This is a genomic window from Methylobacterium sp. Leaf456 (assembly GCF_001425465.1).
Taxonomy (GTDB): Bacteria; Pseudomonadota; Alphaproteobacteria; order Rhizobiales; family Beijerinckiaceae; genus Methylobacterium.
Genome location: NZ_LMQV01000034.1, coordinates 281,316 through 326,120 on the forward strand (window position 1 = coordinate 281,316; position 44,805 = coordinate 326,120).

A 44,805-nucleotide genomic window follows, 5' to 3' on the forward strand; every position below is an offset into this window, starting at 1 on the left:
TGGCGCTGGACGATCGAGAGCAACTTCGAGCAGGCCAAGGGCGAGGTCGGGCTCGACCAGTACGAGGTGCGCTCGTATCCCGGCTGGCACCGGCACGTCACCTTGGCGATGCTCGCCCACGCCTACCTCGCCGCCCTGCGCCGGGCGGCTATCGGGGGGCGTGGTCACGACAAACCTCGCCGCGGATCTGCTGCCCCTGACCGTGCCCGAGATCCGACGCCTGCTGGCCGCTCTCGTCGGCCTGCCTCCGCCCGACACCGCCGCGATCCTGCGCTGGTCCGTCTGGCGACGACGCCATCAGCAGCGGGCAAGACGCGCCCATTGGCGACGGCGGACCCGAATGGCCAAACGACCAATCAAAAAGCGTGAGCCGCGCAAAACCCGGCTGTAGTACTAGAGCGTTTTCGGTTTAATCTGGTTCGTATCCTGCTGCGGCGAAGAAGTTGGCACACTCGTCTGGCGTGATGAGGTCGACGAGGCGGCCGATGGCCGACCACAGTCCCTCGACGGTGCGTTCGGCCGCCTTGCGCAAGAGGGCCTTCAGTTTGGAGAAGGCCATCTCGATCGGGTTGAAGTCGGGGCTGTAGGGCGGAAGGAACAGCAGGCGCGCGCCTGCCGCTTCGATCGCCGCCCGCACGCCCGGTCCCTTGTGGCTGCCGAGGTTGTCCATGATGACGACGTCGCCGGGGATGAGTTCGGGCACCAAGACGCGGTCGACGTAAGCCTGGAAGGCGTTCCGGTTGATCGGCCCGTCGAGCACGAACGGCGCGGCGATTCCCGACAGGCGCAGGCCCGCCACCAGCGTCGTGGTCTTCCAGTGGCCATGCGGCACGGGCGAGCGTAGCCGCTCGCCGCGGCGAGAGCGTCCGCGTAGGCGGGCCATGTTGGTCGAGGTCCAAGTCTCGTCGAGGAACACGAGGCGGGCCGGATCGAGGTCGATCTGGCCCTCGAACCAAGCCTCGCGGGCGGCCTTCACGTCCGGCCGCTCCTGCTCGGCGGCGTGGGCTGTCTTTTTTTGTAGGTGAGGTCGCGTGCGTCGAGGAAACTCCACAGGGTCCCGAGCCCGACCGCGAGATCGTGCTCATCACGAAGCCGGACGCGCATCTCCTCCAGGGTGATGTCGGCCTGCTCGTCGATCAGACCGCGCAGGAAGGCCTCGTGCGGATCGAGCTTCGAGCGGCGCGCCCGTCCCTGCAGACGGGGAGCGACCGTCCCGGTCGTCGTAAGCGCGGCCATCCAGCGGATCGAGGTCGCGACGCCCACCCCATAACGCGCCGCCGCCTGTCGGCGCGAGGACGTTGCGGCAGCTTCCACCACCCGTTCCCGCAGGTCCAGGCTGTAGGGTCGTCCCATCCGTCGCTCCTCCCCTCAGAGCGATCAGTGAATCAGTCCATCGCCTGTCCGTGAACCCCAGCCACCCGAATCAGTCCAAACCGAAAACGCTCTAACCGTGGCGCAGTCAGCCGAAGCCAGGCTCGATGACGAGGCCGGGGATGAAATCCGTCCGCTCCTCGACATGCCCCCTGGCATTGCAGACGACGCGGGTACGACCGATCTGGTAGTCGACGTGCTGGTGTACGTGGCCATGAACCCACAGGTCCGGGCCGCCCGCCTCGATCAGCGCCGTCAGGTCGGAGGCGTCGCACCAGGCGAGGTGAGCGTGCCGGTCCGCCAGGCTGCCCGGGTGCGGGGCGTGGTGGGTTACCACCGGGGTCCGGCCATCGTGCGGGCGGGCGAACTCGGCGTCCAGGAAGGCACGGGTCGCGCGGTGCATGCCAAGGACCTCCTCAGGCTCGATCCGGTCGCGTGAGCGCGGCCCGGTGCGGATGCGGCGGTAGTCCACCATGCCGTCACGGCCCTGGGCGGTGCGGAAGGCGTGCGTCTGCGAAAAGGAGCCCATCTGGAAGTCGGTCCAGAGGGTGCCACCCAGGAAGCGAACGCCGTAGATCAGGACGGCGTCGTCAAGCAGCAGGTGGATGCCGAGCGCGGCGGCACGGTTTCGTCCCCGGGCGAGCTGGTCGTGTATGGTGTAGCGCTCCTCGCCGCGGTCCCACCAAAAGTCATGGTTGCCCGGAACCTAGACGACCGGCACGCCGGGTAAGCGTTCGCCGAGCCAGTCCAGGGCGCGCATCAGCGGCATGTGCACGTCGCCGGCGACCACCGCCACGTCGAAGCCACCCGGCGGCGCGTGGGCGGCCAGATCCCAGGCGTTATCCGGCCAGTCCTGGTGTAGGTCGCTGAAGACCCAGAGTCGGGACGCGGTCATGACACGCTTCCCTCGGCCTGGGCGTTCTCTGCGAGGCGGACGCGGATCTCGTCGATGGTGACGGGCCGGAAGCCGAAGCAATCGACGCCGACATCCGTGCTGGCGGCGGTGCCCGGCAGCGTGCCGTGCGAGTGCCCGAAGAAGTGCAGGTCGCCGCGGTGCATGCGCGGCCAAACGCGGTGGGCGTAGTGGCTCAGCCATACGCCCTGGGGGACCCCGTCAGCTCCCGGGACGACGGCCCGGGCGACATCGAAGGCGCCGTCCCAGGGCAGTCGCGCGCCGATCCGATCATGGTTGCCGCGAACCAGGAAGCGACACTTGCCACGAAGGCGACCGAAGACGGAGCGAGCGTAGTCCTCGCCGCAGCGGTAGCAGAAATCGCCCAGGTGCCAGACCGTGTCATCCGGCCGGACGACGGCGTTCCAGTTCGCGATCAACGTCTCGTCGTGCTCTTCGATGGAGGCGAACGGACGGGGGGCCTGCATCCCGGGCGACAGGATCGCGCGGTGACCGAAATGGGTGTCGGAAACAAAGACCTGTCGTGACATGCGAGCCTCGCGGGTTGCGGAGGCTCGGCACGCGGCGGCACTCCGGGGATCAGGCGGACGGGGGCTCGGCGGCGGGTATCATGGCGTTGGCTCCGTGGGGGGGGGGGACGACCGTGTCCTGGCCGGGGCGGTCGGGCAAGTGCGGCGGACAGGGATCCACAACGACCGGAACGTCGAGGTCGGCCCTTCGGCTAGGCCGCCAGCACCACGGGCACCTCGTCGACCCTGGTGGTGTAGCGGGGCGAGCGCATCTCGAACTTCGTCGACCACGCGCGCTTGGGAGCAAAACCGGCTGTCCCCGGGACGACGGCGCCACGCCCAAAACGACGGTTGCAGGCGTCCAGCGCCTGCATCAGCGCGGCGCCGTGCTCGCGGTCGAGTTGCCCCAGTCCCGGGAAGGCCCGCTGCGAGTTCGCCAGCGGCACCAAGTCGGTCGTGACGAGGCCGGCCTTGGAGTAGCGGTATCCGTCCCGCCAGACCTTCCGCACGCCGAAAGTCGCCGCCCTCACCAGCACCAGGGTGTCGTTCGACGCCTCCGGCAGGGTCACCACCGTCGAGACTGACCGCTGCGGCCGGCCGCGGTCATGCTCCGATGTGTGGAAGAAGATCGTGACATGGTCGGTCCCGAGCCCGCCGGCGCGCAGCTTCTCGCCCAGCCTGGCGGCATGGGTGGCGACAGCCTGCTCCATCGTCGCGAGATCCTCGACGCGGTCGGAGAAGCTCCGGGTGACGGCGCAGCCCTTTCTGGTCAAGGCGACCTCCTCCAGGTCGAGGCATGCCACCCCACGAAGTTCCTGAACCAGCCGCTCCCCGACCACCGTCATGGCCTTGCGCGCCGCCCGGGTGTCGAGGTCGCGCACGTCGGCGACGCTCTCGCAGCCCAGCGCCTCCAGCTTCCGCGCGTTCGCCGGCCCGACCCCCCAGATGTCGCCGGGCGGGATGCGGACCATCCAGTGGTCGTATTGGACCGGGTCGGTCAGGTCGCAGACCCCGCCGAGCTCGGGCACCTTCTTGGCGACGTGGTTGGCCAGCTTGGCGAGCGTCTTGGTGGCCCCGATTCCGACGCATGTCGGGATGCCCGTCCAGGCGCGCACGGTCTCGCGCATGTCCCGGGCGAGCGCCACCCTCTCCCGTTCCCTCACGTCGGAGAGGTCCAGGAAGCTCTCGTCGATGGAGTAGACCTCGATGCGCGGCGAGAAGCGCCGGTAGACCTCGTTCACGCGGGCGCTCATGTCCCCGTAGAGGGCGTAGTTCGAGGAGTAGACCCGCACGCCCCGGACCCGGCACATGTCACGGATCTTGAAGAAGGGCTCGCCCATGCGGATGCCGAGCGCCTTGGCCTCAATCGTGCGGGCGATGGCGCATCCGTCGTTGTTGCTGAGCACGATGACCGGCAGCCGGGCCAGGCGCGCGTCGAAGACCCGCTCGCAGGAGCAGTAGAACGAGTTGCCGTCCGACAGCGCGTAGGCCCGGCCACCGGTCATTCCGCGCGGCGCCTCGGGTTGATCGAGCCGGAGACGACGCCCCAGACCTCGACTACGGCGTCCGGGGCGAGGCGGTATTCCGGGAAGCGGGGGTTGGCGAAGGAGAGGATCACCCTCGGCCCGCGCCGGGACCAGACCTTGAAGCTGCGCTCGCCGTCCACGTCGACCACCACCACGTCGCCGTTGCGCGGGGTCAGGGACCGGTCCACCACCGCGAGGTCGCCGTCGAACAGTCGGGCAAGCAGCATGCTGTCGCCCGATACCCGTACCAGGAAGGTCGCCGGCCGATTGGTGATCAGCAGCCGCTGGAGGTCGATCTCCTCCTCGACGAAGTCGTCGGCCGGGCTCGGGAAGCCGGCTCGAACGGCCTTGGCGAGCATCGGGATGGGTGTGGGCAACCCGACTACGATGCCGCTGACCTGCATGGTGGACCTCCGAATCCGCTTTAGAACAAAATAGGAACACGAAGGTTCAACCTGCCGCAAGCGGCCGAGCTTGCGACGACACGCCTTTGTGGATTGCCGTGGATAAGGCGTCGCAAGCCTTGCAAACGTTCCTTGGCGCAGGCGGCGTGCGGGACCGGAACACGGGGTGCGACATGCGTTGGATCGGACTTGCCGCCGTGGCGCTCGGCGCCGGCCATGCCTGGGCGGCCGGGGACTTCCCGCTTGCGTCCTGCAAGGGGTGGAACGGCACGGTGGTCGAGCGCGACGGCATCGAAACGGCGCGGGCCACCGTCCAGGGCATCGTCACGAAGGCCGACCTTCAGGAATACTGCGAGCGCGACCCGGGTGGCGAAACCAAGCAGTACGGCGGCAAGCTCACGACGGCCCAGTGTGTCGCGAAGTACCTGCGCAGCGAAGGCCGGGCCACGATGACCGCCGAGGCGAACTGCCGGTCCGGGACGGTGAGCTATCGTTACGGCGACCGCCAGGGCGGCAAGGCCCGCTTTCCGCTCGGGCCCGATGCCGACACATCATGCGCCTCGGGCATGCCGCCCTTGGTGGAACAGTTCAAGCTCCTGTGCCCGGCGGCCGCCAAGCGCCTTAAGGTCGAGTAGCCGCCCATATGGACGGATCACAGGCATGGGCCCGAGGCGGCGAGTTCGCTCTGGGAAGGGCGGCCCGGTGAATTGACAGCCCATACCCAACCCGAATAGCCGAGCCGCGACGGTTCCCTTCGGGGATCAAAAGGGAACGCGGTGAGGGGTTCGCTCCGATGCCGCGGCTGCCCCCGCAACTGTAAGCGGCGAGCTCTCCACCACCACGTCACTGGGTCATCCACCCGGGAAGACGGTGAGAGGGCGGTGACCCGCGAGCCAGGAGACCTGCCGTCAGCCGTGGTCACACGCGAAACACGCTGGGCGGGGTGCCTCGGCGGGTGTTGAAGCGCCACCCCCGGGGGTGATCGCCCAGGCCTCGTTCGCGGTGACGTGCCACTGCCGTCGCCCGAGGTCAGCTTCCTGTGTCCCGCCCGAAATCGCTGCTCCGGCTCTGCCTATCCGCCACCTCCGTCGCACTCGCCATTGCCAGCGGCGGCCCGGTCTGGGCCCAGGGCGCGCGGAGGGAATCTGTCGAAACGTCCGTCGTACTCGATCAGATCTCCGTCGAGGGCACCTTCACCGCCACGCCGACCTATCGGGTGGAGGAACTCTATAGCGGCACAAAGACCGTGACGCTTCGGCGCGACGTGCCGCAGCAGGTCGACGTCGTGCCCCGGGAGGTCCTGCGCGACACTGCCGCCACCCGCGTGGAGCGCGCCCTCGACTACGTGCCCGCGGTCGGCAAGCAGAACGACTTCGGCGCCCAGAACCTCGCCCTGTACTCCGTGCGCGGCTTCGCCACCCAGGACATCTTTTTCAACGGCTTCAACATCGCCCGCGGCTACAACGGCGCGCCCGACACGCAGAACGTCCAGTCCATCGAGGTGCTCAAAGGCCCGGCCGGCGCACTCTACGGCCGCAGCGACCCGGGGGGCACCGTCAATATCCTCACCAAGCAGCCCGTCGCATTGCCCTTCGTCGAGATGGGCACCCTGTTCGGCAGCTTCGGCACGGCGCGTACCACGGTCGATGCCGGCGGTCCCCTGAGCGAGGACGGCACGATCCTCTACCGCTTCAACGGCGCGCTCGCCCGACAGGACAGCTTTCGCGATTACGTCGACGGCGACCGCGTCCTGGCGGCTCCGGTCGTGAGCTGGCAGATCAGCCCGGACACGAAGCTGACCGTCGAGACGCAGTACCTGCGCAACCGCCAGACCTTCGACCGCGGGACGGTCGCGGTGAACAACCGCCTCGGCCTCGTCCCGCGCTCGCGCTTCTTCGGCGAGCCGGGCGACAACTCCGTGTCGGAGAGCGGGATCATGCAGGTGCGCCTGGAGCACGCCTTCACTCCAGACTGGCAGCTTCGGGTCGCCGGGCATTTCAACACCGGCAGCCTGACCGGCCTGCAGACCGGCGCGACCGGCCTGCTCGACGACGGGCGGACCCTTCTGCGCGAGTTCCGCCGCCACGACTTCACATGGGGCGTGGCCATCGGCCAGGCCGAGCTCGTCGGGCGCTTCGACACCGGGCCGTTCGCCCACACCCTGCTGCTAGGCCTGGAGCACGAGCGCTACAACAGCACCGAGAACCTGCTTCGCTCGACCCCGCGCCTCGACCCGTTCGCGCTCGACCTGTTCAGCCCGGTCTACGGCCAACCCAAGCCGCCCTTCACGCGCCGCTACAGTGCCAGCGAGAACGTCGGCAACACGGCGGTCTACCTGCAGGACCAGATCGCCCTCAGCCCCGAATGGAAGCTGCTCCTCGGCAACCGGACCGACTTCTACAACCAGACCTTCCGGGACAAGGTCGGAGGCGAGCGCACGGAGCAGGACCGCACCGGCTTCTCGCCTCGTGCCGGTCTCGTCTACCAGCCGCTTTCCTTCCTCTCGCTCTACGGCAACGTCGCCGCCTCCTTCCGTCCGAACACCGGCTTCGACAGCGCGACGCGGCCCTTCGCCCCGGAGACGGGCTTCGCCTACGAGGTGGGGGCCAAGCTCGACCTCTTCACGGGCCTCAGCGTCACCGGTGCGGCCTTCCACATCGAGAAGGAGAACGTGCTGACCACCGACCCGCGGGACTTCTTCTTCCAGATCGCGGCCGGCGCCGTGCGCAGCCAGGGGTTCGACCTGAGCGTCGTCGGTCAGGTGACGCCCGAGTTTCGCATCATAGGCGGCTACGCCTTCATCGATGCCCAGGTCACACGCGACGAGGTCCTGCGGGTCGGCTCGCCGCTCCTCAACATCCCACGCCATTCGGGCAGCCTGCTCGGCGTCCACGAGGTCCATGCGGGCGACTGGAAGGGCTTCGGGTTCGGCGGCGGGTTTCGGACCGTCGGCTCGCGCCTCGGCGACAGCGGCAACGAGCGCTTCCGTCTGCCTGGCTACGTCCTGACGGACGCGCTGGCCTACTACCGCTACGAGAACCTGCGCTTCGGGATCAACGTCGACAACATTTTCGACGAGACCTACTACGAGCGCTCCTACAACAGCTTCTGGGTCGGCGTCGGCGAGCCGCGTCGGGTCACCGTCAGCATGACGGCGCGCTTCTGATGGGCGTGCACCCGCGAACGCTTGAGGCGTCGACAGAGGCATCGGCCGCGACCGGACGCATCGCCTCCATCGACGCCCTGCGCGGGCTGGTGATGGTGCTGATGCTCCTCGACCACCTGCGCGAGACCTGGTTCCTGCACGTGCCGGTCGCCGATCCGGTCGACGCCTGGACCGCCCTGCCGGCCTTGTTTCTGGCCCGCCTCGCGGTCAGCCTGTGCGCGCCGGTCTTCGTCGTGCTGACGGGCGTAGCCGCGTACCTGTTCGGCACCCGGCACACCCTGGCGGAGACGCGCGCCTATCTGGTGAAACGCGGCCTCGTGCTGATGGCCTTCGAGGTGTTCTACCTCTCCGAACTGTACTGGGGCGTGGCAAGCCCGACGCTCTGGCTCCAGGTGATCTGGTGCATCGGCGTGTGCATGATCGTCCTGGCGGCGCTGATCGGCCTGCCGCGCCGGGTTCTCGTCGCGGTCGGGCTCGTGATCGTGTGCGGGCACAACCTCTTCGACCCGATCCGGCTCCTACCGGACCAGCCGCTGTTTCCCGTCTGGGCCCTGCTGCACCAGCGCGACGTCATCGCGCTTCCCCTCGGGCTGGTCGCCAAGACGACCTATCCAATGCTGCCGTGGATCGGCGTCATCGTGCTCGGCTACGCGGTCGGCCCGTGGTTCCTGCCCGGCGTCGCCACGCCCACGCGGGAGCGCCGTCTCGCGGTGCTCGGCTGCGCGATGCTGGTCGCCTTCGCGATGCTGCGCCTGGCGAACGGCTACGGCGACAAGCCTTGGTTCGTCGTGGACGGCAGCGACCTGCGGACCGCCATGAGCTTTTTTGCGCTGACGAAATACCCGCCCTCGCTCCTATTCCTGCTGCTGACGCTTGGGACCGGGGCGCTGCTGCTCGTGGCCTTGGAGCGGATCGGCGACCGGCCGCTCGTCGCGGCGCTGGCGGTGTTCGGCGGCGCGCCGATGTTCTTCTACCTGCTCCACCTCACGGTTCTGAGGCTGCTGTACCATGGCGCGTTCGCGACCTGGGGCGCGACCCAGGGCACCGTGTTCGGCGTCGCCGATTACGGGTGGGTTCTCGTTTGGTACGTCGGGCTGATCGTGCCCCTCTACCTGCCGACTGCCTGGTTCTCGCGCTTCAAGGCGTCGAGGCGCGACATCGTCTGGCTCAAGTACCTGTAGGGCAAACTCCATCAGCTTAACCGTACTGAGGACAATCTGTGCCCCTATCTAGGACGCTCGATCTGCATACACTTAAGCCGTGCTGTTGACCCTTTGCAGACCTAGCGGCTTGCCGGACGAGGCGTCTGCTCCGAGCGGAGAAGCGGACCTTCTCAGGGCGGTCACGACATCAGCATGTCATGGCTCATTATCATGCCGCGTTCGGTCACGCTCGCGAACGCCCACCCGATGGTGTTGCCCTAAGCTCGGTGGCGCGCCGCTTCAGCGTCGTGCTTACCTCCTTCAAAGCCTTCTCGCTGTCGCCACCACAGGCATCAAGAATGTCGTTCCAGACGTTGTCGATGAGCCTGGGCGCCTTGACCGCTCCCTTGGGTTCCGCTGTCACACGGCGGAGGACCTCCAACGGGTCCTCTGGGTCCGCAAGGTTCAGGTCGTCGCGGCTCGGATTGGCCAATTCCGTCAGGATGCGTCTTGCGAGAGGCCGGAAGGCGTCGAAGTTGAGGTCCGCCACCAGGGTGGTGACGCCCCGGTCATTTACGTTCCAGATGCGAATGCCTGAAAACCGCCCGTCTTCGTTGAGCGGCAGCACGTTGAAGTGGGCGATGCCGTTGCGAAGGAGGCGGGGCAGATCCGCGATGGAGCTCGGATCGACGCGTTCGGAGTCCCCGTCTGCCCCCGTGAGTTCAATATGCCCGCCCTTACGGATGCTCTCCGGATATCGAATGGTGAGAACGTGGCCAAGCTGTGCATGCTCGGCCAGCAGCGTTCCGAGAGCCTCCGACGACCGCTCATGCGGGAACACGATGACCCCCAGGAGGGAGATCAGGAGCTGTGTGTCAGCATAGGGTGGGCCATCCGACGATGCGTCCAGTGATGAGGCATGCCGCTCGACATGGTCGAGGTTGCTCAGGATGCGCAGGGCGAGCGCTTTAAGGAGTGGCCCTCGCGGGTAACCCATTACCGAAATCCTCGCAGATTAAGTCACGACCAGACCAAGGCATTCTGGCCGGGCCTTGTCGTGACTTGCCCGTTGGCTGTCTTCAGGCAGCCGACCGAAGGCTCACGATCCCGCGCACCTTGTCACGTAACAGGTTGCTACGCCGGAGCACCTCGGCACCTCCGGGCACTTCCTGCACGGCAGCGCCCGTCGTGATCCCTAACTGCACCTTGTACCGATTCCATTGCCGCCCGCTCGGGTGGAGCACCCCTCCAAGGAGGCGGTCGCCGTCAACAAGGCCACGCGCGGCGAGGTCTTCTAAGACCAGCAGGGCGTTGACGCCGAAGGGCACGATCCAGGCATTCGGGAGCCGGGCAAGCTCCGGGACAAGGTTTTCCTCGACCATGCGCCTCATCAGCGGCCGCGCCATGATGCGCTCGTCACCAGAGAAGTTCACGCCGTTATCGAGGATGGGGTAGCGCAGCACCGAAGTCGAGTGCACACGCCCGGCGGCACAGCCGAAGAGATCCGCTGTGGTGCGAAGGCCGAACACCTGATGGAGGTCGAGATGATCCATCAGGCGAGCACCCAAGTCCCGCATGCCGGCGAAGGACGCGGTGGACTTTGCAACTGCGGCGGCCTCCTCGACCGACGCTCCCCTCATCGCGGTCGAGCGCAGCGCCAGAAGTGCGTCCTTCGCCTGTCGCTTCCCCGGCGTGGCACCGACGATCACGACGTCAGCGTCTTCGTTGATCCAGTCGAACGGAGCGTAGAAGGCGCTGAAGCGGCCTTCCCGACCAAGGGCGAGGACCTCGTCCCGGAGGGGCGAATGCCCGGGCGCGTCGATGCCGCGCGCGATCTCGTCCGCTGACCGGGACATCAGGATGGGCATAATGCGCTCAATGTAAGCGCGGGCGGTAACGTCGAGGCTCATGGGATGCTCCTTGCTGGGTATGCCTTGGTCGCGTGGGTGGCTAGGTCCGGGCGGCGGCCTCGTCGGCCATCTCGCCAGCCATTTTGTCGAGGGCGGCGCGGGTCATCCGCTCCCAGCGGACCCCCCGTGCCTGGGTGCGCAGCCCGCGTGGCGTCGGACGCCGCCACACCGGGTCCGGCGACCGCTGCAGGGTCGACAAGGCTTCCTCGAAGTTCGGCCAGGTGGTCTCGCGCCCTACGGGGCCGATGGTGAACCCGTCCTCGCGACCTACGCCAGGGTGGAAGGTCGAGCCGTCAGCGGCGACCGGCACGAACAGCATCTCCTCGACGGTCTCGTTCCGGTCGACGCTGGCAAGATCCTCGAACGTGTTCTGGTCACGCCAGGTCGATTGCCGGAACTGCTTGCGCTGCTTCAGCCAATCCAAGGCTTGGGACGAGGGGACCGCCCCGTCCTTGGGATCGAAGACCCGCTCGGAGCCAGCCATCAAGTTGCGAATACGCCGCTCGCTCACTCCACCGAACTCAGCGAGCGCCCAGGGTTCGACTAGGCCGCCGGTGTCCAGGGCGAACCGTCCGCGAGCCATACGTAGGGTGCGGCCCGCGTCGGCCGGATCTATCCCCCAAGCTTCGAACGGCACCTTCGCCATGAACGCATCGGCGAGTTCAATTTCGTTGCCGAGGTAGGCCTCACGCTCGTCCGCGCCGGACGCACCCGTCAAAGCGATGCCGTAGTAAGCGTAGGCATTCAGGTTGTGAAAGGTGCTCCCGACCTTCCAGCAGTAGGCATCACCGAAGGCGTCGTCGCGTAAAACCTCGGCCCAGTCCTCCGGTGCGTCGACGGCGTACCCAAGGTCTCGGACGAGCGCCGCCATGCCGATGTCCGCATGCTCGGAGCCGACCATTTCGGCCAGCAGGCGTCCAGCGCCTATCACGACGTCGATGAGGGTCGCCCCTTCGAAGTCGTTCCCGCAGCCGTACTGACTGTGAAACTGCTCGCGAAGCAGTTCGGCATCGCTTGGTGAAGCAGAAGAAATCATCTCGCTCTCTGTGATGGCGGTATCTCTCTTCATCACGGATATCTCATAAGCCCATCATCGATACAACCGCATATTCGTGATGACGGGTTATCACGAGATACCGTAGCGATCTCTTAGGTACGATGCCTCTCGTGCAGCCTGAGACTCGGTATTGACGACAGCTAATCGCCTGATAAGCTAACTGCCGTAGTTTGAGGATTCTCTATGCCTGTAGACCGCTGCAGTGAAACCGGGGTGCATCGCTTCCTTCGCCGCCATTTGGCCGAGCCGGGCCGCTTGGCAGATGCACTCGTCACCGAACTGAGCCTGACCCAGTGCCGCGAGGACGACGTTCTGTGCGGCGCCGGTGACGATGCCGATTGCGTCTGGATCGTAGAGTCTGGGGAGTTCTGCATCCGTTCGACGCACAAGATCGCCAGCCGCGGGCCAGGCGACATTATCGGTGAGGCAGCATTCTTCAGGCCCCGCCTTGACGGTGGCGCCGCCCGCCGAGGCGCGGATGTGATTGCTTCGAGACGAGCTTCGGCGTGGCGGATCGACCGTGCGGTCCTGGACGCCCTGGACCCCGAGTGCAGGGCGTCGTGGATGGAAGCCGTAAGTGGAGCGCTCGTCGTCAAGCTCGACGAGGCCGTTGCGCATCGCGCGGCCCTTACCGGTGAGGTCGGCGACATCGAGGGGATGGTCGCCCGCTTCGTCTGCGCCGACGGGGTCGAGGCAGCGCTCGGGGCCCTCCGAGCGGGTGCCCCCAAAATCAAGCCGGTCCAGAAACGAGTGCTTGTCTGGTTCAGCGATATCGCTGGGTTCTCAACCTTTTCGGAGGGGTTGAAGCCCGGCGTCGTGGCGGACGCGCTCGAAGCGCTGGTCGAGCCTCAGGTCAGGGCGATCCAAGAAGCCGGCGGTCAGGTCGACAAGTTCCTCGGCGACGGCCTGATGGCCTTCTGGCCCTGCCAGGACGATGCTCGCATGCGGCGAGGGGTCAACGGTGCGGTTCGGGCGGCCCTCACATCCTCGGAAGAGGTTCGTCGGATCGCGGCGGAGAGGGCCTTTCCCATGGGCCTGCGGATCGGACTGCACCTCGGTGAGGCGGTGATCGGTGACTTCGGCGCCGCGGGGCGCAGCGCCTACACCATCATCGGGGAGACCGTGAACAGCGCGAGCCGCTTCGAGCAGTACAAGCCCAAGGAGGGCCAGCCGGATGGCGCCGTGCGCATCAGCGACAGGGTCTTCCTCCACCTGGAGCCCGAGGGTCGCTCCCGGTTCCGGGCGGAACCATTCGCGATGCCGGCCAAGCACGGTCGCACGTACCCCGCCCACCTTTCCATCGATTAAGGGAGCCACCGAGCATGGCCTGGGACATCACGCGCAGCCGCGCCCGCATCACCGCCCTCATGGGCACGGTCCCGAAGGCGGCGGTGACCGTCGAGACCTTCGACCAGGGATACCTCGACCGTCGCCGTCTGGACCTGCAACTCCGTGGCCGACGTCTGGGGCAGGACGAAGCCCCAATCTTCAGCGTGCCAGACCGGCGTGCCGTCCTCGTCGATGGCGTGCATATCTACGTGACCCTCGTCGACTATCACGACGCGATGCTGGAGCAGGGGCGCGAGACAGAGGCAGGGCATCGACGGCTGATGCAGTTCCTGCACCTGCATTACTCTGCGGCTGACAGGATCGTCGCCGATTACGAGGCACAGCGCGTGGATTTCCATGGACCCCGGCTGCACGCGGTCGTTGTTACGCCACCCGGTGGCGGCAACGAGCGTGAACGCGTCCTGCGTGCCATTGCCATGGCGAACGCGCTGAAGGAAACCATCGAGACAGCGGGCCCCAGACTCGGCAAAGCCGGGCTTAGCACGAAGGTGCGCATCGGCATCGATACGGGGAAAGCTGTCGCCATCAGCAGCGGCAGGAAGCACGAGCCCGAGCCGCTGTTCCTGGGACGGCCTGCCAACTACGCTGCGAAGCTGGCGGCCGGAACCATGCCTGGCATCTTCCTCAGCGACAATGCGCGAGCCGTCGTGGGCAAGCCGCGCACCGGCTCACTCCACTACGAACGTGCCATCGCGTTGTCCGACGTAGAACGGCTCAGGTTCCTCAACGAGAGCCTCGGCCGGCCCCTCTGGACGCAGGACACCCAGCCCCTCAGCAATCGGGTCGACGCCGCTATCCGGTCGCTGCAGGCAGACAGCGTATTGATGGAGAGCCTCGCCTCGGAAGCAGTCTTCCACTTCCATCATCACGAACCTCCACTGCGGACAATCGATTTCGGCGAGCTCAAGCCGAGCAAGTCGGTCCGCATGGCGATGATGTCCGTCTTTGCAGACCTGGATGGTTTCACCGCCTATGTCGACCGGTGCATCGCGACCGGCCAAATCGCGGCGATGGTGGCTAACCTGCACGTTATCCGAGGTGAGCTGGCCGCCGTGGTGAAGCAGGACTTCAACGGCCGGAAGGTGAGGTTCATCGGCGATTGCGTGCATGGCATCGTCGCCGAAGGCTCTCGCTACGACACGGACAAGCCGGCTTCCGTCGAGACCGCGGTCAGGATGGCAGGCGGCATCCGCAGCTCGTTCAACCTGTGCCGAGCAATGCTGCATGACATCGGCGACCTTGGCATCGCTATCGGCCTGGAGCTCGGTGCGACGCCGGTCACGCGTCTCGGCCTCCGCGGGGAGCGGAGTGTGCGCTGCGCTTCCAGCAAGGCGGTGTCCGCCTCAGAGGCGCTCCAGCAGGAGTGCTCGGGAACCGAGACCAGCCTAGGGGCGACGGCCGCTGAAGCCGCGCATTCTCGTGTGCGGCAGATCTTCCGCACCGGAAAGGTCAGCAATCTCGACTTCGACGCCGTGGAAGCGTTCCTTGGTAGGCCTGCCTCGTCGGCAGTGGCGAAGCCGATGGCGGCTCCGCTTGCAAGGCGACCGGAACCGGTGTTGCGCGCCCATGGGAATGGCTAGCGCCTCGTTCGCCCTCGCCCTCGCCCTCGCTGGAGCGCCTGCCTGGTTCCAATTGAACCTCAGGTCCAGCAATCACGTGGCAGGCGTCGCGACGATACCCATCAACGCCGTCGAGGCGACATTCGTTGTTGAATTGGAGGTTAAGCTCCTCGGTAGGAATGTCCGCGCGCGCGAGCGAATTCCCGGGACGATGTTCCCGAAGCGATGCTTCGAGAGGCACATCGAGGCGGACGGCTGGTTTTGCCTCGGTCTCGCTGACCGTATCCGGATCACGGATGCGCAATCGGCGTCGGCGTGGTGGGAACTGTTGGAAGCCTACCTCCGGATGCAGCGCACAGCCACCCAGACGGGAATGTGGCCGGAACATCATGCGCTGTCACATGGCGAGGCGGGGCTGCATCACCAGAACGCCCTTGAGCATGCCGAAAAAGCAGGGCTTGCGGACGAGTATGAAGCCTTCATGCAGGGTGATCCATCGTTCCTCATCTCGCTCGACGAGCTGCTGCGTCGAGATGGGGACCGCCTCAGGAACGGACGCTGTCCGTGTCCCTGCGGTCGCAAGCGCAGCGACGGGCGTACACTCTTAAGGCGGGACTGTCCGCAACGTGCCGACGTGGTCTCCCTGCTGCGGGAAGAGAGGCTGCGCAAGGACAAGTTGGCTCACTTCGTCGACACCTTGAAGGGCTCAGGCATGACATGTTGTGGCACGATGCGGGTTTGTCCGTTCCGGTGAGTGTGAGAACGCCTTTACGGAGGCGTTTCGGCCGGGACGCCAATGCCGCGGCGATGCTTTGCACGTTTTGAACTACGGGCGCCTTCACCAAAGCGTTCGGGGTGACTACCCGGCCGAATCAATCGATGGTACGCTGATCCGCGAATTCGCTTAGCTTGGAGGAGTGGTCATGACCTCGACGTTCGGCTCCTACATCGTGGCCCGCAGGAAGGAACTGGGCATCAGCCAGAAGGACCTCGCCGGGAGAGTCCTGAAGGAAGAAGACAATAAGCCGATCACGCCTCAGTATCTCAACGATATCGAGAGGGACAGAAGGCAGCCGACATCCGACCATATTATACGGCAGCTTGCGAAGGCACTTGAAGTAGAGGCAGACTACCTGTTCTACCTATCGGGCACCCTCCCGGCCGACGTAAGGGAAGCTAACATTCCGCGAGAGGATGTCGTGCAGATGTTCAGCGCGTTCCGACGCACGGCGCGATAGGTTTGGCCACATGGTTTCCTGGATACCTGACAAGACCGGTCGGTTTGGAAAGCGTCCCTTCTACAAGGAGATGGAGCTTGACCGAGAGTGCGAGGTCATCGTTCGCCGGTTCCTTGAGCATAAGTCTGGTCGGGTACGCTTTCCTTTGACCACTGATGATCTGTTTGTCCTCGTGGAGCAGAACGTCTCCGACTTGGATGTCTATTCCGATCTTTCCGCGGATGGGTTCGACGTGGAGGGCGTGACCAACTTCGCCGTTCGGAAGCGACCGGCGATCAAGGTTTCCGAGACGCTGTCGACAAACGACGGGCGTGAGAACCGATATCGCACAACCTTGGCACACGAGCTTGGTCACGCTGTCTTCCATGATGAAGCGTTCCAGGCACGCTTCGCGGCAGGCGACCTCTTCAACGACCGCGGGGAGGCGCGCGTCGTCTGTAAGCGTGAAACGATGTTGGATGCCCCGCAGGTCGACTGGATGGAGTGGCAGGCATCCTACGCCAGCGGCGCCTTCCTTATGCCTCGGGAAGCGTTGGCCGACCTGCTCCGTCCCATTGTTACAGCGAGCGGGAAGCTAGCTCCCTTCCGCACCGGTTCGGAAATCTCGAACGAAATGATCTCCACCGTCACAGATGCCTTTGGGGTGTCGAGGGACGCCGCCAGGGTGCGCCTTATCAAATTGGGTTACCTCTCCGACAAGCCACTTATGGCAACGCTCTTCGATTGAGGGGGCCGTGAGAGGCTCTCCGAAGGAGTGCCCGCCTCGGCTCTTTGGGATAGTGAGCCTTCTCCGGCACTCGGCGCTGCTCACAGCGATGGGCGCGATGACCTAGAAGAAGAATAAGACCGGCGAGCCTCAGCTAGCCGGTCATCTACGAGCGGCTAGGCGGGCAGATCCAGGCGGGGGAACGAGGGGCTGCCCGGCGTCCAGAACTCCACGCTGTCCGAGTGTAACTCGAAGAACTCCGGGTCAACGGTCACGCGGATCGGGTGCTGCATTTCGCCGTCGACGTAGCGGTAGTCACTCCCGTCCAACGGTTTGGCATCAGCGCCGGACGGCAGAAGCTCTGGCCTGTCGAGGATCTTGCGGAGGTCGGCGAGCGTGAGGGCTGGTTCCGGGCGCGGCGGCAGGTCGAGGTCGTCGTCGGCGAACGCATCGAGGTCAACGGCCGTCGATTGCGCCTCCGAGATCGAGAGTTCGACACTCCTGACGGCTTCCTCGCGCGCGGCTGGCCCTGCCAGGACGGTCGCCTCGATGACCTTGGGCAACCGTGCCAGGATGGGTTGCAGTCCGCCCACGACGCTCGTGAACAAGCTGATCCTGTCCCGTAGGGCAGCGTAGACGTCGGCCTCCACGGTGTCGCTGTAGTGGAGGTTCACAATTCTTATGTCCGCGAACCGCTGGCCTAGACGGTCAATTCGCCCAATCCGCTGTTCGACCCGCATCGGATTCCACTCTAGCGGAACCCGGGGCATCGCCGGCCCCGACCCCGGCCACGCGGGCAGCCCGAGAATGGGCAAGGCGACGTGCCCGGTGAGCCGCGTGGCGTTGGAGCCCCGGCGGCGCGTGCTGGGGCTTCATGGCCCCGGCGTGCGAACCGGGCGGCTTGACCTCCGGTGCGATCCCGGAAGCTGGCAGCGCGGATCTGCGAGGTCCGGCAGCCCCTTCGTTAGGAACAGGGGGCCCCGCTACTGTGATGCGCCTCGCTGACGCCCGAGCTCGAAAGCACCAGCACCCTTACGAAGTCGCCCCCGATGGACTGTACGCCAGCATTCTGCGCGATGGGAATCGCGTTCTTGATAGCGTCCGTCGCGTAAGCGACGGCGGCCGCCTCTGGCATGCCGGCCGCGTACCCGGCCTTCACGCCGGCGATGTGCGCCTGCAGGCTGTCGGTGTCGCCGATGAACTCGATGTAATGACTCTGACCGGCCGGGGACTCCGGTACGGGCTGGTCGAACTCCCGGTCGTCGTTGCGGCGGGCTATGCGGTCGATGGAGAGGTCGCCCGAGGCCGGGTCGACGGTTGCCGCGAGGAAAGTGTTGCCACCTCTGCACGCCCCGATTTCGTTGCGGGCCGGAAGGCCGACCAAACTGTCCAGCGAGGTTCTGAGCGCACCGATCAACGCGCCCGAACTTGCCGGCGTCCCGTCAGCGCCCACGGGGGGAGCGAACTCCTCGAAGACGGCCTGCCATTTCCTGAGCTTCCGACCAGCCCAACCACAGCCGGCCGCGACGCCCCGGTCCGACAGCTTGTGAACCTTGATGGTCTCGCAGTTCTCGACCCGGCCGTTGACGCTCGTCAGGCTGTCGGCGGCGAACACCACGCATCCCTGGGCTCTCAGGCAAACGATCAGCGTCACTGGCATCCCCTGGCGAATTCGCGCCGCACCGCACGGGTCGCGGGCAGCCTCCGATAGACCCGCGCGGGCACAAGGCCCAGCGGGTCGTCCGGAGCGACGGTTGATCGCAGACGGCGGGGCGCGAGCCAAGCGCCGTCGCCACGTTGACCCCGGAAGCCACCGGAACGAGGCAGTGTATGCGGCCACCGATGACGGCAGGGCGGCCGCTTAATGGGCCCCGTTGCGAGGACTTACTGGTCGCCCGTACAGCGTCTGCGACGGACCCGACAAGGACCCGCGAAAGGCTATGAGGCCGTCGTTGGCGCCGAGCACCGCCGCCCGCAGCCAGCCGATGCGGTCGATCAGGTGGTCTTCGCTGTGGGTCGGGCGCATCGGCATCAGGGTTTCTCGATGGACGCGGTGGGGGCGTGGCNCTGTCCTGGTTCGATGGCGGGACGGCCGGGGCTATGAGGCCGTCGTTGGCGCCGAGCACCGCCGCCCGCAGCCAGCCGATGCGGTCGATCAGGTGGTCTTCGCTGTGGGTCGGGCGCATCGGCATCAGGGTTTCTCGATGGACGCGGTGGGGGCGTGGCGGTCCCGCCCACGGGCTTCGTCGGTGACGGACCCATGACAGGTGATGGCCGTCAACATGCCGGGTGTCACCCCTTTCCGGGGTGATCGGGCGCTCCGGTCAGCAGCAGCAATCGGACCCCGACCCGCTTTTCACAAAGTCCCCGTCGGGTAGCACCGGCCGACCGCTCCTATTGCCCTCAAGCTCGCGTTCGGCCTGGAGCCAGAATTCGACCTCGTAGCCATGCGGGCGGCCGCGCAGGTTCCAGAGCTCGAAGGCTCGGAGACGGATGTCGCCTTCGGTCCGCGTCGTCTCGGTGGGCATGCTCTGNGACCTCGTAGCCATGCGGGCGGCCGCGCAGGTTCCAGAGCTCGAAGGCTCGGAGACGGATGTCGCCTTCGGTCCGCGTCGTCTCGGTGGGCATGCTCTGGTCCTCGCGATGGTCGGGATCGAAGGTCATGGGCGCAGCCACGCCTATGCGGGAGGCGTCGCCGGCGAGGTACTGTGCGAGGCGGCACGACGCTTACCCATCGCTTCCTGGATCAGGGTGGCGATGGCGTAGCCCATGGCGCCGACGGCCAGGGCGGTTGCCAAGGGCGATGTCGCGCCGCGCGCGCCCCGTCCCGGACGTCCCCCGGCACGGCTCGACCGTTCGGCCCTGCGGATGCCCGCCCGCCCGCGGTCGAGGGTATCCTGTGCCAGATGGGTCGCCCGTCCGGCGACGTCGCTGACCGCGTCCCTTGTCCGCGATAAGATCTCGTCGGCCGCACCCTCGATGCGGCGACCGTCCTCGGTCCCGGGATCCTCGCCGTCCGTGGACTGGCCGTGCTCGTGGTGGGGCTTGGTCATGGTCGCTATCCCTCCGTTGATCCGGGTGTCCCTGCCGGGCATGCGGCGTCCGGCAGGGAAGGCGTTTCGCTCAGGCGACGCTGATCTCGTTCACGACGGCCGTGGTGCCCGGGGAGGCCCACGCCGCTCCCATGGCCTCGTGGCGCTCCTGCATGGTGCGGACGGTCCCTCCGAGGTAGACCGTCCCTTCCTTCGCCGAGACCGTGACGTTCGAGGAATCAAACAGCCACGACCGGTCGAGCGCGGCGTTGATCTTGTCGCTCACGTCCGAGACGTCGACCTGGGGCAGGACCCCGACGAGGTTGTCCACCGCCACGACGCCGGAGATCCGGCGAAGCTCGCGCTCGGCGGCCTCCGACTAGAAGTGGTGGTCGACCTCGCCCGTGAGGGTGATGATGCCCTTCGAGACCTGGATCGAGATGCTGTCCGGCGGCACCGCCACGTTCCAGGCGAGGCGGGACACCGCGGTGGCCGCGATGTCCTCGTCGGGCCGCTTCAGCGCGTTCGGCACGTTGACCTCGATCTCCTCGACGATGGCCTTGACGCCGCGGACGCGACGGGCGGCGGCCTCGGCGGCCAGCTTCTCGTCGTAGTTTCCGACCTGGCCGGTGAGCGCGACCACGCCGTCCTTGGCCGTGACACCGATCTCCGACGAGGTCACCGCCGGGTCCCAGATGAGTTCTGCCGTGACGCGATGCTGCAAGCTGGTGTCGTGGGACATGATGGTCTCCTGGGGCGTGCCGGCTTCGAAGTTGCCGGGGATGGCTTGGGGGGCCCACCCGGTGAAAGGCTGTCCGGCGTCCACGGCGAAGCGTGTCCCGGTATCCGGCGAACTTAAGGGGCGGGGTCGGGGCGGTCCTTGATCCAGCGCAAAGGATCACACGCACTGAATCCGAGGGGATCGGAAGGTCGACCCGCACGGCAGGCTCGCCTTCTCCCTCGCCCCCCTTGATCTCGATCAAGGACGGCTTCCGGCGGTGAGGACATCCTTCGGCCTGGGATCCATCGGACCAGTTCGCGACCGGATATCGAGGGACTTCCAGGTCATAAACATGCACGTCGCATCGTGGACCAATGCCGCCGACGACCGAGCCAGGCCGATCCCGACACCGCTCGACCCTTGGCCGAGAGCTTCCGGATGCTGGGGCTCGCCGTCATCGGTTCGGCGACCGTCCTTTGCCTGATGTGGCTGGTCTCCCGAGAGGCGTCGTCGGTCCGGCGGGAGCCTTGGTGGCACCGACGGCCTTCGTCGGACCCCACGCCCCACTTAATCCGGAGCCTCCACTTGTACATACGTCTCGCCTTATCGATGCTTCTCCTCACTCTCATGGGGTCCGTGGCGACCGCCACCGACGTCCAGATCCGGCGTGCCAGACCTTCGTCGGGGCGAACAGCGCCACTTGCCATGCCGTCGGAAGGATCGGTGCGAGCCCGCTCGCCGTCGCGCCCGCATTCCGGGACCTCCATACGAAGTATCCGGTCGAGGACCTCGGCGAGCCCCTGGCGGAGGGCATCACCACGGGGCATCCGACCATGCCGGAGTCCAGCTCGAACCCGACCAGATCACGGATGTGTTGGCCTACCTGAAGTCCCTAGAGCGCTGATCGCATCGGGAGGTCGAAACCTTCCTGTCGAGAGCCGGAGGCGGGACTTCAATGTCGAACGCCCAGGCCGTTAGAGGTCCCGACTCCTGCCTCGAAATCCCCATGGAAAGGCATCGTCGACGCCGGTCGCGGCGGCTGCGCAAATTCGGATAGCCAGTCCGCGAAATCACTCCGGCCGACGAGGGGGCCTGCGGGGAGGGTCTCGGCAGGCGGCCCCTACATCCCCGTTACGACGGCATCACGCCAACGGACGGAGACGAGACATGAGACTTACCCCGATCACGGCCGCTTTCCTGGCCTGCACGATGCTGGCCGCCACGCCGGCCCTCGCGATCACGGTGACCAACCAGGACAAGGGCGAGCACACCCTCACGGTGGACAAGGGTGAGGCCCAGGCCAACCAGAAGCTTGCCGCGGGGGCCTCGGCCGAGGTCGAGTGCAAGGAGGGCTGCGAGCTTCGCGTCGCGGGTTCCGGATACGGCCGCTCGGTGAACGAGGGCGACAGGCTCGTCATCACTGACGGAATGATCCGCTTCGCCGACGAGGACATCGTCACCGGGTCGACCAAATCCACGAAGTGACGAGACCGGGCATCAGCCTATCCTTTGCGGGTCGAGGCAACACCGCCTCGACCATTTGGCGATACCGGAGCCCCCACACCATGCCGAGCCATGCCTGCATCGACCCGCAGGACCAGTACGCACAGGCCGAGGTCCTGGTCACGTTCGAGACGATGGCCGACGGGGTCCGACTGGTCTCGGCGCACGACGCCTTTGACAACGACATCCTCCCCGAACTTGAGCATTTCCAGCGTCGAGCACTCGAAAGCGAGATCATCGACGATTACCGGCATCCTCGCGGGTCCGGGCCGACGACGGGCTCGTGACGCCGGATCCCAGTGGTGGACTGCGTAAGGACGCGAGTCGTCAGTCCGGGACGGGCTTCGACGGGGCGATGCCGACCGCCACGGCGATGGTCTCGATCCGCGTCGATTGCGCGGCCAGAACGCCTTCTAGACGCTCCATCCGGATTCGGTCGAGCTTGTCGTGCAGGGCCATGATCTCGACTTCCGCCTTCAGATTGATCTCGTAGTCGAGGCCGGCGGCCACCCGGTCCCGTGCCGCCTGGCGGTTCTGGGACATGAGGATCACCGGAGCCTGGAGGGCGGCGACCATCGACAGGATCAGGTTCAGGAAGATGTACGGGTAGGGGTCGAAGGCGCCGGCGCGGGACAGGACGACGGTGTTTAGCAAGACCCATGCGACGAGCATGCCCGTGAACACCAGGATGAAGCCCCAAGAGCCGCCCATCTGCGCCACGCGATCCGCGAGGCGCTCGCCGAACGTCTGGCGCTCGATGAGGACGCTGTTTACGTCCCGCGCCACATGCCGCCGCTTCGCGATGAGGAGGATGACCCGCCGCTCGCGTTCGGACAGCCCGTCCAGTCCCGCCTCCATCAATTGGCGGGCAAGCTGGATGACCGCGGCGTCGGCGGGCGGCCTTCCGGCATCGTCCACCTCGACGCGGTTGACGATGGAGGTATCGCGGCCCGGCAGGACGTGATCGCCCATCAGTGGCTCAGGAGGCTGGAGATCGGGGCGTACCCCAGGACGTCCCGGGTGACGCCGCCGAGGACCGTATCGCGCACGTGGCCATGGCCGTAGGCACCCATGACGATCAGGTCCGTCGCGCCCTCGGACGCCCAGTCGAGCAGGGCTTCCCCGTCGCTTTCTCCGTCCGACCGAATTTCGGCGGACGTCGCGTCGATCCCATGCGTGGCGAGGTAGGCGGCCACATCCGCCGCGCCGGAAGTCCCGTCCGGGACCGCGACGACGTCGACGTGGCTCGCCAATCGCAGGATCAGCAAGGCGTCAAAGATCTCGCGACGCGCTTCCCGCGTGTCCTTCCACGCCACCATCACGTGTCGGGCTTCGAAATGATCGATGCCGGGCGGCACCACCAGCACCGGACGTCCCGCCGCGAGGACGACGGAGGCGGGATCGAGCGGGCGGATGCATGCGGTCCCCTCGTTCCCGTTTCCTTGACCGACCACGATCAGGTCGGCCGCGCGCGGATGGCCCGTCAGGTAAGCGAGCCCAGGCTCCGGGGCGGAGCGCCACAAGACCCGGCTGCGGCTGCCGACGGCCTCGCGGAACAGGTCGTGCGCTCGGGCAAGCCCGTCGCGGACGGACTGCCGAGAGAGGCCCGGAAGCAGGGCGGAGGCGCCCATCGGGCCGACCTGCGCGGCGCCATGATCGGGCGATTGAGCGGCAACGCCTATCGTCCGGCTTTCGAAGGCGTCCGCGAGGCGGGCGGCGATCCCGATGCGCCCGCTTGCATCGCTGCCGAGATCGACGGACACCATGATGCTGGCATAGGTCATGGAGGGCAGGTCCCGATTGGCTTCCGACAAGCGGAGAGTGCCATCCATCGACGATGACGGCTTTGACCCAGCGCAAGTCGGTCGTCCGGGTTGGAGCCGAAGCCGCGCGCACCCGATCTCCCCAGGCACGACATGCCGGTTTCCCCCGGTGGCGGCCAGAACTACCTCGGCGCGATTGATCCATCGCAAGGACGAGGGCGCTCCACGCCATCTACGCTGACCTCCACGCCTGCACGGTCGACGCTCCGCGTCCGGCCATGACGGAAGGGAATTCGTGATGACCTGTCCCCGCGCGGTCGAGACTCTGACCAAGCAGCGTGACCGTCTCGTCGAGGTGCTCCGCCTGATCGACGACGGACGCTGGTGGACAGGGGACGACGCCTGCCTGATCGACGAGGACGAGGTCTGCCGGCAGGCCGACAGGATCAAGGCCGCCCTGGACGTGGTCGAGCGTCTCGCCAACGAGATGGCCGCCGAGGACGGCACAGGCGCCGGGTCGCAACTTGCCCCGAAGGCCAGGCATGGCGTTCCGGTTCTTCGTGCCTCCGAAGACCTCGTGATCCCGGACGACCTCGGCCCGTTCTCTCCCGGCCCGGTCGACCCCCATCCGAACGAGATACACGAATGCGGGGGATACGAGCGGCGGGCCAAGGGGCTCGCCGGCGGTGTCCCGAAGCTGGCCTGACGGACCTGAGCGCCCCCTCCCGGAAGGGGGCCGCTCGACCTCGTCGTGGTCACACGTCCTGCAGGTCGTGCAGGGCCCGGTACGCCTTGAACAGCACGCGGGGATCGAACTTGCCCTGGTAGACGGCGGGCGGCTCGCGACCGAGCCCGAGCAGGCCGTAGATCGCGGCCTGCGCCGAGCGGATCGAGTATTCGACCGTGAACACCACGTCGTCGGGCAGCTCGCAGAACTGGCCCATGAGCCCGAGGTTCGTCGTGCCCTTCGGGATCACCTGCGGCCGGTCGCCAGGCTCGCGTGGCAGGAATTGGCTTGTGATGAAGGGCATCATGCACGGGATGCAGATAGCCTTGTCCAGGATGCCGGTTGCCTGCGCCTCGATCCGCAGGTGGCCGAGGATCTCGGTCATGATCTCGCGGCCGGTGCAGGCCGACATCGGCTTCCTGACGAAGTTGCCCGGCTCGTCGACCGCTAGCCCGTAGCCCCAGAACACGCCGACATCGTCGGGCTGGCCGATGAAGTGCGGCTGGAACGGGATGACGATGGAGGCGAGCCAGTTTGAGCGCGGGAAGGTGACGAGGCCGCCCTCGCCGGGCACGTTGCCGGTGAAGTCACGGACCAGCCGCAGGAATGTCGGGTTGTGCAGGGTGGTAGTGAAGGACAGCCACTTGGAGCGGTCGATGTGGTCGGCGAAGACCTCGGGGTGGCCGAACTCGGGGCGGCCTGTTGCGATGCGTTCCCAGAGCGTCCAGGCGCCGCCGTCCGTCTTGCCCTTGAGGACGGGGGCGCTGTCCATACCGCCGAGGGACGACCCTTCGGTCATCGAGCCCAACGTGACGAGGACGATATCCTCGGCACGCACACGGATCTCGCCGGCCACGTCCATTCGCTCGGTTAGGATGCGGGAGGCGCTCCAGGCTCCCTCCTGTCCGACGAGCCCCAGGTCGGTCACCCGCGTGTCGAGGGCGAAGACGACGCCGCGCTCGTCCAGCCACTTGCGCAGCGGCAAGATCATCGAATCGTACTGGTTGTAAACGGTGCGCATGATGCCGTGCAGGCGGTTGAAGCCCGAGACCATGTGGGCGAACCGAACGAGGTAGCGCTTGAACTCGACCGCGCCGTGCCAGGGCTGGAAGGCGAAGGTGGTGCACCACATGAACCAGAAGTTCGTCTCGAAGAACGACGGGTCGAACTGGTCTGCGATGGTGGTCTTGCCGAGCATCGATTCAGGCAGGAGGGCGAGCCGCTCTATGGTCAGGATGTGACCTTCGTCGAGACCGAATTGCGGCGCCGTCAGACGCTGGCCGTCGCTGACGAGGCGCGCCTTCGACGAGGTCCTCATGGTCTCGTTCCAGGCGAAGGTCTCCTCGGTCACCGTCCGGGTGCCGTCGAGCGTCGGAATCGAGGCGAACAGGTCGAAGGTGCAGAGGTACTTGCTCTCCAGCATGCGGCCGCCGCGTAGGACGTAGCCGTCCGTCGGATTTCCCGATCCGTCGAGGCTGCCGCCGAGGACGCCGGTCTCCTCGATCACGGTGATGTCGCATCCCGGCATGTCTCCGTCCCGAATGAGGAAGGCCGCCGCGGCCAGGGAAGCGATGCCGCCCCCGACGAGGTAGGCCTTCCGGCTGGGGCGGGCGATGGGATCGGCTTGGGCCATGCGGGGTCTCGCCTGTGGTCGTGACTTCGAAGCGCAGGCCGAGACTATTCGAAGGTCCCTGTGCGTCTTTGATCCAAGACAAAGCTGCACCTCGGTATGGGGCGCATAGACGTCCGGCGATGGATCGGAGCCGGGTGCTCTACATCGGACGAAGGTGATCCCCGATGCGTCTTCCCGTCCTGCTCATGTCCGCCGTGTTCGCACTGGCGATGACCGACGTCGGGTTCGCCCAGGCCACGCTCCCGAACGACGACGTGAACATCGCGAACAATCCCGGCACCTGGAAGGTCGCCCCGCCGGACCGGGTCGAGGCCCTGGACTGCACCTGCCGCACTACACCGGCCGATGCGACCGCGGCGACCAAGCCGGAAGCGGATGCCGCGCCGGGCGACCGGATCATCGACTGCAGTTGCCACAAGACTTCTCCGGACACGACCGGAGCCCTGGCCGGCCCTGACGTCGCGGCCCCTTCTCGGTGATCCGCATCGCGGCGACCGTCCGCCGCCTGGCACCATCCAGGGAAGGCCCGACATGAATCCCGAACCCGTGCAAACGACGTCCACCGAGGAATTTCAACGCGAGACCTGGGACGACGATGGCGGGGCGACCCCGGAGGGATCTCGCTCGACGAGCCGTGTTCCGCCCGGGTCTCCGGCCTCCGCGAGCGCCGGACGCGTCCCACGGGATCGGACGTCCCGAAAGGCCGGCCCAGGCATTCCGCGGACCATGCCTCGAACCTGACCGTCCCCGAACCTTAGCGTCGGCGGCGAAGCATGCCGCCGAGCGCATCCCCCAGGAGAGCCATACAGGAGACCATCATGTCCAACGCCATCGGCATCGACCTCGGCACCACCAATTCCTGCGTCGCCGTCCTCGACGGCGCCAAGGCGCAGGTGATCGAGAACGCGGAAGGCGGCCGCACCACGCCGTCCATCGTCGCCTTCACGGAAAGCGGCGAGGTACTCGTCGGTCAGCCGGCCAAGCGCCAGGGCATCACCAACCCCGAGAACACCATCTCGGCGATCAAGCGCCTGATCGGACGGCGTTACGACGACCCGCTGACCGAGAAGGACAAGGCCATGGTCGGCTACAAGATCGTGGCCGGCCCCAACGGCGACGCCTGGGTCGAGGTCCGGGGCAAGACCTACAGCCCGAGCCAGATCAGCGCCTACATCCTGACGAAGATGAAGGAGACGGCCGAGGCCTTCCTCGGCGAGAAGGTGACCATGGCGGTCATCACCGTGCCGGCCTACTTCAACGACGCGCAGCGCCAGGCCACCAAGGACGCCGGCCGCATTGCCGGGCTGGAGGTGCTCCGCATGATCAACGAGCCCACAGCCGCGGCCTTGGCCTACGGGCTCGACAAGAAGGGCAGCGGAAAGGTTGGCGTCTACGACCTCGGGGGCGGTACCTTCGACGTCTCGTTCCTTGAGATCGGCGACGGCGTGTTCGAGGTGAAGTCCACCAACGGCGACACCTTCCTCGGTGGCGAGGACTTCGACAACCGCATCGTCGACTACCTCGTCGACGAGTTCCGCAAGGAAAGCGGCATCGACCTGCGCAAGGACCGGCTCGCTCTGCAGCGCCTCAAGGACGCCGCCGAGAAGGCCAAGATCGAGCTGTCCTCGGCCACCCAGACCGAGGTGAACCTGCCCTTCGTCACGGCCGACCAGAACGGGCCGAAGCACCTTGCGATCAAGCTCAGCCGCGCCAAGCTCGAAGCCCTGGTCACCGACCTGATCGAGCGGACGACCGCGCCGTGCAAGGCGGCGTTCAAGGACGCGAACCTCGACGTGTCGCAGATCGACGAGGTCGTCCTCGTCGGCGGCCAGACCCGGATGCCGAAGGTGCAGGACACCGTGCAGGCCCTGTTCGGACGCGAGCCGCACAAGGGCGTGAACCCCGACGAGGTCGTGGCCATCGGCGCCGCGATCCAGGCCGGCGTGCTCCAGGGTGACGTCAGCGACGTGCTGCTGCTCGACGTCACCCCGCTCTCGCTCGGCATCGAGACGCTCGGCGGCGTGCTGACCAAACTGATTGAGCGCAACACCACGATCCCGACGAAGCGCAGCCAGACCTTCTCGACCGCGGCCGACGCCCAGCCGGCGGTGACGATCCGGGTGTTCCAGGGCGAGCGCGAGATGGCCGCCGACAACAAGATGCTCGGCCAGTTCGACCTCGTCGGCATCCCGCCGGCGCCGCGGGGCCAGCCGCAGATCGAGGTGACCTTCGACATCGACGCCAACGGCATCGTCAACGTCTCGGCCAAGGACAAGGCCAGCGGCAAGGAACAGACCATCCGCATCGAGGCCTCGGGCGGCCTCGACGAGGCGGCGATCCAGCGGCTCGTGCGCGAGGCCGAGACCCACGCCGGGGCGGACAAGGTCCGCAAGGAACTGGTCGAGGCCGGCAACCAAGCCGATGTCGCGATCTACACGACCGAGAAGAGCCTGAAGGAGGCGGAGGGCCAAGTGGCCGCCGACGTGAAGGCCGAGGTCGAGCAGGCGCTTGCGGGAGCGCGGGATTCGATCACGGGCGGTGACATCGGTCGCATCAGGACGGCGACCGAACGCCTGAACCAGGCGGCCCTGCGCCTGGGCGAACGTCCGACCGCCCCCAAGCCCCCGTCATCGGACCCGGAGATCGTCGACGCCGAGTTCGAGGAGGCCCCGGGCGATGCCTCGCGTCGCCGGCCGGCGGCATGACCGGTTCGTCGTCCGAGGGGGATCGCCCGATGCCGGAGCGCACGAACGGCGCCGGGGCTTCCGATGGGGAGGCCGCGGATCTCGCGGCCCACCATGCCGAGAGCGCATCCCTGCAGGATCGCCTGATGCGGGCGCTCGCCGAGACCGAGAACGTCCGGCGGCGGGGTGAGCGCAATGTCGAGGATGCGAGGAAATTCGCGGTCCAGGGCCTCGCGGGCGCGCTTCTTCCGGTCGCGGACAACCTCGGCCGAGCCGTCGCGGCGGCCAGGGGTGCGCAAGGTGCGGGGGCGGCGGCCCACGCATCCCTGCTCGAAGGGGTCGGGGCGACCGAGCGGATGCTGACCGGTGCCCTCGAACGCTTCGGCATCCGGCGGATACCGGCGCTCGGGACGCCCTTCGATCCGCAGGCTCACGAGGCGATGCGCGAGATCGAGGACGCGACCCACCCGCCGGGCACCGTCGTCGACGTCATGGAGGACGGCTTCACCCTCCATGACCGCCTCCTGCGACCGGCCCGCGTGAGCGTCGCCAAGGCGCATCCCGGTGCCGGCGCGGCGGGCTGAAACGCCATGGTCCGTCCAGAGATCACCCCGACCCGGAGGAACCCGTAGTGAGCGACGATCCGTACGGGGTCCTCGGCGTCGCGCGGGACGTCTCCGAGTCGGACCTGCGCAAGGCCTACCGAAAGCTCGCCAAGAAGCTGCACCCGGACCTGAATCCCGGCAATAAAAAAGCCGAGGATGCCTTCAAGAAGGTTGCGACCGTCTACGACCTGCTGAACGATCCCGCCAAGCGCGCCCAGTTCGACCGGGGCGAGATCGACGCCGGCGGAGGCGAGCGACCGCGGCAGCCGTATTACCGCGAGCAGGCCGAACGCGACGCCGGCCACCCCCCGGCGGGGATTCCGGTTTCGGGGATTTAGGCGGCGAGGTCATCTTCGCCCATATGTTCGGTCGCGCCGGACGTGCAGATCCCAACCGGCCAGGTGCGGATGCCCGCTACCGCGTGAAGCTCGACTTCCTGGAAGCGTTCAACGGCGGGAAACGCACGTTGACCCTTCCCAACAGCCACGCCCTTGACGTCACGATCCCACCCGGCACGCGGACGGGACAGACGCTGCGCCTACGCGGAAAGGGTGGAACCGGCATCGGGAACGGGCCGCCGGGTGACGCCCTGATCGAGGTCGAGGTCCGTCCCCACGCCTTGTTCAAGCTCAAGGGGGACGACATCCACGTCGAGCTGCCCCTGTCGCTCCGTGACGCGGTCCTTGGCGGCAGGGTCAGCGTGCCGACGCCGTCCGGTCCGGTTTCCATGGCCGTTCCGAAGTGGAGCAACGCCGGCGCCGTGCTCCGCCTGAGGGGCAAGGGCATGGTCCGGGGCGCCGCTGCCGCAGGCGACGAGTACGTCACCCTGCGACTGACCCTGCCGGCCGAGCCGGACGCGGAACTCCAGGACTTCGTATCCCGCTGGGGGACCGCGAAGCCTAACGGGACCTGGCAAGCCGAGGAGACGCTATGATGGAGATGCGTGAGTTCCAGGTCCGCGCGAGCGTCGAGACCGCCGTCCTGCATGCGTGGATCGACACCGGTTGGCTCATTCCCGACGGGATTGAGGGGCATTGGACGTTCCGCGACATCGACCTCGGCCGGGCCCAGCTGATCCAGGAGCTGGAAAGGGACTTCGGCGTGAACGACGAGGGGATCGTCCTCATCCTCGACCTCGGCGACCGGATGAGCGGCATGCGTCGGACCCTCGGCCACCTCGCCGTGGCGATCCGCCGGGAACCCGACCACATCCAGGACAGGATCGGGAATGCCGTCCGCGAGGCCGCTCGCATCGTTACCGAGCCTGCTTCTTGAGACGGACAAGGTGTCCCATGGATTTGCCGCCGCCGACTGGCGCTGACCGGTCTTGAATAGGCGCGGCTTGCTCCGTCACTCCGCGGAACGGTGTCACGGAGGCGGTATTCGAGGTGATGTGCTCGCTTCGATCCCGGGAAATCGAGGGTTTGGATTCCACGACCGTCCGGGTGATGTCGAGCCCGGCGGTCACCACGATGGCAAGACCGAGGACGATTGGCATCGAGACTGCGGGCTCGGCCATCGGCGAGGCGAGGACCGCGTCCGGCGGCACGAAGGCCCGTTGCAGGAACCAGGGCGAGACCGCAACCCATGCGCCCAGCACGCCCGATCCCCATCGCGTCCAGGGCTCCGGCTCGAGCCCGTCGAGGAAGGCCAAGCCTATGATGGCGAGACCGCACCCGGTCGCGCTCAGCATGGCCGGGAAGTTCGCCCTTCGAATGAAGAGGAAGGACGTCAGGACGACAAGCGCCCCCAGTACGGCCGAGATGCCGTCGAGCATTCCTCCGACGTCGTTCCCGGCCCTTGGGGACCTTCGAGGAATTTCGCCCATGCCACTCGCTCCCCGTAGGCCGATCACGGTCGCGAGCGAGGTCCGCCCATTGAGGTGTCAGCAGAAAACGAGCTTACGGCGGCAACGCGAGAGGTATCCTTGATCCAGCGCAAGGCTTCGACCCAGCCCCCGATCTAGGGTCTTCATGTCCTCTCGGTCGCTCGCAGGTCGTGTCCCTTCGTCGGGGGCTTTCGGTGTCGCGAATGGACACCGATGAACCTGCTTTCCCCGCGGGCATCACGAAACCGCGGCTTGCCGCCGATGCTGGAGAGAATCTTGACATGGTGGACGCGGCAATCGCCACCGGCGATCCAAAAGGCATCTCGGCGGCCCCACCGACCGAGCTCAAGCTCCTGTTCCTGCTCTCCTGGCTTCTCTGCGCGGTCTTCTATTTCTTCCAGTATGCGGTGCGTTCGGCGCCAGGGGTGATGCAGGCGGAACTGACTTCGGCCTGGGGCGCCAACCACATCGGCACGATGATCTCGGCCTATTACGTTGCCTACGCGGTGATGGCCCTGGTCGCCGGGGTCCTGATGGACCGGTACGGCGCCCACCGGACCATCCCATACGGCATCGCCGTCGTCGGCCTCGGATGTCTCGTGTTCGCACAGGGCAGCGAGGCGGCCGGCATGATCGGCTTCGTCCTCCAGGCGACCGGGGCGATCTTCGCCTTCGTCGGTTCGTCCTACGTGGCGGCCCGGTACCTACCGACGCGCATGCTGGCGCTGTTCATCGGCCTCACCCAATGCCTGGGCATGGCCGGCGCGGCATTCGGATCGAAGCCCGTGCACATGGCCATCGACCCGGCCGGTAGCTTCAACGTCCCCTGGCAGCACGTGTGGGTCGCCTTCGCCGCGATGGGGTTCGTCCTGGCCCTAGCGACTTGGTTCGTGATGCCGCGCGAGACCGGCGACAGCCCGAGCCACCATGCCGAGTTCTCGGTCTCCAGCCTGCTCCACCCGTTCAAGGTCATCTTCGGCAATCCCCAAAGCTGGCTCGCCGGCATCGTCGGCGGGCTCCTGTTCCTGCCCACCACCATCGGCGCCCTGGTCTGGGCCACGTCGTTCCTCCACGCCGGCGAGAACCTGACGATGGCGGAGGCCGCCTCGGACGCGGCCATGGTGCCCATCGGCTGGGTCCTCGGGTGTCCGCTCCTCGGGTATGTCTCGGACAAGCTCGGCCGGCGTAAGCCGGTGCTGCTAGGCGGTGCCCTGCTGATGCTCGCCGCGGGCCTGACGGCCATCTACGTCCCGGTGGGCACGCTGCCGCGCTACTCCGTGGCCCTCGTCCTCGGCATCGCATCTGGGGCGGCGATGATCCCCTTCTCGATGATGAAGGAGACAAACCCGTCGGAGGTGAAGGGCACCGCGGCCGGGGTGATGAACTTCCTGGTCTTCGTGACAACTGGGATCGTGTCGCCCTTCATCTCGCACCTGATGCTGCCGCGGCAGGGCGTCCCCTTGACCCTGGCCGACTTCCAGACCGCCTTCCTGCCCCTGGTGGGCGGCGTGGTCCTGGCCCTGGTCCTCGCCCTGTTCCTTCGGGAGACCGGCGCGGCCGAGCAGGGTCCCCTTGCTCAGGACGGGGGCAAACCAGCCGGCCTGAGCCTCGCCCCGGCCTCAGCGGCGGCGACACCGATCCCGATGTCCCGCCCGATCCGAGCCAAAGGATGACCCCATGGATGTCGTGGTCTTCAGCACCAAGCCGTACGACCGGCGCTTCCTCGACGCGGCCGTCGCGGGGCGCCATGCCTTAACCTACCTCGACGCGCGGCTCGACCGAACCACGGCGGTCCTCGCCGGCAAGGCCCAGGCGGTCTGCGCGTTCGTCAACGACGCAGTCGATGCAGCCGCCCTAGACACCTTTGCGAGCCTCGGGGTGCGCCTGGTCGTCCTGCGGTCGGCGGGTTTCAACAACGTCGACCTCGCCGCCGCCAAGCGACATGGCATCCTCGTCGCCCGGGTCCCAGCCTACTCGCCCGAGGCCGTTTCCGAACACGCCGTGGCGCTGATGCTGTCGCTCGACCGGCACATCCATCGTGCCTACGCCCGGGTCAGGGACGGCAACTTCGCCCTCGACGGCCTGCTCGGCTTCAACCTGCATGGCCGGACCGTGGGAATCGTCGGGACCGGCCGGATCGGGCAAGGCGTCGCCAGGATCATGCTCGGCTTCGGCTGCAAGGTCATCGGATACGACGTCGAGCCGAGCCCGGCCTGCGAGGCCATGGGCGTCGTCTACCGCCCGCTGCAGGACCTGCTGGCCACCTCGGACATCATCTCCCTGCATTGTCCCCTGACGCCCGAGACACGCCATCTCATCGATGCGGCCGCCATCGGGGTGATGAAGCGCGGCGTGATGCTGATCAACACGAGCCGCGGCGCCATCGTCGATACCAAGGCGGTGGTCGCAGGGCTGAATGAGGGTCGGATCGGCCATCTCTGCCTCGACGTCTACGAGGAGGAGGAAGAGCTTTTCTTCGAGGATAAGTCCGACGCGGTGATCCGCGACGACATCTTCGAGCGCCTGCTGATGTTCTCGAACGTACTCGTCACCGGGCATCAGGGCTTCTTCACGGTCGAGGCGATGACGGCCATCGCCGAGACGACCGTCGCCAACATCGACGCATTCGAACGGACGGGACGACCGGTCCACGAAGTCCTCTGATCCCACGGAGGTGCGTGCCTTCACCGCTGGAGAACACCATGCTGCCCCACGTCACCCTGACCCTCACCCGCGGCCCGGATTTTCCCGACGGAAGCGTCGACCGTGGCTACGAGATCGATGCGCCGCTCGACGCCGGCGGAGGGCTCGATCCGGCGCTCTGGCGCGAGATGCGGGACCATTGCCGTGTCCGCCGGTTCTGGCTCGGCGAGACGAACCGCGACGGGCGCCTGGTCCACCGGCAAGGGGGCTTCGGCGGGGCCACCTGGCTGATCGACTACGACGACAGGACGACGGATGACGACGAGCTGGGCTACCGGCTGGATGGCCACCGGTTCGTCGAGGGCGAATACGTCTCGATCCGCGACGACGACATGATGCGGACCATCAGGGTCTCACACGTTCGTTTATCGTGAAAATACTTCTAAACCAATCTTAGCTTTGCAGGATCGAATTTGACATACTGACAGACTTCCGTGCTTTGTAAACTAGGCGCATATTTATGAAGAGCAAATTGATGTTATATTATTATCGTCAGATTAAGTCATGGAGAATAAATTCGCCGATAAGGCAGAATTCAGTGTATTAACCCGAGATTGATCAGGGTAATATTGTTGATAGCAACGGTATATTTAATGCCCGCCCGTCTGCAGGGCGAGCGTCTCAGGCGTGCAGTCAGCAGCCGCATCCGGGCGCGTGATCACCGCCCGGCCAGCGCGAGTTGCGGATAAGGCTGCAGAAATTTCCTCTGCGGAAGTTTGGCTCTTTGTCTGCGATTACGTCGGCTTTGACGTTGCCGAAGGTAGTGTCCGGCTTATGCCGGATGCCGTCGTAGAACGCCTGAATGATGCCTTCCTTGAAGTCCGGTGCGCGCGGGAAGGCCGACACGATAGCCTCGCGCTCGACCTCGGAATAATCCGCGTAGGACAAACCAAGCACGTCCATCTCGACGCCAGCCGTGAGGAGCGCGACAACCGCATGCATGTGGATCGGAATGCCAGGGGTCGTGTGCAGGGCGATGGCGGTCCAAACTGTATAGACATCCGCCTCTGGCACCCCGTGGGCCTTCAGGAAGTCGCGGGCCGCGTTGGCACCGTCGACCTCAAAGCGTTCGTTCGCGCTACTGTAGTTTGCCATCAGGCCGACGTCGTGGAACATCGCACCGGCATAGAGGAGCTCCCGGTCGAAGCTGAGACCGCGATGGACACCGGCAATGGTACCGAACTGGTAGACCCGACTTGAATGGTTGAAGAGCAGTTCGGTTTCGGTGTCCCGAACAAATGCCGTGACGGCACGGGCAAGCTTGCTGTCGGGAACGAATGCTTCGATGGACGTGCTCATGATCGGGTCTCCTTTGCGTTAGGGGAAACTTCAGAAAGATTCTCACTCAGAGATTTTGACGAACCCCTGCTGCACAAGTTGGGCGGTCCGTGCCATCGCGTCCGTATTGACGGCGATGTCCGGGAGCAAATCCTTGTTTGTCCAGCCATGTGCCTTTGCGGTAGCGCCGCAGAGCTCCACCCGTACGCCGCGGACTACAAGATCAGTTACGAGCGATTTGTACGGATTGCCAGTCGATATGTGGCGTTCGCTATTATAGGCATCATCGCGAAGCGTCACGTGCCCGGCATTGGTATGGAAGACAGCAATAACATCCGACGTTGCGCCCCAGTCGGCGATGTCCTGGGAGATAAGCTGGAGATGAAAAATGGACGCCGGCAGGTCGCCCTCGAATGCGAGTGCGCTGATGCTGAACACGATTTTTAGTTCTTCTAATCTCACAGGAATATCGACGCGAAGCGCTTCTGATATCTGTTCCATTGTGGTCGATCCTATAAATGGCTGAGGAGATTGTGCTGCCAAAACCGGATTCGGGTTCAGTGCGGTTCACGGCAGTAACTGGGGGCGTTGAATGTCGGGCCTTGCCTGGGCTCTGATGCAAGGAAGCTCGGCCGCGATTTCAGACGCCCCGATAGACAAGAGCCGTGAAGAGCTTGCCGCTGATGATTGAGCGGCCCCATGCCGCATCATGGTCGTTCGTCGGCTCTGCTGCCTGAACTTGCTCTAGTGTCATGCCTTTCCGCTTGAGTGCCGCAACCCGATTGCGGATCGTTTCGAGCATGTCGCGGAACGCTGTCTGAGAGCTTAGGTCGCCTACAGGCCCATGCCCGGGAACGATGATCGTGCTGGCCGTCGACATGGCGATGTTGGCATCGGCCGCAGCGATGGCTCCGTCGATACTGCCGCCGCCAACATAGTCGATGAATGGATATTGCCCGTTCCAGAACGTATCGCCGGTGCAAAGAACATCGGCATTGACGAAATATACGGAAATATCCCCGTCCGTATGCCCGTTCACATAATGGCGGATGCGGATTGTTTCGCCATTTTCGTGGAGCGTTTTGTCCCCCGCAACGGAGAGGTTGGGCAGTTCGGCGATTGGCTTGGGCCGAAAGGTGTTGCCCCATTCAACAACACGGATCGTTTTTTCCTGGCGACTGATAGCAGCTGGGTCGGCCATGATGCTGGCGCCTTGAGCGCGGACCCATCCGGCACCATCGGCATGATCCCAGTGCCAATGTGTGACGACGGCCAGCCGAATCCCGCCGGGCCCGATTGACCGCAAAGCATCGAGGATCATAGCTTTGGAGGCGGCGATGCCGACGTCGACCAGAAAGAAACCTTCAGGCCCGGTTAGTGCGGTTATGTTGCCGCCGGAGCCGTCGAGCATGCTGATTCCGCCTCGCAGCGGGTGGACATTGATCGGACCGGCCCTCGCAGCGGCGTTGATTGCTTCGAATGGCGTGGAGTTCTGAGCCTCGGCAGGGGCTGGCCCGAGCAGGGGCAGGGTAAGCGACAACGCCAACATCAAGCGGCGGCTGCTTTGACGGTCGATACGGTTGTTCATGTTCGCTCCTTGTCGTGATGGAAGGCGGCGATGGCAGGCCGTGGATAGCTCGCTCGATGGATCGCGAGGGTGCCTTGGCTGCGTGCGGCCCAATGAGGCCCGGTACCCGGGTCACGTCGCCTCGACCGTCGCAGGCAGCGACCGCCAAGGGCGCATTTAAGACCGGATGAAGGACAGGATGTCTGCGTTGATCACGTCGGCATGCGTCGTCGCCATGCCGTGCGGGAAACCGTGATAGGTCTTCAACGTGCCATTCTTAAGCAGATCCGAAGCCACTCGCGAGGTTGTCGCAAGTGGTGCAACTTGGTCATCCTCCCCGTGCATCAAGAACACGGGTTGCTGGATGTTCGTAAGATCAACCGTGAAATCGGTGTCAGTGAAGGCACCAATGCAATCGAATTGCGCCTTTATGTCACCAATCATGGCCTGCCTGAACCAATTATCAGTGACCGCGGGGGATACCCTCGCACCAGTTCTATTATATCCGTAGAAAGGACCCGTCGAAAAATCCCTGTAAAATTGCGCACGATTGCCGAGAACGCCAACACGAATGCCGTCGATCACCTCCGGCGGTACGCCATTCGGATTGCTTGGGGACCTGCCGAGCTTCGGGGGAATTGCCCCGATCAGCACTGCCTTGGCGACCCGCCCCCCGCTGCCGTATCTTGCGACATAGCGGATCACCTCACCGCCGCCGGTCGAATGCCCGATATGCACCGCGTTTCGCAGGCCCAAGTGGAGCGCCACCGCAGAAACATCGGCAGCATAGGTGTCCATGTCATTGCCCTGGGACGACGGGCTTGAGCGACCATGGCCACGGCGATCATGTGCGATCACGCGATAGCCCTTGTCGGCGAAGAACATCATCTGGGTGTCCCAGTCATCGCCGCTTAGCGGCCAGCCGTGGTGGAAGAAGATTGGCTGACCGGCTCCCCACTCCTTGTAAAAGATCTCGGTTCCGTCCTTGACCTTGATCGCGCTCATTGGCTTATCTCCAGATATCTTCGTCCGGTCATTCCCGACGTGGAGAGGGCGTGACCGACAAGTGCAAGTCTTGAGAAGGCTGTCCTCCCAAAAATGAGTTCCCACTTCGCAATATTGATCAGCGGCCTCATTCCAGGATTTATTTGCGAAGTTATAATCGGACTCCACGAGAATTAAGCAGCGACTTCGCCGAGTTCTCTCTGATAAGGTACGGCGGCGCGGACAGTGATCGGCCGAACCGACAAAACAGGAGGAAAAAGCGACAAATGGCATCCGCACCTCCGCCGCTTGGGATCGCCATTGTAGTCAGGGAACGGACGATGCTCGGCATCGTGCACGGTCTGACGGATCTGTTCCGGATGACCGACGATCTCAGCCGCGCGCGCCTTGGCTCAAACGATCCAGTGCTGCGGATCAGTCACTTCGCCGATACTGGCGCTGGCGGGATCGTCAGGACGTTCGATTCACTTCCCGGGATGGCTCAATTCGGGGAGAGCATCGCGCGCGTCGTCATTATCCCACCTCGCGAGACCGCCATCCTCGGTACTGAACTCGCGCCAAAATGGTCGGACTGGCTAATAGGACAGCATGCCGGCGGAGCTACCCTGACGTCGATATGTGGAGGTACTTTCCTGCTCGCGCAGACGGGGCTTCTGGATGGGCGTCGCGCCACGACGCATGCCTGCAGCGTGCCTAATTTAACGGCTCTGTTTCCGGCGATAGAATTCGATGTCGATGCGGTTCGAACCGAAGATGACGACATCATTACCGTGGGCGGTATTATGGCTTGGACCGATCTCGCTCTCGTCATCGTCAGGAGGTTGCTAGGTACTGCAGCGATGATGGAAATCGCGGATTTTATGATGATCGAACCGCCTAATCGCGAGCAGCGGTTCCACAAGACATTCCTACCGGACATGAACCATGGCGATACCGCTATTCTCAAATCCCAGTATGAACTCCATGCCCGTGCGCCAGCCGGAATCACCGTGAACGATATGGCTCAATGGTCGGGCCTGGAGATGCGAACCTTCGCTCGCCGCTTCCATGGTGCCACCGGTCTGCGGCCAAACGAATATCGCCTCAAACTGAGGATGGAAAAAGCGCGTGAGCTCCTCGAAGCCAACACCGTCCCTATTAGTCAGGTGGCCTCTGATATCGGCTATGGCGATATCGCGTCCTTCCGTCAGGCTTTTACCAAAGAGATAGGGTTTCGCCCAAGCGACTATCGTAAAAAGTTTGGTCATAGTTTGACGGGATAAAACCTTGGCAAATGGGCGGCTTTTCCTAAAAAGATGGCACTCAATAAATTGCTGGTCCGCGTATGGGGCGAATGCTCGGTTTTCGGGTCTGCACCAACTCTGCCTCATCACCGCAGGCCGATGCTTCTGGTCCGATGAATGAATGTCTTTTTTCGGAAGATGCCTGCAGCAAACTACACGGCTGTCATGGGTTGCAAGCGGGCCCATAGCGTAGCCCAGATATCCAGGTTGCCATCACTTCAACGTTCATGCCGTCCCCGTTTTTACCGGCATGCGCCATGCCGCAGCGGTCGCGCAGGCGACGTCCTGTTCCAGGGATGCCTCACCGTAGACTCCGATGGCGCCTATCAGGGTTCCATGCCGTCTCAGGGGAATGCCGCCGCGCTCGTGAAAGGCCGCGGTCCCTTCGCCCTCGACGACGGAACAAGATGGGTCATCCCCGGGCGGGGGCATGAACTCGCTCGGCTCGCCGGAGATGGCCGAAGCCACGGCCTTGCCGATGGCGTGGCGAGCGCTCATGCACCCCGCGCCGTCCATCCTGGAGAAGGCGATGAGGCGGCCCTGGCCGCCGCAGACGGCGACGCTCACGGCGATTCCGAGACGATGAGCCTCGGCGACGGCGCGCCCGACGATGGCGGTCGCCTCGTCCAGCGTGAGGTCGTCGGTATCAACGATGGAAACGCGGGCGTTCATCACTCGGCGTCCGGGGTCAGCATCTCGCGGCCGAGCGCCAGCAGCTGTCCGTCCGTCGCCGCGGATAGGTCGATGGTCGCCGTCGAGACGACGCGTCCCTGCGTCTCGTGATGATGCTCGCGCACGCGATCCGAAAGGACGGCCATCGCGCCGGCCTTGCCGGTGCCATGCCCGACGATGGCGATGCGCGGCGCGTTCGCGACGGCGGCGGCGATACGGTCGTAGTAGCCAAGGTCCTCGGGTGCGCGCTGGCCGCGATAGTTGCCGTCCTCCTTGTGGGAGAGGTGATGGATGTAGCCCTTGGGGTCGTAGGGGCGCAGCGTGGTCTCGGTCTCGCCGCCGACCGTCTCGGGGTCGAGGCGATAGATCCGCGCCTCGTGATGGTCGACGACGATGAGTGCGTCGCTGTCCGCCGGGGGCGGCGAGGCCTCAAGGATCTCCGTGGAGTAGGGTGACAGCCCGGCATCCTGCATCAGGTGGCGCAATCGCTCGACCTCACGCGGGTCCATGTCCTTGTCCCGCGGGCGGAGGAAGGTCGCCGTCCGGCCGGCCAGGGTGAAACCCCACTTGTCGTCCCGCTGCTCCTCGGTGCTGCCGATCCGCCCGATGAAGGCGACGACCTCGCGCCATTCCAAGTTGTTGCTGGTCGGGTGGTGGAAGATCCGGCCGAGGATGGCCCGGTCGTGGCCGTGAATCTGGGCGTTGATCATCGGAAGGGGTTCCTGACGGACCCCGCACCGGGCGGTCTGCCCGATGCGGTGGCGCTTGAGGTTCGGGGGGCGCTCAGACGACGCGGATGTCGTTGTCGACCGACGTTGCGCCCGGGGCCCCCCAGGCCGTCCAGCCGGCCATCTGGCGGTCGTACCAAGTATGGACCGTACCGCTCAGGTGGACGACGCCGCCGTTGGCGCTGACCTCGATGGTCTTCGGGTCGTACCAGCTCCGATGCAGGGCATCGGTGATGTCGGCGCTGATGTCGGACGCGTTGGGTCGCGGCTTGATCGTGACGTTGTTCGAGATACCGACGACGCCGAGCATCCCGCGGATGTCATGCTCCGCGGCAGCCTTCTGATATTGCCACTCGACCTGGCCGGTGAGCGTGACCCAACCCTTCTCGACCGTCACCTTCACCGTCTCGTCCGGGACGGAAACGTTCCAGTCCAGGCGTTGCACCACGGCGACGGCGATCTCGTCGTCTTTCCGCTTGGCGTGGTGGGGAAGACGGACCTCGATCTCCTCGGCGACGGCGCGGACGCCCTTGACGCGACCGGCGGCCTTCTCGGCGGCGTACTTCTCCATGTAGTTCTGGACGTGGCCGGTCAGGGTTACGACGCCGTCCTTGGCGGTCACGCCGATATGGGCGGCGGTCACGCTCGGCTCCCAGCCGAGCTCGGCGAGGACGTTGGTCTGCAAGGTCTTGTCCATGGTCATGGTGCGTTTCCTGGATCGGGGGGGGCACCGCGTCGGCGCCGTCGTGGAGCGAGTGGCCTTGGGCGCGGAGCCTGTCGGCATGCGGGACCCCGATGGGCGTCCCGGCAACGGCTCGTGCCGTCGATGCCGACGGGACAGACCGTAGTCCCTGGCCCCGCCCGGTCCTTGATCCATCGCAAAGTCCGTCGGCGGCCATGCGCCCATGCTGTCCGGCATGCCGGGCCGGATGGGGCCCCCGCACCGGGAAGGACGGACACACCATGGCAATACGTTCGAGAATCACGGGCGCCGTTCTCGCAGCGCTGCTGGTCGCGACCACGGTCCAGGCGGCTCCGACCGAGGAGACGCAAGCCGGGTCGAACGGGCCGAACATGCCCCTATCCAGGGAGGTGGTTCCGAGCGACATCCGTCCGCAGGACCCTCCCGCGACGGGGACCACACGGAAGCCGGGCGGCTCCGGCGAGAGGTCCCGTTGGCATGACATCCAACGACCGCCGATACGCCCCCCAGGCCTCTAAGTGCCCACGCCTTCGGGATGTCGACGGGACCCTCGACCGCTCCCGGTCGCCGGGAGCGGTCGAGGGTTAGTGCGCCGATAATAGGTCGAGGCGTGACTGGTCGATGACGCGGACGCCCCCCGGAACGATCAGGATGCACCGGTCCCGGTCGAGCCGCGACAGGGTCCGGCTCACCGTCTCGATGGTCAGGCCAAGGTGATCCGCGATGTCAAGGCGACCCATCGGCAGTTCGAGGGTGACCGAGGACCGCCCGATCCGAACGTACCGCTCCTGGAGCCCCGTCAGGAACGTCGCGATCCGCTCATCCGCGGTGCGCCGTCCGAGGAGCATCATCATGTCCTTGGCCCGGGACAGTTCCTGACCCGTGATCTCGTGCAGATGCATCATCAGGCCTGGCTGCCGGCAGACCAGGTCCCTGAAGGCCAGCCGCTCGAACCGGCATGCGGTCACGGGTCCGAGGCTATCCGCCGAGACGGCGTATCTGTCGAGCATCGAGAGCCCGACGAAGTCGCCGGGAAAGGCGAAGCCGGTGACCTGCCGGCGTCCGTCGGGAAGGATGCGATACAGGCGCAGCGCGCCGGAGGTCACGTTGAACACCGAGCAGGCTGGCTCGTCCTGTCCGAACAGCGTCTCCTTCTGGTCGAGCGACACGCGTCGGCTCAACGGCTCCAGGGTGTCGCGCTCCGCCAGCGGCAGGGCCGTGGAGAGGCTGACCAGGCGGGCCTTGCCGACACCATCCAAAAGGTACGATGGCGGGATCGGGACAGGTGGCACGAAGGGACGGCCGACGGGTAGCAAATGGATCGACATGGATCTGTCCTTCCGGTTCGGTCTCGTCTGAGGTGCGGCGGGAGGGGGGCCTCCGCGTCCCCGCCAGCGTTCGGTGGCCTGCATCCGCTCCGCGTGCCGGGCGAGATCGAGGAAGTCATCGCGCGCCTGCCGGTCGAGCCCGAAGGCGCGCTGCTGGACGCTGGCGGCCAACCGGACAGTCCTGTCGTCCCAGGCACGACCGACTCCTGCCCGGTGAGGCGCCGTCACGACCGATCTGGCGAGGATGGAAAAGGCGTCGGATTTGGACATCGTCACCTCGTCGCTGGAATGCAAACCTGGGACTCCGCAACGGGACAACGCCCACGCGACAACAAGGGACGGAACCAAATGCGGCGACCAGATACGCAGATTTGCTCGGCGGTCCCGGCAGTGCAGGACGCTCCCGGTCAGTCATCCCCGGAAATGCCATGGAGGGGCGCCACGGCCGTGAAGAGGATACCGGAAGGGTGGTACGCGATGTCGGCGGCCCCGCCGATCTCCATTGCCAGCGTACGCTCGATCATGCGCGACCCGAAGCCCGTCCGTGTCGGCGGAACGACGGGGGGCCCCCCGGACTCCTGCCAGAGGAAACGCATTCGTTCCGAGCCGGCCCCGTCGAGGATGTCCCACGTCAGCATGACGCTACCGGCATCCGTGGACAGCGCGCCGTACTTGACCGCGTTGGTGGCGAGTTCGTGCAGCGCCATCGCGAAGGCGAGCGCGACCCGAGAGGTCAGGTGTACGACGGGTCCCTCGCATCTGAACCGATCCGCCTGCTCGGCCCCGAACGGACGCAACGCCACGGAGACGACATCGCCGAGGGTCGCGCCCTCCCAGGTGTCGCGGACGAGCACGTCGTGGGCGCCCGCCAGCGCCACGATGCGGGCATCGAGGGTGGCTTCGGCATCTTCCAGCGAGGCGGATGTCCTGAGCGTATGGCGGATGATCGACTGAACCGTCGCGAGGGTGTTTTTGACCCGGTGGGCCAATTCCTTCGCCAGCAGGTCGCGGTGATCCTCAACCCGCTTGCGGTCGGTGATATCGAGCGAGATGCCGGCGATGGTCAGGGGCGTGCCGTCCGGTCGGTAGGAGGCGTGTCCCCGGGCATGGATCCAATGGACGGCACCGCCCGGGTAGGTGATCCTGAACTCGTGGTCGTATTGGCTCTGCCCTGCGATGGCGTCAGAGACCGCTGCCTTCATGCGCGTCCTGTCATCCGCATGGACCCCATCGATCCACGCCTCGTAGGTGAAGGCGGCTTCCGGATCGCGGCCGAAGTTCGCCTTGCATCCCTCCGACACATCGAGCGACATCGTCGCGAGATCGAGGGTCCAAGATCCGATGCGACCGGCTTCCTGGGTGAAGCGGAGGCATTCCTCGCTCAGCGCCAAGGCGACCGTATGGGTCTTCGCCTCTGTCACGAGATGGTCGAGCTCCCGCTCGTCGTGCGCTTCCGGATCGGGCCTTGGTCCGAGCGACGGGATCCGCCCCCTTCGTTCCCCCATCCGCCGGACGAAACGGTGTCCCATCGCGAAGAGGAACGAGGTCGCGGTCATGTCCGTCCTCGCTTCAGCCGACGGTGATGGGTGCGAGGGCAACGTCGAGGTGGACCGGGTTGTGGAGGGTGTTGGCCACCGGCGACCACAGCACCGTGTGCTTGATCAGCGCCGCCAGAGCCTTTCGCGATGTGTCCGCATCGATGCTGACGGAAACCCGGATGACTTCGAACCCGATGGTCTTCGGATGGAGGTCGCCGCTTCCCCAGACCGAGGTCATGTTGATGTCGGCTTCGACGCTCAGTTCCAGCGAGCGGATCGGGATGCCCTGTGCCAGGGCGTTGGCGTGGATGCCGGTGGAGAGGCAGGACCCCAGGGCAGCGAGCAGGGCCTCGGAGGCGTTCGGCGCCGTGCTTTCGCCGAGCAGGCCCTCGGGCTCGTCCTCTATCACCGGCTGCGGCGGCAGGTTTCGGATGTAGTTCATTTGGCTGAGGCGACCCTGCGCCACCGTGCGGCACCGTAGCGTCCGTACGGCGGTCGGATCGGCCTTGCCGTCCGAGATCACCGCTTCCAGTCGGTGCCTGTCGCTGGGCGTCGGCGAACCGCCGTCGGATCTCGTCGGTGTCCGTGCCATGAGACTTCCCCTCGTACGGATGGCGAGCGCGAAACATCTCAAAGGACTGAAATATTTCCAT

The 44,805-nt window shown here is 65.8% G+C and carries 48 protein-coding genes, 4 pseudogenes and 1 riboswitch (1 of these 53 cut by a window edge); of the genes and pseudogenes, 22 read left to right on the forward strand and 30 right to left on the reverse strand.

Going from position 1 to position 44,805, the window contains the following annotated elements; all coding sequences use genetic code 11:
* Nucleotides 1–369 carry the final stretch of an IS701 family transposase gene (locus tag ASG52_RS16850; protein ID WP_056245630.1) on the forward strand. Its footprint begins 969 nt before the window's first position, so the window shows 369 of its 1,338 coding nt (coding positions 970–1,338); the start codon falls outside the window, past its left edge; its stop codon occupies nt 367–369.
* A gap of 40 nt (nt 370–409) precedes the next feature.
* Here the strand turns inward: ASG52_RS16850 and ASG52_RS26525 are convergent.
* From ASG52_RS26525 to ASG52_RS16880, 6 genes and pseudogenes are all read right to left on the reverse strand, one after another.
* Nucleotides 410–1,353, reverse strand: a protein-coding gene (locus ASG52_RS26525; protein WP_156384002.1) for an IS630 family transposase whose coding sequence is annotated in 2 segments (ribosomal slippage) — nt 410–1,017 and nt 1,017–1,353 — 945 coding nt in all. Because the reading frame shifts where the segments join, the coding sequence is not laid out codon by codon here.
* A gap of 106 nt (nt 1,354–1,459) precedes the next feature.
* Nucleotides 1,460–2,065: pseudogene (locus ASG52_RS16865) on the reverse strand (metallophosphoesterase family protein); the annotation flags it as partial.
* Nucleotides 2,066–2,077: 12 nt separating this feature from the next.
* Entirely contained in the window at nt 2,078–2,266 is a 189-nt protein-coding gene (locus ASG52_RS28415) for a hypothetical protein (RefSeq protein ID WP_286159079.1), read from the reverse strand.
* The gene (locus ASG52_RS16870) at nt 2,263–2,814 is read right to left on the reverse strand and encodes a metallophosphoesterase (protein WP_056245649.1); all 552 of its coding nucleotides are present in this window, start codon (nt 2,812–2,814) and stop codon (nt 2,263–2,265) included. Before ASG52_RS16870 ends, ASG52_RS28415 begins: the two co-directional genes overlap by 4 nt.
* A gap of 191 nt (nt 2,815–3,005) precedes the next feature.
* Entirely contained in the window at nt 3,006–4,298 is a 1,293-nt protein-coding gene (locus ASG52_RS16875; protein ID WP_056245652.1) for a Y-family DNA polymerase, read from the reverse strand.
* Complete coding sequence (locus ASG52_RS16880; RefSeq protein ID WP_056245655.1) at nt 4,295–4,723, reverse strand: LexA family protein; 429 nt, start codon at nt 4,721–4,723, stop codon at nt 4,295–4,297. The genes ASG52_RS16875 and ASG52_RS16880 overlap by 4 nt, the downstream gene beginning before the upstream one ends.
* 86 nt (nt 4,724–4,809) lie before the next feature.
* On the opposite strand from ASG52_RS16880, the gene ASG52_RS16885 reads away from it, so the two are divergent.
* From ASG52_RS16885 to ASG52_RS16895, 3 genes are all read left to right on the forward strand, one after another.
* Nucleotides 4,810–5,358 (forward strand): hypothetical protein, encoded by a 549-nt coding sequence (locus tag ASG52_RS16885; RefSeq protein ID WP_353612495.1) that lies wholly within the window; start codon nt 4,810–4,812, stop codon nt 5,356–5,358.
* A gap of 93 nt (nt 5,359–5,451) precedes the next feature.
* Nucleotides 5,452–5,647: riboswitch (cobalamin riboswitch) on the forward strand.
* A gap of 115 nt (nt 5,648–5,762) precedes the next feature.
* Entirely contained in the window at nt 5,763–7,889 is a 2,127-nt protein-coding gene (locus tag ASG52_RS16890; protein WP_286159080.1) for a TonB-dependent siderophore receptor, read from the forward strand.
* Nucleotides 7,889–9,070 (forward strand): acetyltransferase domain-containing protein, encoded by a 1,182-nt coding sequence (locus ASG52_RS16895; RefSeq protein ID WP_056245661.1) that lies wholly within the window; start codon nt 7,889–7,891, stop codon nt 9,068–9,070. The genes ASG52_RS16890 and ASG52_RS16895 overlap by 1 nt, the downstream gene beginning before the upstream one ends.
* A gap of 205 nt (nt 9,071–9,275) precedes the next feature.
* Here the strand turns inward: ASG52_RS16895 and ASG52_RS16900 are convergent, their stop codons facing one another.
* The 3 genes from ASG52_RS16900 to ASG52_RS16910 form a co-directional block, all read right to left on the reverse strand.
* A complete protein-coding gene (locus tag ASG52_RS16900; RefSeq protein WP_056245665.1) occupies nt 9,276–10,028 on the reverse strand; it encodes a HEPN family nuclease in 753 nt (250 codons plus the stop codon).
* 82 nt (nt 10,029–10,110) lie between these two features.
* On the reverse strand, nt 10,111–10,941 hold the full coding sequence (locus tag ASG52_RS16905) for a hypothetical protein (protein WP_056245668.1): 831 nt from the start codon (nt 10,939–10,941) through the stop codon (nt 10,111–10,113).
* A 40-nt stretch (nt 10,942–10,981) separates the two neighbouring features.
* Nucleotides 10,982–12,010: a hypothetical protein gene (locus tag ASG52_RS16910; RefSeq protein WP_056245671.1), complete on the reverse strand. Its 1,029-nt coding sequence runs from the start codon at nt 12,008–12,010 to the stop codon at nt 10,982–10,984.
* Nucleotides 12,011–12,181: 171 nt separating this feature from the next.
* Between ASG52_RS16910 and ASG52_RS16915 the strand changes: the two genes are divergently transcribed.
* The 5 genes from ASG52_RS16915 (at nt 12,182) to ASG52_RS16935 (ending at nt 16,872) form a co-directional block, all read left to right on the forward strand.
* A complete protein-coding gene (locus tag ASG52_RS16915; RefSeq protein ID WP_082552604.1) occupies nt 12,182–13,306 on the forward strand; it encodes an adenylate/guanylate cyclase domain-containing protein in 1,125 nt (374 codons plus the stop codon).
* Between the two features lie 14 nt (nt 13,307–13,320).
* Nucleotides 13,321–14,928, forward strand: coding sequence for an adenylate/guanylate cyclase domain-containing protein (locus ASG52_RS16920; protein ID WP_056245675.1), 1,608 nt, complete (start codon nt 13,321–13,323; stop codon nt 14,926–14,928).
* The gene (locus ASG52_RS16925; protein ID WP_056245677.1) at nt 14,921–15,661 is read left to right on the forward strand and encodes an E2 domain-containing protein; all 741 of its coding nucleotides are present in this window, start codon (nt 14,921–14,923) and stop codon (nt 15,659–15,661) included. Before ASG52_RS16920 ends, ASG52_RS16925 begins: the two co-directional genes overlap by 8 nt.
* Before the next feature lie 169 nt (nt 15,662–15,830).
* Nucleotides 15,831–16,145 carry a helix-turn-helix domain-containing protein gene (locus ASG52_RS16930; RefSeq protein ID WP_056245679.1) on the forward strand — a complete coding sequence of 105 codons (315 nt, stop codon included), beginning with the start codon at nt 15,831–15,833 and terminating at the stop codon, nt 16,143–16,145.
* A gap of 10 nt (nt 16,146–16,155) precedes the next feature.
* Nucleotides 16,156–16,872 carry an ImmA/IrrE family metallo-endopeptidase gene (locus ASG52_RS16935; RefSeq protein WP_056245681.1) on the forward strand — a complete coding sequence of 239 codons (717 nt, stop codon included), beginning with the start codon at nt 16,156–16,158 and terminating at the stop codon, nt 16,870–16,872.
* Between the two features lie 155 nt (nt 16,873–17,027).
* On the opposite strand, the gene ASG52_RS16940 is transcribed toward ASG52_RS16935, so the two are convergent.
* The 7 genes and pseudogenes from ASG52_RS16940 to ASG52_RS27935 form a co-directional block, all read right to left on the reverse strand.
* The gene (locus ASG52_RS16940) at nt 17,028–17,591 is read right to left on the reverse strand and encodes a hypothetical protein (RefSeq protein ID WP_056245683.1); all 564 of its coding nucleotides are present in this window, start codon (nt 17,589–17,591) and stop codon (nt 17,028–17,030) included.
* Between the two features lie 224 nt (nt 17,592–17,815).
* A complete protein-coding gene (locus ASG52_RS16945; protein ID WP_156384004.1) occupies nt 17,816–18,505 on the reverse strand; it encodes an Ntn hydrolase family protein in 690 nt (229 codons plus the stop codon).
* A 670-nt stretch (nt 18,506–19,175) separates the two neighbouring features.
* A partial coding sequence (locus ASG52_RS16950) for a DUF2934 domain-containing protein (RefSeq protein ID WP_286159081.1) occupies nt 19,176–19,385 on the reverse strand: 210 nt, incomplete at its 5' end.
* Nucleotide 19,386: 1 nt separating this feature from the next.
* A pseudogene (locus ASG52_RS28675) lies at nt 19,387–19,515 on the reverse strand (DUF2934 domain-containing protein); the annotation flags it as partial.
* A gap of 14 nt (nt 19,516–19,529) precedes the next feature.
* Nucleotides 19,530–19,904 carry a hypothetical protein gene (locus ASG52_RS16955; protein WP_156384006.1) on the reverse strand — a complete coding sequence of 125 codons (375 nt, stop codon included), beginning with the start codon at nt 19,902–19,904 and terminating at the stop codon, nt 19,530–19,532.
* 70 nt (nt 19,905–19,974) lie between these two features.
* On the reverse strand, nt 19,975–20,220 hold the full coding sequence (locus ASG52_RS27930) for a BON domain-containing protein (RefSeq protein ID WP_200945624.1): 246 nt from the start codon (nt 20,218–20,220) through the stop codon (nt 19,975–19,977).
* Nucleotides 20,221–20,262: 42 nt separating this feature from the next.
* A complete protein-coding gene (locus ASG52_RS27935; protein ID WP_200945625.1) occupies nt 20,263–20,625 on the reverse strand; it encodes a BON domain-containing protein in 363 nt (120 codons plus the stop codon).
* Nucleotides 20,626–21,195: 570 nt separating this feature from the next.
* On the opposite strand from ASG52_RS27935, the pseudogene ASG52_RS28425 reads away from it, so the two are divergent.
* The 3 genes and pseudogenes from ASG52_RS28425 (at nt 21,196) to ASG52_RS16970 (ending at nt 22,394) form a co-directional block, all read left to right on the forward strand.
* Nucleotides 21,196–21,508: pseudogene (locus ASG52_RS28425) on the forward strand (c-type cytochrome).
* 263 nt (nt 21,509–21,771) lie between these two features.
* Nucleotides 21,772–22,089 carry a hypothetical protein gene (locus tag ASG52_RS16965; protein WP_056245691.1) on the forward strand — a complete coding sequence of 106 codons (318 nt, stop codon included), beginning with the start codon at nt 21,772–21,774 and terminating at the stop codon, nt 22,087–22,089.
* 80 nt (nt 22,090–22,169) lie between these two features.
* The gene (locus ASG52_RS16970; protein WP_056245695.1) at nt 22,170–22,394 is read left to right on the forward strand and encodes a hypothetical protein; all 225 of its coding nucleotides are present in this window, start codon (nt 22,170–22,172) and stop codon (nt 22,392–22,394) included.
* Between the two features lie 40 nt (nt 22,395–22,434).
* Here the strand turns inward: ASG52_RS16970 and ASG52_RS16975 are convergent, their stop codons facing one another.
* Nucleotides 22,435–23,079, reverse strand: coding sequence for a DUF1003 domain-containing protein (locus tag ASG52_RS16975; RefSeq protein ID WP_082552607.1), 645 nt, complete (start codon nt 23,077–23,079; stop codon nt 22,435–22,437).
* The gene (locus tag ASG52_RS16980; protein WP_056245698.1) at nt 23,079–23,891 is read right to left on the reverse strand and encodes a universal stress protein; all 813 of its coding nucleotides are present in this window, start codon (nt 23,889–23,891) and stop codon (nt 23,079–23,081) included. The genes ASG52_RS16975 and ASG52_RS16980 overlap by 1 nt, the downstream gene beginning before the upstream one ends.
* Nucleotides 23,892–24,168: 277 nt before the next feature.
* On the opposite strand from ASG52_RS16980, the gene ASG52_RS16985 reads away from it, so the two are divergent.
* A complete protein-coding gene (locus ASG52_RS16985; protein WP_056245701.1) occupies nt 24,169–24,576 on the forward strand; it encodes a hypothetical protein in 408 nt (135 codons plus the stop codon).
* Nucleotides 24,577–24,625: 49 nt separating this feature from the next.
* Here the strand turns inward: ASG52_RS16985 and ASG52_RS16990 are convergent, their stop codons facing one another.
* On the reverse strand, nt 24,626–26,230 hold the full coding sequence (locus ASG52_RS16990) for an oleate hydratase (protein ID WP_056245703.1): 1,605 nt from the start codon (nt 26,228–26,230) through the stop codon (nt 24,626–24,628).
* A gap of 164 nt (nt 26,231–26,394) precedes the next feature.
* Here ASG52_RS16990 and ASG52_RS16995 point away from each other — a divergent pair, with 164 nt between their 5' ends.
* From ASG52_RS16995 to ASG52_RS17015, 5 genes and pseudogenes are all read left to right on the forward strand, one after another.
* Nucleotides 26,395–26,709, forward strand: coding sequence for a hypothetical protein (locus tag ASG52_RS16995; protein WP_056245706.1), 315 nt, complete (start codon nt 26,395–26,397; stop codon nt 26,707–26,709).
* Between the two features lie 339 nt (nt 26,710–27,048).
* Nucleotides 27,049–28,935: a molecular chaperone DnaK gene (dnaK, locus tag ASG52_RS17000; protein WP_056245709.1), complete on the forward strand. Its 1,887-nt coding sequence runs from the start codon at nt 27,049–27,051 to the stop codon at nt 28,933–28,935.
* 29 nt (nt 28,936–28,964) lie between these two features.
* Nucleotides 28,965–29,498 (forward strand): nucleotide exchange factor GrpE, encoded by a 534-nt coding sequence (locus ASG52_RS17005; RefSeq protein ID WP_056245710.1) that lies wholly within the window; start codon nt 28,965–28,967, stop codon nt 29,496–29,498.
* Between the two features lie 47 nt (nt 29,499–29,545).
* Nucleotides 29,546–30,453: pseudogene (locus ASG52_RS28800) on the forward strand (DnaJ C-terminal domain-containing protein).
* Nucleotides 30,450–30,794 (forward strand): chaperone modulator CbpM, encoded by a 345-nt coding sequence (locus ASG52_RS17015; protein ID WP_056245716.1) that lies wholly within the window; start codon nt 30,450–30,452, stop codon nt 30,792–30,794. Before ASG52_RS28800 ends, ASG52_RS17015 begins: the two are co-directional and overlap by 4 nt.
* Here the strand turns inward: ASG52_RS17015 and ASG52_RS17020 are convergent.
* The gene (locus ASG52_RS17020) at nt 30,775–31,296 is read right to left on the reverse strand and encodes an SPW repeat domain-containing protein (protein ID WP_056245718.1); all 522 of its coding nucleotides are present in this window, start codon (nt 31,294–31,296) and stop codon (nt 30,775–30,777) included. The genes ASG52_RS17015 and ASG52_RS17020 overlap by 20 nt on opposite strands.
* Nucleotides 31,297–31,628: 332 nt before the next feature.
* On the opposite strand from ASG52_RS17020, the gene ASG52_RS17025 reads away from it, so the two are divergent.
* From ASG52_RS17025 to ASG52_RS17035, 3 genes are read left to right on the forward strand one after another with little or no spacing between them, the layout of a single operon-like run.
* Nucleotides 31,629–33,020 (forward strand): MFS transporter, encoded by a 1,392-nt coding sequence (locus ASG52_RS17025; RefSeq protein WP_082552608.1) that lies wholly within the window; start codon nt 31,629–31,631, stop codon nt 33,018–33,020.
* Between the two features lie 4 nt (nt 33,021–33,024).
* A complete protein-coding gene (locus ASG52_RS17030; RefSeq protein WP_056245721.1) occupies nt 33,025–34,011 on the forward strand; it encodes a 2-hydroxyacid dehydrogenase in 987 nt (328 codons plus the stop codon).
* A gap of 38 nt (nt 34,012–34,049) precedes the next feature.
* Entirely contained in the window at nt 34,050–34,424 is a 375-nt protein-coding gene (locus ASG52_RS17035) for a hypothetical protein (RefSeq protein WP_056245724.1), read from the forward strand.
* 259 nt (nt 34,425–34,683) lie between these two features.
* Here the strand turns inward: ASG52_RS17035 and ASG52_RS17040 are convergent, their stop codons facing one another.
* The 4 genes from ASG52_RS17040 to ASG52_RS17055 all read right to left on the reverse strand — a co-directional run bounded on the left by ASG52_RS17040 (nt 34,684) and on the right by ASG52_RS17055 (nt 37,900).
* Nucleotides 34,684–35,349: an HD domain-containing protein gene (locus tag ASG52_RS17040; RefSeq protein WP_056245728.1), complete on the reverse strand. Its 666-nt coding sequence runs from the start codon at nt 35,347–35,349 to the stop codon at nt 34,684–34,686.
* Between the two features lie 42 nt (nt 35,350–35,391).
* A complete protein-coding gene (locus tag ASG52_RS17045; protein WP_056245730.1) occupies nt 35,392–35,829 on the reverse strand; it encodes a DsrE family protein in 438 nt (145 codons plus the stop codon).
* 139 nt (nt 35,830–35,968) lie between these two features.
* Nucleotides 35,969–36,916 (reverse strand): MBL fold metallo-hydrolase, encoded by a 948-nt coding sequence (locus ASG52_RS17050; RefSeq protein WP_286159082.1) that lies wholly within the window; start codon nt 36,914–36,916, stop codon nt 35,969–35,971.
* 156 nt (nt 36,917–37,072) lie between these two features.
* A complete protein-coding gene (locus tag ASG52_RS17055) occupies nt 37,073–37,900 on the reverse strand; it encodes an alpha/beta fold hydrolase (RefSeq protein WP_056245733.1) in 828 nt (275 codons plus the stop codon).
* Between the two features lie 320 nt (nt 37,901–38,220).
* On the opposite strand from ASG52_RS17055, the gene ASG52_RS17060 reads away from it, so the two are divergent.
* Nucleotides 38,221–39,162, forward strand: coding sequence for a GlxA family transcriptional regulator (locus ASG52_RS17060; RefSeq protein WP_162250008.1), 942 nt, complete (start codon nt 38,221–38,223; stop codon nt 39,160–39,162).
* A gap of 246 nt (nt 39,163–39,408) precedes the next feature.
* On the opposite strand, the gene ASG52_RS17065 is transcribed toward ASG52_RS17060, so the two are convergent.
* From ASG52_RS17065 to ASG52_RS17090, 6 genes are all read right to left on the reverse strand, one after another.
* The gene (locus tag ASG52_RS17065; RefSeq protein ID WP_056245739.1) at nt 39,409–39,855 is read right to left on the reverse strand and encodes a GlcG/HbpS family heme-binding protein; all 447 of its coding nucleotides are present in this window, start codon (nt 39,853–39,855) and stop codon (nt 39,409–39,411) included.
* Nucleotides 39,855–40,565: a hypothetical protein gene (locus ASG52_RS17070; RefSeq protein WP_056245747.1), complete on the reverse strand. Its 711-nt coding sequence runs from the start codon at nt 40,563–40,565 to the stop codon at nt 39,855–39,857. The genes ASG52_RS17065 and ASG52_RS17070 overlap by 1 nt, the downstream gene beginning before the upstream one ends.
* A gap of 73 nt (nt 40,566–40,638) precedes the next feature.
* A complete protein-coding gene (locus tag ASG52_RS17075) occupies nt 40,639–41,286 on the reverse strand; it encodes a BON domain-containing protein (RefSeq protein WP_056245750.1) in 648 nt (215 codons plus the stop codon).
* Between the two features lie 584 nt (nt 41,287–41,870).
* The gene (locus ASG52_RS17080) at nt 41,871–42,962 is read right to left on the reverse strand and encodes a Crp/Fnr family transcriptional regulator (RefSeq protein WP_286159083.1); all 1,092 of its coding nucleotides are present in this window, start codon (nt 42,960–42,962) and stop codon (nt 41,871–41,873) included.
* A 59-nt stretch (nt 42,963–43,021) separates the two neighbouring features.
* Nucleotides 43,022–44,170, reverse strand: a complete 1,149-nt coding sequence (locus ASG52_RS17085) for a sensor histidine kinase (RefSeq protein WP_056245752.1) — start codon at nt 44,168–44,170, stop codon at nt 43,022–43,024.
* A 13-nt stretch (nt 44,171–44,183) separates the two neighbouring features.
* Nucleotides 44,184–44,618, reverse strand: coding sequence for an OsmC family protein (locus tag ASG52_RS17090; RefSeq protein ID WP_286159084.1), 435 nt, complete (start codon nt 44,616–44,618; stop codon nt 44,184–44,186).
* Nucleotides 44,619–44,805 lie beyond the last annotated feature (187 nt).

Excerpts from the sequence above, each read along its gene's own strand:
- ASG52_RS16915 (WP_082552604.1), top strand. The coding sequence starts at position 12,182 with ATGCCTGTAGACCGCTGCAGTGAAACCGGGGTGCATCGCTTCCTTCGC.
- ASG52_RS17075 (WP_056245750.1), bottom strand. The coding sequence starts at position 41,286 with ATGACCATGGACAAGACCTTGCAGACCAACGTCCTCGCCGAGCTCGGC.
- ASG52_RS16870 (WP_056245649.1), bottom strand. The coding sequence starts at position 2,814 with ATGTCACGACAGGTCTTTGTTTCCGACACCCATTTCGGTCACCGCGCG.
- ASG52_RS28415 (WP_286159079.1), bottom strand. The coding sequence starts at position 2,266 with ATGACCGCGTCCCGACTCTGGGTCTTCAGCGACCTACACCAGGACTGG.
- ASG52_RS17005 (WP_056245710.1), top strand. The coding sequence starts at position 28,965 with ATGCCGGAGCGCACGAACGGCGCCGGGGCTTCCGATGGGGAGGCCGCG.
- ASG52_RS16935 (WP_056245681.1), top strand. The coding sequence starts at position 16,156 with ATGGTTTCCTGGATACCTGACAAGACCGGTCGGTTTGGAAAGCGTCCC.
- ASG52_RS16970 (WP_056245695.1), top strand. The coding sequence starts at position 22,170 with ATGCCGAGCCATGCCTGCATCGACCCGCAGGACCAGTACGCACAGGCC.
- ASG52_RS17035 (WP_056245724.1), top strand. The coding sequence starts at position 34,050 with ATGCTGCCCCACGTCACCCTGACCCTCACCCGCGGCCCGGATTTTCCC.
- ASG52_RS16990 (WP_056245703.1), bottom strand. The coding sequence starts at position 26,230 with ATGGCCCAAGCCGATCCCATCGCCCGCCCCAGCCGGAAGGCCTACCTC.
- ASG52_RS17055 (WP_056245733.1), bottom strand. The coding sequence starts at position 37,900 with ATGAGCGCGATCAAGGTCAAGGACGGAACCGAGATCTTTTACAAGGAG.
- ASG52_RS17060 (WP_162250008.1), top strand. The coding sequence starts at position 38,221 with ATGCTCGGCATCGTGCACGGTCTGACGGATCTGTTCCGGATGACCGAC.
- ASG52_RS16900 (WP_056245665.1), bottom strand. The coding sequence starts at position 10,028 with ATGGGTTACCCGCGAGGGCCACTCCTTAAAGCGCTCGCCCTGCGCATC.
- ASG52_RS17025 (WP_082552608.1), top strand. The coding sequence starts at position 31,629 with ATGGTGGACGCGGCAATCGCCACCGGCGATCCAAAAGGCATCTCGGCG.
- ASG52_RS16995 (WP_056245706.1), top strand. The coding sequence starts at position 26,395 with ATGCGTCTTCCCGTCCTGCTCATGTCCGCCGTGTTCGCACTGGCGATG.
- ASG52_RS16925 (WP_056245677.1), top strand. The coding sequence starts at position 14,921 with ATGGCTAGCGCCTCGTTCGCCCTCGCCCTCGCCCTCGCTGGAGCGCCT.
- ASG52_RS17045 (WP_056245730.1), bottom strand. The coding sequence starts at position 35,829 with ATGGAACAGATATCAGAAGCGCTTCGCGTCGATATTCCTGTGAGATTA.
- ASG52_RS16895 (WP_056245661.1), top strand. The coding sequence starts at position 7,889 with ATGGGCGTGCACCCGCGAACGCTTGAGGCGTCGACAGAGGCATCGGCC.
- ASG52_RS17015 (WP_056245716.1), top strand. The coding sequence starts at position 30,450 with ATGATGGAGATGCGTGAGTTCCAGGTCCGCGCGAGCGTCGAGACCGCC.
- dnaK (WP_056245709.1), top strand. The coding sequence starts at position 27,049 with ATGTCCAACGCCATCGGCATCGACCTCGGCACCACCAATTCCTGCGTC.
- ASG52_RS17040 (WP_056245728.1), bottom strand. The coding sequence starts at position 35,349 with ATGAGCACGTCCATCGAAGCATTCGTTCCCGACAGCAAGCTTGCCCGT.
- ASG52_RS17020 (WP_056245718.1), bottom strand. The coding sequence starts at position 31,296 with ATGCTCGACGGCATCTCGGCCGTACTGGGGGCGCTTGTCGTCCTGACG.
- ASG52_RS16965 (WP_056245691.1), top strand. The coding sequence starts at position 21,772 with ATGAGACTTACCCCGATCACGGCCGCTTTCCTGGCCTGCACGATGCTG.
- ASG52_RS17030 (WP_056245721.1), top strand. The coding sequence starts at position 33,025 with ATGGATGTCGTGGTCTTCAGCACCAAGCCGTACGACCGGCGCTTCCTC.
- ASG52_RS16975 (WP_082552607.1), bottom strand. The coding sequence starts at position 23,079 with ATGGGCGATCACGTCCTGCCGGGCCGCGATACCTCCATCGTCAACCGC.
- ASG52_RS16930 (WP_056245679.1), top strand. The coding sequence starts at position 15,831 with ATGACCTCGACGTTCGGCTCCTACATCGTGGCCCGCAGGAAGGAACTG.
- ASG52_RS16875 (WP_056245652.1), bottom strand. The coding sequence starts at position 4,298 with ATGACCGGTGGCCGGGCCTACGCGCTGTCGGACGGCAACTCGTTCTAC.
- ASG52_RS16955 (WP_156384006.1), bottom strand. The coding sequence starts at position 19,904 with ATGACCAAGCCCCACCACGAGCACGGCCAGTCCACGGACGGCGAGGAT.
- ASG52_RS17065 (WP_056245739.1), bottom strand. The coding sequence starts at position 39,855 with ATGAACGCCCGCGTTTCCATCGTTGATACCGACGACCTCACGCTGGAC.
- ASG52_RS17070 (WP_056245747.1), bottom strand. The coding sequence starts at position 40,565 with ATGATCAACGCCCAGATTCACGGCCACGACCGGGCCATCCTCGGCCGG.
- ASG52_RS16920 (WP_056245675.1), top strand. The coding sequence starts at position 13,321 with ATGGCCTGGGACATCACGCGCAGCCGCGCCCGCATCACCGCCCTCATG.
- ASG52_RS16905 (WP_056245668.1), bottom strand. The coding sequence starts at position 10,941 with ATGAGCCTCGACGTTACCGCCCGCGCTTACATTGAGCGCATTATGCCC.
- ASG52_RS17050 (WP_286159082.1), bottom strand. The coding sequence starts at position 36,916 with ATGAACAACCGTATCGACCGTCAAAGCAGCCGCCGCTTGATGTTGGCG.
- ASG52_RS16980 (WP_056245698.1), bottom strand. The coding sequence starts at position 23,891 with ATGACCTATGCCAGCATCATGGTGTCCGTCGATCTCGGCAGCGATGCA.
- ASG52_RS16985 (WP_056245701.1), top strand. The coding sequence starts at position 24,169 with ATGACCTGTCCCCGCGCGGTCGAGACTCTGACCAAGCAGCGTGACCGT.
- ASG52_RS16940 (WP_056245683.1), bottom strand. The coding sequence starts at position 17,591 with ATGCGGGTCGAACAGCGGATTGGGCGAATTGACCGTCTAGGCCAGCGG.
- ASG52_RS16910 (WP_056245671.1), bottom strand. The coding sequence starts at position 12,010 with ATGAAGAGAGATACCGCCATCACAGAGAGCGAGATGATTTCTTCTGCT.
- ASG52_RS16880 (WP_056245655.1), bottom strand. The coding sequence starts at position 4,723 with ATGCAGGTCAGCGGCATCGTAGTCGGGTTGCCCACACCCATCCCGATG.
- ASG52_RS27935 (WP_200945625.1), bottom strand. The coding sequence starts at position 20,625 with ATGTCCCACGACACCAGCTTGCAGCATCGCGTCACGGCAGAACTCATC.
- ASG52_RS17085 (WP_056245752.1), bottom strand. The coding sequence starts at position 44,170 with ATGACCGCGACCTCGTTCCTCTTCGCGATGGGACACCGTTTCGTCCGG.